General features: G+C 62.2%; 60 protein-coding genes, 2 tRNA genes and 1 pseudogene (2 of these 63 cut by a window edge). 35 read left to right on the top strand and 28 right to left on the bottom strand.

From position 1 onward, the window contains the following. The 4 genes from DXY02_RS12415 to DXY02_RS04160 all read left to right on the top strand — a co-directional run. A protein-coding gene (locus DXY02_RS12415; RefSeq protein WP_170951468.1) for a hypothetical protein crosses the window boundary here: on the top strand, positions 1-26 show its final stretch. It extends 112 nt beyond the left edge of the window; only the last 26 of its 138 coding nucleotides appear in the window; the start codon falls outside the window, past its left edge; it ends in the stop codon at positions 24-26. A 42-nt stretch (positions 27-68) separates the two neighbouring features. Continuing rightward, entirely contained in the window at positions 69-269 is a 201-nt protein-coding gene (locus tag DXY02_RS04170) for a hypothetical protein (RefSeq protein ID WP_011363323.1), read from the top strand. 176 nt (positions 270-445) lie between these two features. Beyond that, the gene (locus DXY02_RS04165; RefSeq protein ID WP_114988155.1) at positions 446-826 is read left to right on the top strand and encodes a DUF565 domain-containing protein; all 381 of its coding nucleotides are present in this window, start codon (positions 446-448) and stop codon (positions 824-826) included. 70 nt (positions 827-896) lie between these two features. Continuing rightward, positions 897-2,411 (top strand): NAD(P)/FAD-dependent oxidoreductase, encoded by a 1,515-nt coding sequence (locus DXY02_RS04160; protein WP_114988183.1) that lies wholly within the window; start codon positions 897-899, stop codon positions 2,409-2,411. On the opposite strand, the gene DXY02_RS04155 is transcribed toward DXY02_RS04160, so the two are convergent. Together DXY02_RS04155 and DXY02_RS04150 are read right to left on the bottom strand one after the other, a co-directional pair. Next, positions 2,351-3,400, bottom strand: a complete 1,050-nt coding sequence (locus DXY02_RS04155) for an aspartate carbamoyltransferase catalytic subunit (RefSeq protein ID WP_114988154.1) — start codon at positions 3,398-3,400, stop codon at positions 2,351-2,353. The genes DXY02_RS04160 and DXY02_RS04155 overlap by 61 nt on opposite strands. Then, on the bottom strand, positions 3,397-4,038 hold the full coding sequence (locus tag DXY02_RS04150; RefSeq protein WP_114988153.1) for a DNA-3-methyladenine glycosylase: 642 nt from the start codon (positions 4,036-4,038) through the stop codon (positions 3,397-3,399). Before DXY02_RS04150 ends, DXY02_RS04155 begins: the two co-directional genes overlap by 4 nt. 28 nt (positions 4,039-4,066) lie before the next feature. On the opposite strand from DXY02_RS04150, the gene DXY02_RS04145 reads away from it, so the two are divergent. From DXY02_RS04145 to gatC, 4 genes are read left to right on the top strand one after another with little or no spacing between them, the layout of a single operon-like run. Beyond that, positions 4,067-4,825 (top strand): queuosine precursor transporter, encoded by a 759-nt coding sequence (locus DXY02_RS04145; RefSeq protein WP_170951467.1) that lies wholly within the window; start codon positions 4,067-4,069, stop codon positions 4,823-4,825. A 14-nt stretch (positions 4,826-4,839) separates the two neighbouring features. Further along, positions 4,840-4,983: a hypothetical protein gene (locus tag DXY02_RS12410; protein ID WP_170951466.1), complete on the top strand. Its 144-nt coding sequence runs from the start codon at positions 4,840-4,842 to the stop codon at positions 4,981-4,983. Positions 4,984-5,026: 43 nt separating this feature from the next. Then, positions 5,027-5,815: a creatininase family protein gene (locus tag DXY02_RS04140; RefSeq protein WP_114988152.1), complete on the top strand. Its 789-nt coding sequence runs from the start codon at positions 5,027-5,029 to the stop codon at positions 5,813-5,815. Beyond that, positions 5,812-6,105 (top strand): Asp-tRNA(Asn)/Glu-tRNA(Gln) amidotransferase subunit GatC, encoded by a 294-nt coding sequence (gene gatC, locus DXY02_RS04135; protein WP_114988151.1) that lies wholly within the window; start codon positions 5,812-5,814, stop codon positions 6,103-6,105. Before DXY02_RS04140 ends, gatC begins: the two co-directional genes overlap by 4 nt. 5 nt (positions 6,106-6,110) lie before the next feature. Here the strand turns inward: gatC and crtR are convergent, their stop codons facing one another. Together crtR and DXY02_RS04125 are read right to left on the bottom strand one after the other, a co-directional pair. Further along, a complete protein-coding gene (crtR, locus tag DXY02_RS04130; RefSeq protein WP_114988150.1) occupies positions 6,111-7,142 on the bottom strand; it encodes a beta-carotene hydroxylase in 1,032 nt (343 codons plus the stop codon). 54 nt (positions 7,143-7,196) lie between these two features. After that, a tRNA-Leu gene (locus DXY02_RS04125) sits at positions 7,197-7,278 on the bottom strand. Positions 7,279-7,332: 54 nt separating this feature from the next. Here DXY02_RS04125 and DXY02_RS04120 point away from each other — a divergent pair. After that, on the top strand, positions 7,333-7,827 hold the full coding sequence (locus DXY02_RS04120; protein WP_114988149.1) for a Ycf66 family protein: 495 nt from the start codon (positions 7,333-7,335) through the stop codon (positions 7,825-7,827). Between the two features lie 27 nt (positions 7,828-7,854). Further along, complete coding sequence (gene ileS, locus DXY02_RS04115; RefSeq protein WP_114988148.1) at positions 7,855-10,779, top strand: isoleucine--tRNA ligase; 2,925 nt, start codon at positions 7,855-7,857, stop codon at positions 10,777-10,779. On the opposite strand, the gene DXY02_RS04110 is transcribed toward ileS, so the two are convergent. Next, entirely contained in the window at positions 10,764-11,057 is a 294-nt protein-coding gene (locus tag DXY02_RS04110) for a hypothetical protein (protein WP_114988147.1), read from the bottom strand. The two genes, ileS and DXY02_RS04110, sit on opposite strands and share 16 nt — an antisense overlap. Further along, the gene (locus tag DXY02_RS04105; protein WP_114988146.1) at positions 11,057-11,668 is read right to left on the bottom strand and encodes a DUF3177 family protein; all 612 of its coding nucleotides are present in this window, start codon (positions 11,666-11,668) and stop codon (positions 11,057-11,059) included. Before DXY02_RS04105 ends, DXY02_RS04110 begins: the two co-directional genes overlap by 1 nt. A gap of 69 nt (positions 11,669-11,737) precedes the next feature. On the opposite strand from DXY02_RS04105, the gene DXY02_RS04100 reads away from it, so the two are divergent. From DXY02_RS04100 to DXY02_RS04085, 4 genes are read left to right on the top strand one after another with little or no spacing between them, the layout of a single operon-like run. Then, positions 11,738-13,033, top strand: a complete 1,296-nt coding sequence (locus tag DXY02_RS04100; protein ID WP_114988145.1) for an FIST N-terminal domain-containing protein — start codon at positions 11,738-11,740, stop codon at positions 13,031-13,033. Positions 13,034-13,057: 24 nt separating this feature from the next. After that, positions 13,058-13,762, top strand: coding sequence for a tRNA (guanosine(46)-N7)-methyltransferase TrmB (gene trmB / locus DXY02_RS04095; RefSeq protein WP_114988144.1), 705 nt, complete (start codon positions 13,058-13,060; stop codon positions 13,760-13,762). A 9-nt stretch (positions 13,763-13,771) separates the two neighbouring features. Further along, positions 13,772-15,088 (top strand): IctB family putative bicarbonate transporter, encoded by a 1,317-nt coding sequence (locus DXY02_RS04090; RefSeq protein WP_114988143.1) that lies wholly within the window; start codon positions 13,772-13,774, stop codon positions 15,086-15,088. Further along, entirely contained in the window at positions 15,085-16,038 is a 954-nt protein-coding gene (locus DXY02_RS04085; protein ID WP_114988142.1) for a BadF/BadG/BcrA/BcrD ATPase family protein, read from the top strand. Before DXY02_RS04090 ends, DXY02_RS04085 begins: the two co-directional genes overlap by 4 nt. Here the strand turns inward: DXY02_RS04085 and glmM are convergent. Continuing rightward, entirely contained in the window at positions 16,025-17,419 is a 1,395-nt protein-coding gene (gene glmM / locus DXY02_RS04080; protein WP_114988141.1) for a phosphoglucosamine mutase, read from the bottom strand. The genes DXY02_RS04085 and glmM overlap by 14 nt on opposite strands. Before the next feature lie 135 nt (positions 17,420-17,554). On the opposite strand from glmM, the pseudogene DXY02_RS13055 reads away from it, so the two are divergent. Then, a pseudogene (locus DXY02_RS13055) lies at positions 17,555-19,447 on the top strand (transglycosylase SLT domain-containing protein); the annotation flags it as partial. Between the two features lie 87 nt (positions 19,448-19,534). Here the strand turns inward: DXY02_RS13055 and DXY02_RS12885 are convergent. Continuing rightward, positions 19,535-20,038, bottom strand: coding sequence for a hypothetical protein (locus tag DXY02_RS12885; protein ID WP_244276135.1), 504 nt, complete (start codon positions 20,036-20,038; stop codon positions 19,535-19,537). A gap of 63 nt (positions 20,039-20,101) precedes the next feature. Here DXY02_RS12885 and DXY02_RS04065 point away from each other — a divergent pair, with 63 nt between their 5' ends. Both DXY02_RS04065 and thyX read left to right on the top strand, forming a co-directional pair. Beyond that, the gene (locus DXY02_RS04065; RefSeq protein WP_114988140.1) at positions 20,102-20,677 is read left to right on the top strand and encodes a thioredoxin domain-containing protein; all 576 of its coding nucleotides are present in this window, start codon (positions 20,102-20,104) and stop codon (positions 20,675-20,677) included. A 44-nt stretch (positions 20,678-20,721) separates the two neighbouring features. Continuing rightward, positions 20,722-21,444 carry an FAD-dependent thymidylate synthase gene (gene thyX / locus DXY02_RS04060; RefSeq protein ID WP_114988139.1) on the top strand — a complete coding sequence of 241 codons (723 nt, stop codon included), beginning with the start codon at positions 20,722-20,724 and terminating at the stop codon, positions 21,442-21,444. A gap of 10 nt (positions 21,445-21,454) precedes the next feature. Here the strand turns inward: thyX and dcd are convergent, their stop codons facing one another. Together dcd and DXY02_RS04050 are read right to left on the bottom strand one after the other, a co-directional pair. Beyond that, on the bottom strand, positions 21,455-22,048 hold the full coding sequence (dcd, locus tag DXY02_RS04055; RefSeq protein WP_006849961.1) for a dCTP deaminase: 594 nt from the start codon (positions 22,046-22,048) through the stop codon (positions 21,455-21,457). Beyond that, a complete protein-coding gene (locus DXY02_RS04050; protein WP_114988180.1) occupies positions 22,048-22,647 on the bottom strand; it encodes a cob(I)yrinic acid a,c-diamide adenosyltransferase in 600 nt (199 codons plus the stop codon). The genes dcd and DXY02_RS04050 overlap by 1 nt, the downstream gene beginning before the upstream one ends. Before the next feature lie 145 nt (positions 22,648-22,792). Between DXY02_RS04050 and rph the strand changes: the two genes are divergently transcribed. Genes rph through DXY02_RS04030 form a run of 4 tightly spaced genes read left to right on the top strand, consistent with a single transcriptional unit; the run spans position 22,793 to position 25,933 of the window. After that, positions 22,793-23,536 carry a ribonuclease PH gene (rph, locus tag DXY02_RS04045; RefSeq protein ID WP_114988138.1) on the top strand — a complete coding sequence of 248 codons (744 nt, stop codon included), beginning with the start codon at positions 22,793-22,795 and terminating at the stop codon, positions 23,534-23,536. A gap of 58 nt (positions 23,537-23,594) precedes the next feature. Next, positions 23,595-24,311 (top strand): global nitrogen regulator NtcA, encoded by a 717-nt coding sequence (gene ntcA, locus DXY02_RS04040; RefSeq protein WP_114988179.1) that lies wholly within the window; start codon positions 23,595-23,597, stop codon positions 24,309-24,311. Between the two features lie 27 nt (positions 24,312-24,338). After that, positions 24,339-25,490: a DUF3084 domain-containing protein gene (locus DXY02_RS04035; protein WP_114988137.1), complete on the top strand. Its 1,152-nt coding sequence runs from the start codon at positions 24,339-24,341 to the stop codon at positions 25,488-25,490. Next, positions 25,487-25,933 (top strand): resolvase, encoded by a 447-nt coding sequence (locus DXY02_RS04030; protein ID WP_114988136.1) that lies wholly within the window; start codon positions 25,487-25,489, stop codon positions 25,931-25,933. The genes DXY02_RS04035 and DXY02_RS04030 overlap by 4 nt, the downstream gene beginning before the upstream one ends. Here the strand turns inward: DXY02_RS04030 and DXY02_RS04025 are convergent. The 4 genes from DXY02_RS04025 to psbH are packed head-to-tail and all read right to left on the bottom strand — an operon-like array spanning position 25,911 to position 27,240. Next, entirely contained in the window at positions 25,911-26,168 is a 258-nt protein-coding gene (locus DXY02_RS04025) for a DUF3146 family protein (protein ID WP_114988135.1), read from the bottom strand. The two genes, DXY02_RS04030 and DXY02_RS04025, sit on opposite strands and share 23 nt — an antisense overlap. Continuing rightward, positions 26,168-26,785: an aminoacyl-tRNA hydrolase gene (gene pth, locus DXY02_RS04020; RefSeq protein WP_114988134.1), complete on the bottom strand. Its 618-nt coding sequence runs from the start codon at positions 26,783-26,785 to the stop codon at positions 26,168-26,170. Before pth ends, DXY02_RS04025 begins: the two co-directional genes overlap by 1 nt. 14 nt (positions 26,786-26,799) lie before the next feature. Beyond that, a complete protein-coding gene (locus tag DXY02_RS04015; protein ID WP_114988133.1) occupies positions 26,800-27,030 on the bottom strand; it encodes a TatA/E family twin arginine-targeting protein translocase in 231 nt (76 codons plus the stop codon). Between the two features lie 9 nt (positions 27,031-27,039). After that, complete coding sequence (gene psbH / locus DXY02_RS04010; RefSeq protein ID WP_006849996.1) at positions 27,040-27,240, bottom strand: photosystem II reaction center phosphoprotein PsbH; 201 nt, start codon at positions 27,238-27,240, stop codon at positions 27,040-27,042. Positions 27,241-27,324: 84 nt separating this feature from the next. On the opposite strand from psbH, the gene psbN reads away from it, so the two are divergent. Next, on the top strand, positions 27,325-27,465 hold the full coding sequence (gene psbN / locus DXY02_RS04005; protein ID WP_011363291.1) for a photosystem II reaction center protein PsbN: 141 nt from the start codon (positions 27,325-27,327) through the stop codon (positions 27,463-27,465). On the opposite strand, the gene DXY02_RS04000 is transcribed toward psbN, so the two are convergent. Then, positions 27,453-30,392, bottom strand: coding sequence for a glycoside hydrolase family 38 C-terminal domain-containing protein (locus tag DXY02_RS04000; protein ID WP_114988132.1), 2,940 nt, complete (start codon positions 30,390-30,392; stop codon positions 27,453-27,455). The two genes, psbN and DXY02_RS04000, sit on opposite strands and share 13 nt — an antisense overlap. A 64-nt stretch (positions 30,393-30,456) precedes the next feature. Here DXY02_RS04000 and DXY02_RS03995 point away from each other — a divergent pair, with 64 nt between their 5' ends. Together DXY02_RS03995 and DXY02_RS03990 are read left to right on the top strand one after the other, a co-directional pair. Further along, positions 30,457-30,576, top strand: coding sequence for a photosystem II reaction center protein I (locus tag DXY02_RS03995; protein WP_006042333.1), 120 nt, complete (start codon positions 30,457-30,459; stop codon positions 30,574-30,576). Between the two features lie 74 nt (positions 30,577-30,650). Further along, positions 30,651-33,572, top strand: coding sequence for a DUF3769 domain-containing protein (locus DXY02_RS03990; protein WP_114988131.1), 2,922 nt, complete (start codon positions 30,651-30,653; stop codon positions 33,570-33,572). On the opposite strand, the gene DXY02_RS03985 is transcribed toward DXY02_RS03990, so the two are convergent. The 7 genes from DXY02_RS03985 to DXY02_RS03955 all read right to left on the bottom strand — a co-directional run bounded on the left by DXY02_RS03985 (position 33,573) and on the right by DXY02_RS03955 (position 40,107). Continuing rightward, a complete protein-coding gene (locus tag DXY02_RS03985; protein WP_114988130.1) occupies positions 33,573-34,016 on the bottom strand; it encodes a pentapeptide repeat-containing protein in 444 nt (147 codons plus the stop codon). A gap of 64 nt (positions 34,017-34,080) precedes the next feature. After that, complete coding sequence (gene leuD / locus DXY02_RS03980; RefSeq protein WP_114988129.1) at positions 34,081-34,695, bottom strand: 3-isopropylmalate dehydratase small subunit; 615 nt, start codon at positions 34,693-34,695, stop codon at positions 34,081-34,083. After that, the gene (gene leuC / locus DXY02_RS03975; protein WP_114988128.1) at positions 34,695-36,113 is read right to left on the bottom strand and encodes a 3-isopropylmalate dehydratase large subunit; all 1,419 of its coding nucleotides are present in this window, start codon (positions 36,111-36,113) and stop codon (positions 34,695-34,697) included. Before leuC ends, leuD begins: the two co-directional genes overlap by 1 nt. A 26-nt stretch (positions 36,114-36,139) precedes the next feature. Continuing rightward, entirely contained in the window at positions 36,140-37,399 is a 1,260-nt protein-coding gene (locus DXY02_RS03970) for a competence/damage-inducible protein A (protein WP_114988178.1), read from the bottom strand. Further along, on the bottom strand, positions 37,392-38,534 hold the full coding sequence (locus DXY02_RS03965; RefSeq protein ID WP_114988127.1) for a glycosyltransferase family 4 protein: 1,143 nt from the start codon (positions 38,532-38,534) through the stop codon (positions 37,392-37,394). Before DXY02_RS03965 ends, DXY02_RS03970 begins: the two co-directional genes overlap by 8 nt. 114 nt (positions 38,535-38,648) lie before the next feature. Further along, the gene (glyA, locus tag DXY02_RS03960; RefSeq protein WP_114988126.1) at positions 38,649-39,938 is read right to left on the bottom strand and encodes a serine hydroxymethyltransferase; all 1,290 of its coding nucleotides are present in this window, start codon (positions 39,936-39,938) and stop codon (positions 38,649-38,651) included. Between the two features lie 95 nt (positions 39,939-40,033). After that, a tRNA-Arg gene (locus tag DXY02_RS03955) sits at positions 40,034-40,107 on the bottom strand. An 88-nt stretch (positions 40,108-40,195) separates the two neighbouring features. Here DXY02_RS03955 and DXY02_RS03950 point away from each other — a divergent pair. The 3 genes from DXY02_RS03950 to DXY02_RS03940 are packed head-to-tail and all read left to right on the top strand — an operon-like array spanning position 40,196 to position 41,065. Continuing rightward, positions 40,196-40,441 carry a hypothetical protein gene (locus tag DXY02_RS03950; RefSeq protein ID WP_114988125.1) on the top strand — a complete coding sequence of 82 codons (246 nt, stop codon included), beginning with the start codon at positions 40,196-40,198 and terminating at the stop codon, positions 40,439-40,441. Positions 40,442-40,483: 42 nt separating this feature from the next. Then, positions 40,484-40,774 (top strand): DUF3181 family protein, encoded by a 291-nt coding sequence (locus DXY02_RS03945; RefSeq protein ID WP_114988124.1) that lies wholly within the window; start codon positions 40,484-40,486, stop codon positions 40,772-40,774. A gap of 27 nt (positions 40,775-40,801) precedes the next feature. Further along, the gene (locus DXY02_RS03940; RefSeq protein WP_114988123.1) at positions 40,802-41,065 is read left to right on the top strand and encodes a cytochrome-c oxidase; all 264 of its coding nucleotides are present in this window, start codon (positions 40,802-40,804) and stop codon (positions 41,063-41,065) included. Here the strand turns inward: DXY02_RS03940 and murJ are convergent. Beyond that, positions 41,052-42,659, bottom strand: a complete 1,608-nt coding sequence (gene murJ, locus DXY02_RS03935; protein ID WP_114988122.1) for a murein biosynthesis integral membrane protein MurJ — start codon at positions 42,657-42,659, stop codon at positions 41,052-41,054. The genes DXY02_RS03940 and murJ overlap by 14 nt on opposite strands. 68 nt (positions 42,660-42,727) lie before the next feature. On the opposite strand from murJ, the gene sfsA reads away from it, so the two are divergent. The 4 genes from sfsA (at position 42,728) to DXY02_RS03915 (ending at position 47,038) form a co-directional block, all read left to right on the top strand. Next, a complete protein-coding gene (gene sfsA, locus DXY02_RS03930) occupies positions 42,728-43,492 on the top strand; it encodes a DNA/RNA nuclease SfsA (RefSeq protein ID WP_114988121.1) in 765 nt (254 codons plus the stop codon). A gap of 104 nt (positions 43,493-43,596) precedes the next feature. Then, entirely contained in the window at positions 43,597-45,060 is a 1,464-nt protein-coding gene (locus DXY02_RS03925; protein WP_114988120.1) for an ammonium transporter, read from the top strand. Between the two features lie 109 nt (positions 45,061-45,169). Beyond that, positions 45,170-46,369, top strand: coding sequence for a 4-hydroxy-3-methylbut-2-enyl diphosphate reductase (locus tag DXY02_RS03920; protein ID WP_114988119.1), 1,200 nt, complete (start codon positions 45,170-45,172; stop codon positions 46,367-46,369). A 60-nt stretch (positions 46,370-46,429) separates the two neighbouring features. Beyond that, positions 46,430-47,038 carry a DUF1997 domain-containing protein gene (locus tag DXY02_RS03915; RefSeq protein WP_114988118.1) on the top strand — a complete coding sequence of 203 codons (609 nt, stop codon included), beginning with the start codon at positions 46,430-46,432 and terminating at the stop codon, positions 47,036-47,038. A gap of 7 nt (positions 47,039-47,045) precedes the next feature. Here the strand turns inward: DXY02_RS03915 and DXY02_RS03910 are convergent, their stop codons facing one another. Both DXY02_RS03910 and purH read right to left on the bottom strand, forming a co-directional pair. Beyond that, positions 47,046-47,504: a DUF4079 domain-containing protein gene (locus tag DXY02_RS03910; RefSeq protein ID WP_114988117.1), complete on the bottom strand. Its 459-nt coding sequence runs from the start codon at positions 47,502-47,504 to the stop codon at positions 47,046-47,048. Between the two features lie 54 nt (positions 47,505-47,558). Continuing rightward, complete coding sequence (gene purH, locus DXY02_RS03905) at positions 47,559-49,121, bottom strand: bifunctional phosphoribosylaminoimidazolecarboxamide formyltransferase/IMP cyclohydrolase (protein ID WP_114988116.1); 1,563 nt, start codon at positions 49,119-49,121, stop codon at positions 47,559-47,561. A 56-nt stretch (positions 49,122-49,177) separates the two neighbouring features. Between purH and DXY02_RS03900 the strand changes: the two genes are divergently transcribed. Then, positions 49,178-49,750: an alpha/beta hydrolase gene (locus DXY02_RS03900; RefSeq protein WP_114988115.1), complete on the top strand. Its 573-nt coding sequence runs from the start codon at positions 49,178-49,180 to the stop codon at positions 49,748-49,750. On the opposite strand, the gene DXY02_RS03895 is transcribed toward DXY02_RS03900, so the two are convergent. Next, positions 49,751-50,119: a DUF3155 domain-containing protein gene (locus DXY02_RS03895; RefSeq protein WP_011363271.1), complete on the bottom strand. Its 369-nt coding sequence runs from the start codon at positions 50,117-50,119 to the stop codon at positions 49,751-49,753. 340 nt (positions 50,120-50,459) lie between these two features. On the opposite strand from DXY02_RS03895, the gene DXY02_RS03890 reads away from it, so the two are divergent. Then, positions 50,460-51,581, top strand: coding sequence for a sensor histidine kinase KdpD (locus tag DXY02_RS03890; RefSeq protein WP_114988114.1), 1,122 nt, complete (start codon positions 50,460-50,462; stop codon positions 51,579-51,581). On the opposite strand, the gene cobS is transcribed toward DXY02_RS03890, so the two are convergent. Beyond that, complete coding sequence (gene cobS, locus DXY02_RS03885; RefSeq protein WP_114988113.1) at positions 51,541-52,311, bottom strand: adenosylcobinamide-GDP ribazoletransferase; 771 nt, start codon at positions 52,309-52,311, stop codon at positions 51,541-51,543. The two genes, DXY02_RS03890 and cobS, sit on opposite strands and share 41 nt — an antisense overlap. A gap of 29 nt (positions 52,312-52,340) precedes the next feature. Here cobS and tgt point away from each other — a divergent pair, with 29 nt between their 5' ends. Beyond that, entirely contained in the window at positions 52,341-53,459 is a 1,119-nt protein-coding gene (gene tgt, locus DXY02_RS03880; RefSeq protein ID WP_114988112.1) for a tRNA guanosine(34) transglycosylase Tgt, read from the top strand. Positions 53,460-53,490: 31 nt separating this feature from the next. Then, positions 53,491-53,634 (top strand): photosystem II reaction center protein K, encoded by a 144-nt coding sequence (locus DXY02_RS03875; RefSeq protein ID WP_025362038.1) that lies wholly within the window; start codon positions 53,491-53,493, stop codon positions 53,632-53,634. Between the two features lie 4 nt (positions 53,635-53,638). On the opposite strand, the gene DXY02_RS03870 is transcribed toward DXY02_RS03875, so the two are convergent. Next, positions 53,639-54,188: the 3' portion of a WecB/TagA/CpsF family glycosyltransferase gene (locus DXY02_RS03870; RefSeq protein WP_114988111.1), read on the bottom strand. 185 nt of this gene lie beyond the right edge of the window; the window shows 550 of its 735 coding nt (coding positions 186-735); the start codon falls outside the window, past its right edge — the gene reads right to left on this strand; its stop codon occupies positions 53,639-53,641.

Raw genomic sequence — 54,188 nt, 5'->3', positions numbered from 1 at the left:
GTCGCGCCCCATCACGCCGCACCTGACCCCCCATGAGGTAAAAGGGGTGTTGAACTCCCCCGTAGCCGATGTCGCAATCGAAGCGCGAGCAGGTCGTGAGCCACCTGCGCTACATCCGCCAAGAGCTGCGCGAGATGCACCAAGGAGTCATGGAAGACGGCCTTCTTCCCGAAGCGGGCGAAGTTCGGGGTGTGATGGCACAAATGGAAGCTCTGCTGGAGCTTCTCGAAGGCAAAGCCTCCAGAAAAGCGAAGGCTGAGTCCAAATAACTTTCAACGCAAGCCGTTGTCAAAGCCCTCAGCTCTGGCTTTGCTGCGCCAATCCCCATCACCTGGCCCGGGCTTGCCCCGGGTTTTTTTATTGAAATCTCCTATCCGTAGTGTCTGATGCCTGCAGGTTGCCTAGGGGTGGTGTAAACAGGGGCTGGCAGGGGCATGGCCGGGTGATGGGGATCACTGGTTTCGACCCTGCCTCTTCCCCTGAAACCAGTGCCGTGCGACGGCTTCAATCCACCCGGCTGCAAACCAACGTTGGAGCAGCATTTCAAAGGCTTGATCAATGGGCGCGCAATCCTTGGAGGCGATTTTCCTTGCTGGCCCTTGCCGGACTCATCGGGTTTTTGATCGGTAGCGCCATCACATCAGTGGCAGGCGTTCTCGGGCAGATGGACCCCGTGGCTGCGCTTGTGGTGGTTCTTGGCACTGAACTCACGATCCGGCGCCGACGCAGCTCCGAACCATCACTGAAGCTGCCCCAACAGCTCCTGGACCTTGGTCGTATTGGCTTTCTCTACGGCCTCTTTCTCGAAGGGTTCAAGCTGATCTGAAGCAGAACCGTTCAAAAGGCCAACCAAGATTGCGATTCATACCCTTCGGAAAGAATCCGATGGGATGCAAATGGCGAGCAACCATTACTTCCTGGAGCTTGAACCGCCAGCGGAGCGGTTACGTCATGCACCGCATGTGGTCATCGTCGGCGGAGGCTTTGCAGGGGTGCACGCCTGCAAGGCCCTGGCCAAGGCCGATGTGCGCATCACCCTGATTGACAAGCGCAACTTCAACCTGTTCCAGCCACTGCTCTATCAAGTGGCCACAGGTTTGGTCTCAAGAAGTGATGTGGCCACACCTCTGCGCGAACTGGTGGGCAAGCAAGACAACGTGCAGGTGCTGCTGGGGGAGGTCACCACCGTGAACCCCGAAGGCAAAAAGATCGTTTTCAACGGCAAGGCCTACAGCTATGACCATCTGATCCTGGCCACAGGATCAGGCAGCACTTATTTCGGCCACGAAGACTGGCGTACCTTTGCGCCCCCAATGAAAATCCTCGAACACGCCGAGGAAATACGCCGCCGTCTGCTGATGGCGATGGAGCAGGCGGAGCAGACACCGAACCCCGAGGCACGCCAGTTTCTGCAGACGGTGGTGATCGTTGGTGCCGGCCCCAGCGGCTGCGAGATGGCTGGTGACGTTTCTGAGCTGATGCGTTGGGCCCTGAACAATGCCTTCAAACAGCTGGATCCCCAGAAAACACGGATCGTGTTGGTGGACCCCGGCGACAGAGTGCTGAGAGCGATGCCAGAGGAGCTCTCCGAAGCGGCCCTTGCGGCTCTCGAACGCGACGGGATCGAGTTTTTGCCCCAAGGCCGCGTCCAAACAATGCGGCCCGGAGAGGTGGTGATCAAAAGCCCCGATGGTGATGTCCGGGTCCAGGCGGCAACGGTGATCTGGACCGCTGGTGTGAAGCCATCCCATCTGGGACAGAAGCTCACGGAAGCCACCGGTTGCGACGTCGATCGCGGTGGAAGGGTCATCGTCAACCCCGATTTCTCGATTCCCAGCCATCCCGAGATCCGCATCGCTGGTGATCTCTGCAGCTACAGCCACACCGTGAATGGCAGGCCGCTGCCGGGCATGGCGGCTCCCGCCAAACAGGCCGGCACATTCATCGGCAAAGACATCGCTGCAATCGTCTCCGGAGGTTCACGCCCCACCTTCCGCTACGTCGATTTCGGCAGCATGGCTGTGGTGCACGCCAGTGCAGTGGCCGACCTGCATGGCTTCAAATTTTCCGGACGCCTGGGCCTGCTGCTGTGGGCCATCGTTCACCTGGCCTTGATCCCCAACCGAGAGAACCGAATCACCTTGAGCATCAAATGGCTGTACGCCCTGGCGACCCGGCAACGGGCCTCGATTCTGCTAACCGGAATGCCCAGCCAGCATCTGGCGCTTGATGCTGAGGATGCCCACTTCCCGATGGCCAGCGGCAAAGGTCCCTCCATCGCAGAACCCGATGCCGCCCTCAAGGCAGCGATGGATTACTACGCCCATCAGCTCAGTGGCCTCCCCCAAACTCAGGAGCTGCTCGACACCAAGGAGGCCTCAGTTGCGGATTCGGAAGCTGCCATCAAATAGAGCAAGGCCATCCGGGTGGGCACGCCATTCCTGACCTGCTCTTCCACAAGGCTGACGCGCGGGTCATCCAGAAGCGAGCCACTCAATTCGACGCCGCGATTGACCGGGCCGGGGTGCAGTACGGGAACGTTCTCTCCGCAGAGCTGCATGCGCTCATGGCTCAGCCCGAAGTCCCGGTGATAGCGCTCCAAGCTGGTGAGCAACTGCTGGCCCATCCGTTCCTTCTGAAGCCGCAGGGTCATCACGGCATCGGCGCCCGGCAGCGCATGCTCCAGGCGCCGCACCACGCTGACCTTGCCCCGTTGCGGCACCGGATCCTTCAGCAGACCCGGGGGCGGAGCATCCACGAAGGCCAAAAAATCCTCGGGAACAAGGCTGGGAGGACCGCACAACACCACATCCGCGCCACAGGCCGTCAAAGCCCAGAGATTGGAACGGGCCACCCGCGAGTGAAGGATGTCTCCGACAATCACAATCCGGCGACCTTGCAGCGCTTCCGGCATGGGGTACTGGGGCGAGAAATGCCGAGCAAGAGTGAGCAGATCCAGCAGTCCCTGACTGGGATGACTGTGAAGTCCATCGCCCCCATTGAGCACCACGGTGCGCTCACCCATCTGCTGCAGATCCAGCGCCAGTTGCTGCGGAACACCGGTGGAACGGTGGCGCACCACCAAAACGTCGGCGCCCATGGCCACGTAGGTGCGCGCTGTGTCGAGAACGCTTTCCCCTTTGCTGAGTGAGCTGCTGGAGGGTGAAAAGCTCATCACGTCTGCCGACAGACGCTTGGCCGCCAACTCAAAACTGCTGCGAGTTCGGGTGCTGGGCTCGAAGAACAGCGTTGCCACCAGACGGCCCTGCAAGGCGGGCAGTTTGCGGGCACCAGTGACGGGCAGTGAACGAAACCGCTGGGCCAGCTCAAGCACAGCTGCAAAGTCTTCCCGCGAAAACGAGGCGAGATCCAGCACGTGTCGATGCGGCCAGCCACTCATGACGACGACTCCAGCGATGGCGCCCAGCACTGTGCCTTGGCTGGCATGCGATCGCCCCGAGCTCGTCTGCTGACACTGCGACTGCTGCGCAGGTACCAGCGCCATGGGGTTGCAGCGCCCTGGGAAATGCCGATCCGGGTGGTTGTCACAAGATCCTGGCTGGCAAATGTGTCTGACCTTGGGGCCATCCACACGTCATGTTCGCCCGTCACCGGACGGCTGTCATCACAGCGATCAAGCCCGAAACGTCGTGCCAGCAGGCCGGGCCCTGCAGCAATCCGCTCCGGTTCATCGGGAAGTGCCACGGCACGCAGCAACACGCCGTTGGCCCAATCGGCCCGATCGGTGACCACGTTCACGCAGTGGTGGATGCCATAGCTGACATACACATAGAACCGCCCTGGCTCACCGAACAGGGTTTCGTTTTGCGGTGAACGGCGGCGGTAGCCATGACAGGCGGGATCGTCCTGGGAATAGGCCTCTGTTTCCACAATCACGCCCCACAGCAAACCTCCATCCGCTTGGCGTTTCACCAACCTGCAGCCCACCAGATCGGGGCCCACGATCTGAGCCGGACGGGCAAAAAAATTGAGCGGAAGCGAAACGAAATCGATGACAGGCTGCCGGCTGGCGGCCACGCTTGTTTCAGCTTGAACGTTGCAGGCTGTGGACAGCAACCTCCAGGCACGGCGTGATGGGGTGTTTCTGGTGCTGGCGGGTTTGTTCCTCGGAACCCTCGGCATGCTCAACATCCTGGGCCTGACGCGCTTCCTGCAACTGGGCAGCATCGGCGGCTGGCCGATCGTGGTGGCCGTTGGCGCACTGCCTTACCCGATCACGTTCCTCTGCACTGATCTGATCAGCGAACTCTGGGGAGAACAGAAAGCCAATCAAGTGGTGTGGGTCGGGCTGCTGCTCAACGGCTGGGTGCTGCTGATCCTCTGGCTGGGGGGCGTGCTGCCGGGCATGAGCGGCAGCGATGACACCACCTTTCGCACCATTCAGCAGCTCAGTTTCGGTTCGGTTGGCGCCTCGATGGTGGCTTACCTCACGGCGCAGTTCGTGGACGTGCGGCTGTTCCATTTCTGGAAACAGCTCACCAAAGGCAAGGCGCTCTGGCTGCGCAACAACGGCTCCACCCTGGTGAGCCAGTTGGTGGACACCAGTGCAGTGGTGCTGATCAGCCATTACGGCGCCCATGTGCTGCCTGTGCAGCCGGAACGGTCCGTGCTGCCCCAGCTGATCAGTTTTATTTGCAGCGGGTACCTGTTCAAAGTGCTGGCGGCGTTGACCGACACGCTTCCCTTCATCTGGCTCACGGGATGGCTGCGGGAGTGGCTGGACATTCCTGAAGAGGAAGGCGAACTCACAACAGAAGCCCCGTCATCGATGCATGAAGGGCGCATCCACTCCAAAATGAGATGAGTTCAGGCCAGGTGATGGACGCAGCCACCTCCAGCTTCAACCTCGCCACTGTGCTTCTCGCCAGCATCGTGCTGTTCCCCTTGGCCTGCCTGTTCTTCGGAACGCGCGGCGGCTACTACAACACCGATCAGTACGACGGCAACGGCACCGCCCACTGATCGGCGGGAGTTGAGCGATCATCGGGTCACTGGTTCAGCCTGAATGACCGCTGCAACTCCCGGTCCTGTCGACAGCACGGACGCCATTCGCCTCGCCCTGCGCAGTTGGCCTGAAGTGGAGAGCTACCTCCAAGGCTGCAACGGGGTGATCATCCCCCTGGGATCCACCGAGCAGCACGGTCCCACTGGCGCCATCGGCACAGACGCCCTCACCGCTGAAGCGGTGGCCCTTGAGGTGGGTCGTCGCACAGGCGTTTTGGTCACCCCAGCTCAAGCCTTTGGCATGGCGGAACACCACCTTGGTTTCGCGGGAACGATGAGCCTGCAGCCAGCAACGCTTCTGGCCGTTCTGCACGACCTGGTGTTGTCCCTGGGCAGGCATGGCTTCGAACGGGTGTTCGTGATCAATGGCCATGGCGGCAACATTGCAACGGCCAAAGCCGCCTTTGCCCAGGCCCACGGCACCGCCGCCACCCGCAATCTCCCCGTTGCCCCTCAGCTGCGTTGTCGGCTGGCCAACTGGTTCATGGCCGGCCCCGTGATGCGCCAGGCGCGCGATCTGTATGGCGACAAAGAAGGCCATCACGCCACGCCCAGCGAAATCGCTATCACCCTCGCCATGGAGCCGAGCCTGCTGAGCAAGCAACGACCGCTGCCCGACCCCGCGCCAGCAGGCCCCATCCATGGACCGGACGACTTCCGGCGCCGTCACCCCGATGGACGCATGGGGTCCCATCCCTCCTTGGCCACCGCCCAGCACGGTGAGGCCTTGCTCGAGACAGCCGCCACCGCGTTGAGCGAGGATCTGCGCACGTTCCTCGGCGAGTCATGAGCCAGATTTCCAGCGACGACGTCCGCAAAGTGGCCCAGCTCGCCCGCCTTGATCTGCCCGAGGACAAGATTGCGACCTACACCGGTCAGCTCGAGTCGATCCTCGAGTACGTGGGTCAGCTCCAGCAGGTGGACACCGAAGGCGTTCCGGAAACCACGCGAGCCGTGGAGGTGACCAACGTCACCCGGGCCGATGGCGTGCAGCCGACCCCCGTTCGGGACGACATTCTCAACCAGGCACCCCAGAGAGAGGGTGACTTCTTCCGGGTTCCGAAAATCCTGGCCGACTGATCGACTCAGCGGGACACCCAACGCTTGGGCTCGGTTTTGATCGCGATGCTGTCAACAAAACCGAGCCAGTGGCGACGCAGCCCCCGACCGGGCATGAAACGGGCTGCGCGCCTCATCTTTCCGCTGCGGCGCTTGTGGCTGCGCACGCCCACAAGGATGTCGTACAGAAAGTTGTACCCATCCCGGCGGGTCTCAAAAATGCCCAACCGCTGAGGCGATCCCTTGGCGTCGAGGAGAGGCTTGGTGGCCTCATAGGCCGGTTTGTATTCGAACCAGGGAATGGATGGCCAGAGGTGATGAACCAGGTGATAGTTCTGCCCCATGATCAGCCAGTTCATCAGCCTGCCTGGATAGATACGGGCGTTCGTCCAGCGGTTACGGGAGGTGAACGGCCGATGCGGGAGGTAGTCGAAGAACAAACCCAGCGTCACGCCCACCATCAGGGCAGGGGCAAACCAACAGTTGAAGATGAACGGCAGGAAGTCAAAGCGTGCCGCCGCCAGCACAATCACCACAAAAATGCTGCGCTCCAGCCCCCACTGCATCAACTCCCATCGGCGCCAGAGGCAACGTCGAAAGAAAAACCACTCGTGATAGAAAAATCTCGGGGCGATCAGCCAGAGCGGCCCGAACGTGCTGACAATGTGGTCCGGGTCGTTCTTCGGGTCATTCACATGGGCGTGATGCTCAAGATGCACCCGCGTGAACACGGGAAAGCTGAACCCGAGCAACAGCGCCGAGCCATGGCCCATGGCCTGGTTGATCCATCGATTGGGATGGGCTGCGTTGTGGCAGGCGTCATGGATCACCGTCCCTTCCAGATGCAGCGCCAGAAAGCCCGTGCAAAGCAGCACCGGCAGGGGCAAGGCCGCCACAAACCAGCCCCAGATGGTCAGAGCCGCCAGGGCATAACCGCCTAGGAAAAGCCCGACGGTGGGGTTCCAGAAGGCCGGCGGGTCAACGAATTCGCGCGGAACCGAGCGATAGCCCACTCCGACCGGACGAGGCTGCTGTTGTTGAGCAGTGCTCTGATGCATCCGGAGGTCAGGCAACAGGTCTGTAACGATCCCGAACCACGGTAGGGAAAGGAATGCCCACCGGGGGACTTGAACCCCCACGACCAAAGTCACTGGTACCTAAAACCAGCGCGTCTACCAATTCCGCCAGGTGGGCAACGCCCCGACTTTAGAGATCGCACCAGAATGGGAGCAGACCGCCACACCTCGGATGCTTGCGACCCTCAGCGGCGATCTCTGCCTCCTGCTCGGCCTGGCACTCCTGTTGCTTCCCCTTCTGGCCGTTGAACTCAGTCGTCCCCGCGATGGTGTTTGGGGCGCGGTGGTCTTGCTGCTGGGTCTCGTTCTGGTCACCAGCACGGACCGTCTGCGGGGAGCACCGATGCTGGCGGTTCTCTGCGCCGGCCTGTTGATCGCACGCTTGGGATCCGAGGTCGGACAGGCCCGCTGGAACAGCCTCAGCGAAACCGAGCAGCAGCGGTTTACCTCGCTCGATCATTGGCGCACCAGCCTTCAACAACTGTTGATCACCACGGGCCGAGTGGGCGAAGGCATCAGCGGCATTGCCAAACAACTCAAACCGGTCGGGAAATCAGGAGTTACGGGCAAAAAATGGGTGCGTCCCGAGTCCCCCGAAACCACTGACGCAAGCGACACCGAATCAGCCGAAGCCGCCAAGGTCACATCTCCAGAGGGCGAAGACTGATAATCCCGAGGCCAGAGCAGGGACCCCGTGAGCAAGGAGACGCGCGACACCGCCGCTGAGGAACGCCCCTCCTACAAACACACCCTCAACCTGCTGCAGACGGGATTCGGCATGCGCGCCAATGCCGTCCAACGCGAACCTGAACTGCAGGGCTTCTGGAAAGACCACGGCATCGACGGCGATCTGGGCCTGAACAACAGCGGCCCAACCTTCACCCTCCATGACGGCCCGCCCTACGCCAACGGTGCGCTGCACATGGGGCATGCCCTCAACAAGGTGTTGAAGGACGTCATCAACAAATATCAGGTGTTGAACGGGCGGCGAGTGCGCTACGTACCGGGCTGGGACTGCCACGGTCTGCCGATCGAGCTCAAGGTGCTGCAGTCGATGGATCAGGAGCAGCGCAAGGCGCTGACAGCGATCAAGCTGCGCAAAAAGGCTGCCGCCTACGCCCGCAAACAGGTGGATGGCCAGATGAAAGGCTTCCAGCGCTGGGGCATCTGGGCGAACTGGGAGCAGCCGTATCTGACTCTGCACAAGGAGTACGAATCGGCTCAGATTCGGGTGTTTGGCGAGATGGTGCTCAAGGGGCACATCTACCGGGGTCTGAAACCGGTGCACTGGAGCCCGAGTTCACGCACCGCTTTGGCCGAAGCGGAACTGGAGTACCCCGACGGCCACACCAGTCCCAGCGTCTACGCCGCCTTCCCAGCCGTGGAGCTTCCAGCGGCGCTGCGGGATGCACTCAAGGCCGAGGGCCTGGATCTGCCCACGGAGACGGACGCCCTTGGGAAGGCCCTGCAGGTGGCGATCTGGACCACCACCCCCTGGACGCTGCCGGCCAACCTGGCGGTGTCGGTGAATGAAAGGCTCGAATACGCCCTGGCCGACGACGGTGAAGGCCGACTGCTGCTGGTGGCTGCCGATCTGATCGAGACGCTGAGCGGCACCCTGGCGCGCCCACTGAGCCGGCGCGCCACCGTCAAAGGTGCTCTGCTCGCTGGGCTGACCTACCGCCACCCGCTGCTGGATCGCAGCAGTCCGGTGGTGATCGGGGGCGATTACATCACCACCGAATCAGGTACAGGCCTCGTGCACACCGCACCTGGTCACGGCGTCGACGACTTCCACACCGGCCAGAAGAACGGCCTGCCGGTGCTCTGCCCTGTGGACGAAGCCGGCAACCTCACGGACGAGGCCGGGCCGTTCGCGGGCCTGAATGTGCTCAAGGATGCCAACCCCAAGATCATTGAGGCGCTGGAGTCCGCCGGGGCCCTGCTCAAGCAGGAGGCCTATGGCCACCGCTACCCCTACGACTGGCGCACCAAGAAACCCACCATCTTCCGGGCCACAGAACAGTGGTTTGCCTCCGTGGAAGGGTTCCGTCAACAGGCCCTGGATGCGATCGCCGCCGTGGAGTGGACCCCTGCTTCCGGTCGCAACCGAATCGAATCGATGGTCAAGGAGCGGGGCGACTGGTGCATCTCCCGTCAGCGCACCTGGGGGGTGCCGATTCCCGTCTTTTATCACCGCAGCAATGGCGAGGTGCTGCTGAACGCCGACACCCTGGAGCACATCCAGGCGTTGATCGCCGAGCACGGTGCCGACGTCTGGTGGGAGAAAGACGAAGCGGATCTGCTGCCGCCCGCCTACGCCGACCAGGCCGATCAGTGGCGCAAGGGCACCGACACCATGGACGTATGGTTCGACTCCGGCTCAAGCTGGGCTGCCGTCGCCAGCCAGCGGGACAACCTGAGCTATCCCGCCGACCTGTACTTGGAAGGGTCCGACCAGCACCGCGGCTGGTTCCAGAGTTCACTGCTTACCTCTGTTGCCGTGAATGGCCACGCTCCTTACAAGCGGGTGCTCACCCATGGCTTCGCCTTGGATGAGAAGGGCCGCAAGATGAGCAAATCCCTCGGCAACGTGGTCGACCCGATGGTGATCATCGAGGGGGGCAAAAACCAGAAACAGGAACCGCCCTACGGCGCCGATGTGCTGCGGCTCTGGGTGAGCTCGGTGGATTACTCCGCCGATGTGCCGATCGGAGCCGGGATTCTGCGCCAGCTGGCCGATGTATATCGCAAGGTGCGCAACACCAGCCGCTATCTGCTGGGCAACCTGCACGACTTCAATCCGGCAACCGACACGATCCCGATTGCGGAACTGCCGTTGCTGGACCGCTGGATGCTGCAGCGCACGGCCGAGGTGATGGACGACATCACAGAAGCGTTCGAAAGCTTCGAGTTCTTCCGCTTCTTCCAGCTGCTGCAGAACTTCTGTGTCACCGATCTGTCGAACTTCTACCTCGACATCGCCAAGGACAGGCTCTACGTGAGTGCCCCCGCTGACCAGCGCCGGCGCAGCTGCCAGACCGTGATGGCCCTGATCATCGAACGCCTGGCCGGACTGATCGCTCCTGTCTTGTGTCACATGGCCGAGGACATCTGGCAGAACCTGCCTTACCCCGTGGAGGAGACATCGGTCTTCCACCGGGGCTGGCCGACGGTTCCAGTCGAGTGGCGTGATGCTGCTCTCAGCGCTCCGGTTCAAGAGCTGCGGGAGCTCCGCGCCGCTGTCAACAAAGTGCTTGAAGATTGCCGCGGCCGTCAGGAACTTGGCGCATCGCTTGAGGCAGCCGTGCGGATTGACGCCCGCCGTCCGGAACTCCAGGCCGCTCTCTCCTGGCTAAGTGAGACGGGGGATCCCGAGGTGGACGGTCTGCGGGACTGGCTGCTGGTCTCAAAACTGCAGATTGGCGGCGAGCCCTGGGCCGAAGTGCTGGCCAGCCAGGACGACGAGCTCGCATCGATCGAGGTGAGCCGAGCGCGGGGAACCAAATGCGAGCGCTGCTGGCACTACGAGGGGGATGTGGGTCAGCACCAGGAACATCCCCACATCTGTGGGCGCTGTGTTGGGGTTCTGGAACGCCGGACTCACCAGTTGGCCTGAGCCAGGAGATCGTTCGGCGGCATCGGTCCAGCCAGGACAACCTCTTGACCTGGCGACAAGGGTCCCTGCAGCAGCTCAGCATGATCGAGGCTGGTTCCCTCAGGGAGAACGGAGGCATCAGGGTCAAAGGCGGTTGGATGGGTGGTGCTGCTGCTGAACCCACGGAAGATCAGCAACTCAAACGGCTCATCCACGACCTGACCCCGTAGGCGGACAACCCGCTGGGGCTGAACACGCGTTCGCTCTTCCAGGGCCTGAACCAGCGCCTGGTCAGTCATCAGAAATCCCCCGCCACGCGGCCGTAACGGGGCAAACGCACCAACAGCCACTGCAGCAAACCAGCCAGGTAAGCCACCAGGGCGACATACCCCACAAAGGCAGCAACGGCCTCGGTCCACAAACCACCGAACAGAAAATTGAACACCGTGGCCGCAAGACCATGGATGCCCTGAGGAGCTTCCAGCCAGGTGAGGCATGCCGAGGACTCCAGCTGTTGCATGCAGCCCAAACCCGTCACGCTCATGCCCAGGCTGATGAGAGCAAACCCACTGAATGCCCAACGCCACACCTTCACGGCAAGGAGCAGCGGACGCCAGGGCGGCTGGTCGGCCAGCTCCTCATTGATGTCGACCCAGAACCACAGGCTGATCACCATCAACACCGGTGCGACAACCGCCATGGCGTAGCCCAAGGGCCGCTGATCCGTCAGCAGCAAGAGGCTGATCGCCATCAGGCTGGCCACTTTCCAATAGATCCCGAGCAGCCGAAGCACCAACGGCTCGCGACGCCAGGACGACCAGATCAACAGGACCAGAGGCACGCCAACGGCGAAGGAGGCGGCCAGGCGATAGGTCAGCCACACCAGTGCGCGGTACGTGAGCTCGTTCACTGGGGACTGTCACAGTGCCGCCATTATCAACGTCCCGAGCTGTGCTCCAGGGTTGATAGGGTCCGCTTCATGGCACCGTTCGCACCGTTCAGCTGGTTTCGCTCCGGGGGCGCTGAAGCCAGTTGCCGGACAGGATTGTCTGGCAAAGCGTCCCTGGATGAAGCCGTAAGGGATCTGGTCGAGCAACTGGGCCGATCCAAGGGCGAAGCCGATCTCGCCCTCGTCTTCACCTCCACGGGTTACGCCACCGACCTGCCGCGGCTGCTGCCGATGCTTCGCGCCCAGATCAGCGCGAAGCATTGGATCGGATGCACCGGTGGCGGCGTGGTGGGCACCCGCGGCGACGGCAGCGCCGCGGAACTGGAGCAGACACCTGCTTTGAGCGTGACGCTGCTCTCCCTGCCGGGGGCATCGATCGCCACTCAACACCTGAGCATCGAGGAGCTGCCTGATCTGGATGGAGCCGCCCAGCAATGGCAAGACTGGGTTGGCATCACCCCCGAGGCTGCCCGCAGCCAGATCCTGCTGATCGACCCCACCAGCAGTGGAATCAATGACCTGATCAGCGGGCTGGACTACGCCTATCCGGGTGCCGAAAAGATTGGCGGCATCGCCGCACCCCACAACAGCCCGCACGGATCGTTGCTGCTGGATGACCAGGTCGTCACCGGCGCAGTGGTGTGTTCCATCGGGGGAAGCTGGCGGCTCGAAACCGTTGTGGCCCAGGGATGCCGCCCCATCGGCCCGGTCTTCTCAATCGAGCAGGTGCAGCGCAACGTGTTGCTGGAACTCAGTGATGGCAGCACCAAGGCCAGCCCCATCAATTGCCTGCAACGGGTTCTGGCGGACCTCAGCGAACGGGAGCGCGAACTGGTGCGTCACTCGTTGTTCCTCGGTGTGGAACGCAGCAGCCTGCGGCTGAACACCAACGGAGCAGCCTCGGAAGCGAGTGCCTTCCTGATCCGCAACCTGATCGGAGTCGATCCCAACAATGGTGCCGTGGCCGTTGCAGAGCGGGTGCGCGCCGGCCAAAACGTGCAATTTCACCTGCGCGAAGCAACGGCCTCCCAGGACGAAGCCGTTGCCCTGCTCAAAGCAGCGACAACTGATTCAAGCGACACGGTCCACTTCGGACTGCTCATGGCCTGCCTGGGACGGGGCCAGGGGCTGTTTGGTCGAGCCGATGGCGACATCAGCCTGGCGCGTCAACTGATGCCAGACCTGCCTGTGGCGGGAGCGTTCTGCAACGGTGAGATCGGACCCGTCGGCGGGACAACACATCTGCATGGCTACACCGCCTGTTGGGGCTTGCTGCGCCAGGACCCCGATAGCTCCTCCGGCAGTGGCTCTGACAATCTCGATTGAACCGGATCGCACCGCTTCAGAACCTTGCGTCAGCACGTCAATCCCCTCAGCAGCTTCTTCCAGTTGCCGCTGGAATTACCACCACCCGAGCAGCTGTTTCGCGTTCCTGCTCAGCCGATCCACCTTGATATCGGCTGCGCCCGTGGACGCTGCCTGCTGGGCTTGGCCGAGCGTGATCCCCACTGGAACCATCTCGGCGTTGAAATCCGCCGACCGCTGGTGACGTCTGCCGATCAAGACGCGCTCGCCTCGGAGCACGGCAATGTTCGGATCCTGTTCTGCAACGCCAACATCAGCCTGGAAGGCTGGATGAAGGCCCTGAAGCAAGACCGACTGCAACGGGTCTCGATCCAATTCCCCGATCCCTGGTTCAAACGCAGGCACCACAAGCGCCGGGTCCTGCAGCCGGCGCTTGTGCTCGCCATCGCAACAGCCCTGCAGCCCGGCCGTGAGCTGTTTCTGCAGAGCGATGTTCTGGACGTGATTGAGCCGATGGTGGCCCTCACCGAACTCAGCGACTGTTTCGACCGCCCCGCCGAGGACCAACGTCCCTGGCGCGCCAGCAACCCGCTTTCAGTTCCCACGGAACGGGAGCGCTACGTGCTTGAGCAAAACCTCCCCATCTACCGGGTGCTCTATCGCCGGAACCAAAATACACTTCCTTCCGTGTCAGATCTGGAACAGCGCTGGCAGGAGATCGATAATCCGGCGGAAGCACTCTCCACCTGAAGCCCCACGATGGCATCTGCGGATGCAACCCAGACGGCAAGCAGTGGGGCCCTATTGGTGCGCTGGCAGGGGGTGATCACTCCGGATCAGGCGGTGCTGAAACGCCTTGAAGGGCTGGCGGGATTCCTGCTGCTGGCCTTGTTCACGGGTCTTCCTTTCTTCACACGCACAGGCCTGGCCCTGGTGATTGCAGCCTGCGGCGTTCTTTGGCTGCTCTGGTGCCTCTGCAGTCCGCCACCTCAGCGCATCGGAACCATCTCGGGCTGGCTGATGCTTTTTCTGGCCATCGCGATTGTGGCCACGGGGTGTTCTCCAGTTCCAATCGCCGCCAGCAAAGGCCTGATCAAACTGCTCAGCTACCTGGGCGTTTATGCCTTGCTCTGCAAGCTGCTGCTGAGCAACAGCCGATGGTGGAACCGGCTGATCGCCGGACTGCTGAGTGGCGGCCTCTTCAGCAGTGTTCTGGCTTTGCGACAGCTGTATGCCTCCAGCGAGGCACTGGCGGGCTGGGCCGATCCGAATTCCATCAGTGCCGGCACCGTTCGGATCTATGGCCCCCTGGGAAACCCCAACCTCCTGGCGGGTTACCTGCTGCCGCTGATTCCCTTCGCAGCGATCGCACTGGTGCGCTGGCGTGGGGTGGGAGCCCAGCTGTTTGCCGGAACCACATTGGTGTTGGCAGCAACAGCCACGCTGTTCACCTACAGCCGCGGCGGCTGGCTGGGAATGGTTGCTGCCGGTGCCGTGCTGCTGGTGTTGCTGCTGCTGCGCTGGACACGCCACTGGCCTCCGCTCTGGAGACGTCTTGTGCCTCTGGCCATGCTGCTGGTTGGAGCCGCTTGCCTTGTGGTGGCGGCCACCCAGATCGATCCGATCCGCACGCGCATCACCAGCCTGCTGGCGGGACGGGGGGATAGTTCCAACAACTTCCGCATCAACGTCTGGATGGCGGCCATCCAGATGGTGCAAGACCGTCCCTGGCTGGGCATCGGCCCTGGCAATACGGCCTTCAACAGCATCTATCCCCTGTATCAGCAACCGAAGTTCAACGCCCTCAGTGCCTACTCCGTTCCATTGGAAATCCTGGTGGAAACCGGCATTCCTGGGCTGCTGGCCTGCCTGGGATTGCTGGCCAGCAGCCTGAGGCAGGGCCTCAAGCAGCTCAATGCCGATGCTCCAAGCGCCTTGGCATCCATCGCCAGCCTCGCTGCCATCGCTGGCCTGCTGATGCAGGGCAGCACCGACACAATTTTCTTCCGCCCCGAAGTGCAGCTGATCGGCTGGTTTGCTCTGGCCAGCCTGGTGAGTCGACCCAGGGAATCATGAGACTGCTCGCTGGCTTCGATGCCGGACAGACGCACACCCGCTGCCGCCTCAGCGTGGTTCAGAACGGCGTGCACCAGCCTGTTGGAGAAGGCGAGGGCCCCGGGGTCAGCCACCTTGATGCCCCCCAGGGTGAGCGTCGTTTCCTCGAGGCGATCAGCACCAGTGCGCAGCAGGCCCTGAAAAATCACCCCGATGGTGTGATCCTGGCGGCCGTTGTGGGAGCCAGCGGCATCGAACACGGAACGGCGCTGCAACAGCGTGCTGAACGTTTGGTGGAGCAAGCCCTGGCCATCGGTGATTACACAGGCTTGACCAAGGTGCTGGTTACTGGAGACGAACGCACCGCCTTGCGAGGTGCGATCCCTGAAGGAGCAGGAATCCTGGCGATCAGCGGCACCGGAATGATCGTGCTGGGCCGAGACGAGAACGGCCATGAACACCGCTGTGGCGGCTGGGGATGGCTGCTCGATGGAGCCGGCTCGGCCTTTGATCTGGGCCACCAGGGATTGCAGCTGACCCTGCGCATGGCCGATGGACGCCTGCCCGACCATCCGCTGCGCCTGCAGATCTGGAATCAGCTGGGCTGCGACAGCCACGCCGCAGTGAAAGCCCGGGTGGTGCAGCAGGACTTCGGCACGGCTGACTTTGCAGCCTTGGCTCCACTGGTGGTGGAAGCCGCAGCCAAGAACTGCCCTGGCGCAGAGGAGATCGTTAAGGGATCTGCAGCAGCCCTCTCCCGCTGCATCAGCACCGTGGCCCAGCAGCTTTCCCTGCGCTCCCCCCTGGTGATCTGCCATGGAGGAGCCGTCACCCATCTCCAGGGGTTCCGCACAGCCGTGCAACAGGCCATCCATCAGTCGATTCCCGAAGCCCGATGGGGCAAGGCCAAGGGCGATGCCTGTGATGGCGCCCTCTTGATTGCCGAGGCCTTAAGCCTCAGGCCGCGTTGAGATGATCCTCGGCAACGGCGGCCAGATGCCCCGTCCAATGCTCCACAGCGTCCGACTGCTCGGCTTCCACCATCACCCGCAAGACGGGCTCCGTACCACTAGCCCGCACCAAAATGCGACCGGTCTCGCCCATCGACTGCTCCGCTGAAGCAATGGCGTCGGTGAGAGCAGTGCAAGCGCTCCAGTTCTTACGGCGCAAACGGTCGATCACCCGCACATTGACCAATTTCTGCGGGTAGGCCTGGAAACTGCGGTCCAACCAATCGCTCAGGCTGATGCCCTGGGCATGGCACAAGGTGGCCAACTGAACGGCGGTCAGAACACCATCGCCACACAGCCCATGGGAGGCGGAAAGGATGTGGCCGGATTGTTCTCCACCGAGGCCCGCGCCACTGGCCACCATCGCGGCATGGACGTGCTGATCTCCCACCGGCGTGCGATCAAGGGTGCCGCCCCGCTGCTGCCAGGCACGCTCGAAGCCAAGGTTCGACATCACAGTGGCCACCAACCGCTGATCGGGGAGCGCCTGCTGCTCCTGCAGCACGGATCCCCAGAGAAACAGCACGTGGTCGCCGTCGATGATCCGGCCGCGGCCGTCCACCGCCAGCATCCGATCGGCATCACCATCAAAGGCAAAACCCATCGCCGCGCCGCGCTCGATCACAGCCCGTTGCAGCGGTTCCAGATGGGTTGACCCGCAAGCCACGTTGATGCGGGAGCCATCGGGTTCCCCATGGAGCACGGTGAGATCAGCCCCCAGAGCACGGAAGGCATCGGCACCGCACGCCGTCGCGGATCCCCAGCAGAGGTCCAAAACGATGGGAACGCCATCCAGTCGGCGTTCAGCCACCGATTGCTGCAACACCTCTCTGTAGCCATCCAGGAGATCGGCGCTGGATCGCGCCACACCGCAGCGGAATGTTGCTTGCTCAGCCATGGGCGTCTGCCCCTGCAGACCGGCTTCCACCTGGGCTTGACGGGAGGCGCTGAGTTTGGCGCCATCGGCCCCAAACACCTTAATGCCGTTGTCTGCAGGGGGGTTGTGGCTCGCGGAGACCATCAGGCCGCCGGCGGCCCCCAGCTGGCGAATCAACAACGGAACCGCCGGCGTCGGACAGAGCCCAAGGGTCCACACATCGCGACCAGCCGCCGTCAAACCGGCCGTCAGGGCAGCAACTACCATGCTGCCGCTGGTCCGGGAGTCCATCCCGATCAGAACAGGACCTTCCGCCTGCAGAACCCGACCGACCCAATAGCCCACCTGAAGACAAAAGGCGGGGGTGAGAACCGTGCCGGCGAGCCCACGGATCCCATCGGTTCCAAACCCTGGCGCAGCGTCACCGAGAGCGGGGCCGATCGGGGAGCACGCCTTTTGAACCATGGGTCTCAATCGTGGACAGCACCATAGGAACCACCTCTGAGGCTGATTCCCAAGGACGTGACAGGTGCAGGTCTGCCCTCCACGACCTGCAGGCGATCAAAGGCTCGCCAACTGTCTTTGAACCATCAGAATGCGATGAGCTCCAAGTTGGTTGTGCAGGCAGGGCCGCGAATCGGAACGCTGCTACTGCTTTCGGTTGCTGGCTTCAGTGGGTTGGCTGCATGGGGCGGGCAGCAACTGCTGAACAAGCAGCATCAGCGCCTCACGCCTGAGGTCTCGCAGGCAAGGCTCTGGCAGGACTACCGCTGGGCCATCGATCCGCAGACCCGTCGAGAAGCCGCCCTGTTGATGCTGGCCAGGGATGGTTCACCGCAACTGCTCCATGGCCAAGGCTGGGGGCGCGATCCGATGGCGGCCGTGGTGCTCGAACGGGCAGCCCTCACCGCTGCCGCCCAGGGCAAGCCATCGGACGCTGCTGAGATCTGGCAGCTCCTGTTGGATCGCTTTCCCGAAGCACCCGGCTCCGCATGGGCGCGATTGGCGCTTGGCGACAAAAACCCCGTTCTTCATCAGCAGCTGCTCCAGCAGCAACCCGCGCACCCCGCAGCACTGACCTTGGCGGCTCGGGATGGCTCCGAAGCGCTGGCAAGCCATCAAGGCGCCCTGCACCTGGCCCGTTGGAATGCGCGCCGAGCCGGCGCCTTTGAGCTGATGCGTGACGCCTGCGAGGCCACGGGGGCGCAGGCACCTCAACCCCACCAACGCCAAACCTTGGCGCAAGCACTCGCAAAACAAGGCCATGCCGACACCGCACTGACCTGTCTTCAGGAGCTTGAGGCCTCCCCAGAGACCCAGCTGGCCATCGGTCGTTCCCTGCTTCTGCATGGCGACCCAGGTGCGGGTACATCCCAGCTGCTGACGCTGGCCCAAAGCCACCCAAGCCACCCCGCCAGCCTTGAAGCAGCGCGGATCCTGAGCGAACCGCTTGATGCCCAGCATGGGGTTCTGGATGCCCTTCCGGCCGCCCTTCAGGAGCGCTCAGCCGCTGTTGCCGCAGCTCGCGTACGACTCGCCGGCGGCGACGGGGCGGATGCCGCCCTGAACCGCTGGCCCAACGACCCCGACATCTGGCAACTCCAATGGGACCTCGCCCGCGAAGCGTTTCTGGCTGAGGATTGGGATCGCGCCCGCGCCCTGCTGGAACGCCCCGATGAGGATGACCCCCTGCCTCCACCGTTGGATACGCGGCGGCTGTTCTGGTTGGGGCTTAGCCACAAGCATCTCGGCGAAACGACCAAGGCAGAACGCACCTGGCGCCGCCTGATCGGGGCCTTCCCCGGGGGCTACTACCGCTGGCTCGCCATGGAGCACCTGGGTGTGGCCGAACCCCTGGCGTTGCGATCCCCAGACCCGCAGCAGGAGCCGCCAGCCTGGCAACCGCTCAACAGCCATCACCGCCTGGTGAACGAGCTTTGGCGACTGGGCCAGGTGCACGCCGCCTGGGAGGCCTGGCAGACCGAGGCAGACCCCGCAGCCCCACCGCCACCGGAAGAACGTCTCGCCGAAGGCAGGCTGCGCCTTGCCGTCGGGGACACCTGGATGGGATTGGACCAGCTCTGGTGGCTCAGCCTCCGCTGGCGTGACCCGAGCTGTCATCAACGGACTCTCCTGCATCGCAGTCAATTCCCTCGCCTCTTCGAAGCTGAGATACAGACAGCGGCAGAGCAAGCAGGCGTTCAGGCCAATCTGTTGCGAGCGATCGCCAAACAGGAATCACGCTTTGCTCCTGGTGTCGTCTCCCCTGCTGGGGCCGTAGGCGTGATGCAATTGATGCCCTCCACAGCCACAGAGATGGCTGACGCACCAACCAGCACGCTGATGCTGAAGGATCCCGCCGACAACTTCGAACTGGGCGCGCGCTACCTCAACCACTTGCTGGAGCAATGGGAAAGCGACCCCTTCCGCAGCATTGCCAGCTACAACGCCGGGCCTGGTGCTGTGGCCTCTTGGGTGCAACCCACGGATCAAGACGACGATGCGCTCTGGGTGGAACGCATTCCCTACCCGGAAACACGCTTCTACACCAAGAAAGTGCTGGATAATCTGCTCGGCTACCTAGGCGGCGATCAATCGTTCTGCAAAGAGACTGGCGCTGGGATGGGGCAGAAGCGTGCCGGCGACGATGCCAGCGATCACGACCGAACTCATCAGAAGCAGGCAGATCCCGGCGACGGGCAGAACACCGATGCGGATGAGATCGAGCCTGGCCAACAGCACGGCTGAGGCCAGGATCAACACGTCGGTGAGCACATTGAGCTTCAGCAGATAGATGCCACCGGTGATCACCACCAGCAGCGTGACCACCAACGTCATCACCCGGCTCGACGCCATCAGCAACGACACCTGGCGCAACAGCAGATCGGGCATGGTGCAGAAGACGACAACCACCTGCGTCTGCAGCAGCACGAGACACCAGAACCAGGCCGCACTCACGCCATAGAGAGACGTGAAGGAGGGCTGAACAATCTGCCAATGGTTGCCGAGCACAACCGCAACGAGAAACAGCACCGTCAGCAACGGCGCCCGAACCGGAAGGCTCAGCAGTCGCAGAATTGGCATGGCGTCAAGGTAGCGGCGGCCTTTCGAAGGAGCTGCCAGAGTGATCGCTGCGGTTGACGTGCGATGACAGGCACCCCGGAGTCTTCGCCCCTGGGTACAGCGCAGCGATGGGTGCTGGTGCTGATTGCGGTAGCTCTGGCCATGGGCCTGGTTGTCCTACGCGGTGGCATTCAGAGCGAAAGTCCGATGGAGCAGCTGGCGAGACGATCCCTCGACCCACAAACAGCGTTAACCAACGGACGCCCAACGCTGATCGAGTTCTACGCCGATTGGTGCCAGGTCTGCAGAGAGATGGCACCTTCGATGCTGGCTTTGGAGAAGCAATCGCGCGATCGACTCGATGTTGTTCTGGTCAACGTCGACAACCCCCGTTGGCAAGATCTGGTTGATCGCTACGACGTCAACGGCATTCCCCAGTTGAACCTCTTCAATGCTGAGGGGGAAGCCAAGGGGCGATCCCTAGGCTTGCGCAGCGCTGAGGAACTCCAGCTGCTCACCACAGCACTGCTTGAAAATCAGCCGTTGCCGGCCTTGCCTGGCGTCGGCAACATCAGCCAGCTGCTGACGCCCCCCTCTGCGAACAACGCGATGGCAGGGGCCTCGAGCCCAGCCAACGCGGGGCCCCGCAGCCATGGTTGACACGCCTCGCCATGATCACCACAACTCGTCACTCTGACGCTCCCATGGACCGCTTTCGGGTCGATCTGATCGCAGCTACTCCGAACCCGCAGCAATGCGTGTACGCCGCCATGCATCAGGACTACAGCGAAGGATTCGTGGCCGGAGATCGTGCCAACTGGCCCGATGAGCAGCGGGCTGGAGAGATCTGTGTGAAACGCCTGCTGTCTGGAGAGCGCGGCCACTACGGCCCGATGGAGCATGCTCAGATCGTGCTGAACGTGGGCTGGTTCCCGCACTCGGTGATGCAGCAGGCCCGCACCCACCGGGTTGGGGTGAGCTTCGATGTGCAGTCGATGCGTTACACCGGTGAACGCATCTGCCGTGCAGCGGATGGAGCCCTGGACCTGGAAGAGGTGTTCTATCTGCGGCCCATCGGCGAGTACAGCGATCGGCAGGGCAAGAAATACGCCTACACCGAAGCACTACGCCAACAGGATCTTGATCTCTGCCGGAGCGCCGCCGAGCGCTACAGGGATCTGCTCAGGGCGGGCTTCTCCGAGGAGCACGCCCGCGGCATCCTTCCCTTCGACTACCGCCAGCATTTTGTGGTGAGCTTCAGCCTGCGGGCGTTCCTGCACTTCATGGACCTGCGTGCCAAGCTCGATGCCCAGCTGGAGATCCGCCAGCTCTGTGATCTGATGTGGCCCCACATGGTGGAGTGGGCCCCTGAATTTGCAGCCTGGTACGAGAAGAGCAGGCTGCACCGAGCGCGTTTGGCCCCCTAATCAGAAAGAACTAGACCTTGGCCAGCGTCACCCGTTCCGGTTGGTGCTGGTACTTGCCTTGTCGATCGCTATAGGTGGTCGAGCAGGGATCACCCTCAAAAAACAGCAGCTGACAGATGCCCTCATCGGCATAGATGCGGCAGTCAGCACCAGAACTGTTGCTGAATTCAAGGGTGAGGTGACCCTCCCAGCTCGCTTCTGCCGGGGTGGTGTTCACGATGATTCCAAGGCGGGCATAGGTGCTCTTGCCCAAACAGATCACGGTGATGTTGGGGGGAACCCTCAACTTCTCTAAGGCCACACCGAGGCCATAGGAATGGGCCGGGAGAATGAAATATCGCCCGTCTTCATCCTCATGAAGGGGAGTGGGTTCGAGGTTGGCCGGGTTGAACCGCTTGGGGTTCATTACCGTGCCTGGAACATGCCGGAAGATCAGAAATTCCTGGGGAGAAAGGCGTAGGTCGTAGCCGTAGGAGGAGCAACCAAAACTCAGCACTGGCCGCAGCTTCTGCTCCGGCTCAAGGTGACGGACCAAACCGCTCTGGAATGGCTCGATCATTCCCTGCCCGGCCTGTTCAGTGATCCAGCGATCGCACTTGAGCATCAGAAACCTCGGCGCAACTCCGTGACTTGATCTGCCATCTCCACCACACCGGCGGGGATTGCAGGTCCAGTGATGATCACATCCATCGAAGCGGGCCGCTGCTCAAGGGCTGCAATCACGTCCGCTTCATCCAGGTATCCGAAGGCCACGGCAAGGCCGAGTTCATCCAACACCAGCTGGTCGAGATCTCCCTGGATCAGATGCTGACGGCAGATGGACCAAACCTCAGCCACCGCCTCCGCACCACCGGGATGCCCCGGCGAGGAAAGGCAGAGGGGCACTTCCGGCCGCAGCCAGACGAGGCCTCCGCAGAGCTGCACCCGGCCGGCCGGTCCCTGCTGCACGCCCCCTTTGAGGAACTGACTGATCAGAACACGACTGCCCAAGCCGGCAGCTCGCATGGCCTGGCTGAGAACACTGGCGAAACTGCCTCGATAAGGCGCCGTATGCACTTGCAGCTGCCCTTCGGGAGCCACCAGATGTAGGGGTGGCGGATCAGAGACGGCAGGCAAGGGCCTCAGGCCCGCCCGTTGCAAGGCCTGCTGATCCCGATCCAGGGAATTTTGGAAGGATTGGGGGTCGGCGAGGCTTGTGGTCATCACGGAAGCATCTGTCCGGGCGACCCCGGCAAGACCTTGAATGTAGCGGCGAGATCACATTCCACAAGGGGATTGACACCACCCATGGTGTTTGGACAGGGCGAGAACCAACCGCCTGCGAGGCTTGACAAACTGCACACCACCGATGAGCCAATCCCCTGAACAACGCACTGATAGCCGTCGCCCGCAGCAGTTGCGACCGTTCTCGGTGACCTGGAATCCCATGGGGTTTGCCTTGAGCTCCCTTGTGGTTCACACCGGCCGAACCGCTGTTCTCTGCAGCGTTTGCTTGGAGGACAAGGTTCCCCGCTGGCGCAAGGGAGAAGGATTGGGATGGCTCAGCGCCGAATACCGGTTGCTGCCCGGATCCACCCCACAGCGGCAATCACGGGAGCTGATGAAACTCTCGGGTCGCACCCAGGAAATTCAGCGGCTGATCGGCCGAAGCCTGCGCGCCGTAATCGACATGGAGCGTCTAGGGGAGCGCACCTTGCTGATCGACTGCGACGTGATCCAAGCGGACGCCGGCACCCGGACGGCCTCGATCACCGGGGCTTGGCTCGCCCTGGACCAAGCCTGCCGATCCCTGGTGGACCAGGGAGTGCTGGAGCAATCGCCCCTGATCGATCAGGTGGCGGCTGTATCCGTTGGCTTGGTTGATGGCCAGGCCTTGCTGGATCTGGACTACAGTGAAGACAGCCGAGCCGAGGTGGACCTGAACGTTGTGCAGTCCGGCGATGGCCGTCTGCTGGAAATCCAGGGAACTGCGGAGGGTGCGCCCTTCAGTCGCAGCCAACTCAATGAGCTGCTGGATTTAGCAGAGCCGGGATTGACATCCCTGATGCAGGCGCAACGCCAGGCCTTCAACGAGCACAGCAGCGTTACGTAATAACCGCTACATGGCGGCCACCGCCGGCTCCGTAACTTCGCCACACCAGGGGGTTGTCATGACCAGTAGCCGAGGTTTCAGCCGATACGCCCCGCAGATGGTGGCTCCAGCTCCCAGCGCAGAGCCCGCCAACCGTTCTCTGCTGGAGATCATCCGGGATCTCGATGGCGCCAGCAGTGAACTGGTGGATCGCAACAAGACCATCTTTTTCCCTGGAGATCCCGCAGAACGGGTGTACCTGATCCGCCGGGGGGCCGTTCGTCTGTCCCGCGTCTACGAATCGGGAGAAGAGATCACCGTGGCCCTGCTCCGCGAGAACAGCCTCTTCGGGGTGCTGTCACTGCTGACAGGCCAACGGTCCGACCGCTTCTATCACGCTGTGGCCTTCACCCGGGTCGAAATGGTGACGGCACCAGCGACCTCCGTGAAGGCCGCCATCGAAGCAGACACCAGCGTTGGCCTGCGCTTGCTTCAGGGTCTCTCCAGCCGGATTCTGCAGACCGAGACGATGATTGAAACCCTCACCCATCGGGACATGTCATCCCGACTGGTGAGCTTCCTGCTGGTGCTTTGCAGGGACTTCGGCGTGGCAGATCAGCTGGGCATCACCATCGACCTGCGCCTGTCCCATCAGGCCATCGCTGAAGCAATTGGCTCAACACGCGTCACAATCACGCGTCTGCTGGGAGACTTGCGTCAATCCGGTCTGGTTCAGATTGACCGCAAGAAAATCACCGTTCTGGATCCGATCGCGCTGGCCAAACGCTTCAGCTAGGCCTGCCATCGCCCGACTTGTGCAGCGATGAGCGGCTGGGCACTGATTCTGGTTCTGTTGGTGCTCGGGGGCGTGCTGTCGACCCTGGGCGACCGCTTGGGCAGCCGCGTCGGCAAAGCGCGACTGAGTTTGTTCAGCATGCGCCCACGGCGCACCGCCGTTTTGATCACGGTGTTGACCGGCAGCCTGATCAGCGCACTCTCACTTGGCCTGATGCTTCTGGTGAGCCGGCAGTTGCGGGTGGGCCTGTTTGAACTGGATGCCCTGCAGGAGAAACTCCAAGACAGCCGTCAGCAGCTGAAGGCAGCCGAGCGGGAACGGGACAAGACCCAAACGGAAACCAAACGGATCGCCATTGAGCTCGAGCAATCACAGCAACGGGCCAACACCCTGCGCCTCGAACTGGCTCCTCTTCAGAAGGAGCTGGCCCAACTCGAAACCGAACGTGAACGTCTCAGCCAGGACATCGCCTCCCGCGATGCGGACATCCAGCGCACGGAAGCCGAACTCAACAGCGTTCGCAGCCGCATCCGTGCCGGTGAGCAGGAACTCAAAGAACTGGAACGCAATCTGGTCGCCTTGCGGCGTGGATCGGTGGTGATCAGCAGCGGACAGACCTTGGCAAGAGCAACGGTTCGACTCGATGCTCCGGACCAGGCCAAACAGGCTGTCGACAGGCTGTTGCAGGAGGCCAATCTCAACGCCTACGGGAAAGTGCGACCTGGCGAAGCACCAGAACGCCAGTTAATCCGCGTTCCGCGCAGCGATGTGGAACGCCTGCAAAGCATCATCCGCAAACCGGAGACCTGGGTGATCTCGCTGCGCTCAGCCACCAATGTGCTGCGGGGTGAAACAGCGGTGTATGCCTTCCCAGAAGTGCGTCCGAACCGGCCGGTGACCCAACGCGGAGATGTGCTGGCCACCACCACACTCCAACCGAATGAACGCACTCCAGAGGGCATTCGCACACGGCTGAACCTTCTCTTGGCCTCGGCCTATGCCGAGGTGCAGCGGCGGGGGTCCCTGACCGAGGGCCTTCAATTCGATGGATCAGCCCTCTCCCAACTGGCCCAGACCCTGATGGAAGGACCGAGCCAAAGCGTGGTCTTGGACGTGATTTCCGCAGGGGTCAGCGACAGTGCCGATCCCGTCGTCGTCTCCATTCAGGCCTCCCCATGAAACGGGTGGCCGTCCTCGATCCAGGCCGCTGCAAATGTGGTCTTGTGCTGGCCGATCTTCAGCTCGGCCTCGTGCGCGAAGGGCATGTGCTGGCCCCGGAGGCCGTCGAACCCTGGTTGGAGCACTGGAGTCAAGACCAAGCTCTCGATCGCATCCTGATCGGCGATGGCACGGGAAGCCGAGCCTGGATCCAGCGACTGGAACGGCTGGGCCATCTCACCGTGGTTCCGGAGCAGGGAACAACCCTGAGGGCGAGACAGCGTTACTGGGCGCTATGGCCGGCTCGAGGTTGGCGACGGATGCTGCCGGCAGGACTGCGCATTCCACCGGTGGATCTGGATGCTGTTGCAGCTTTGGTGATGCTTGAGGAGCACCTGCAATGCCGCCTGAGATGGCCTGAGCCTGCTCCGAGGTTCTCGCTCAGAACCTGGCCCGGACCATGAAGGTGTAATCACCCCCCGGTTCCAGCCTGTAATCAGAACGCACCAGAAACCGCCGCAGGGCATCCTCGATAAGGGCACGTCCCAGGGAAGGCTCCACCACCAGTTCACCGCAATCAAAGGCCCAGGAAAACTGCCACTCAAAGCCTCCAGCAGAGACTTCACCCTCCACGCACTTGGCTTGAAAGCACTGGCGGAGCACTCGCAAATGGGCCGTTGTCGCCGGAAGTGCCGGCATCAGTCGACCGACTCCAGGTCATAGCGGAAGCCGTTGATCCAGGTTCCAGCGCGCTCAAAGCTCTGGTGCTGAAGACGTTGAATCCCATCCAGAACAGCATCGAGAACAGCGCCGACACAGGGTTGCTCCGCTTTGCTGAACGGACCAAGAACATGGGACACCGTTCGGGCGCGGCGTTCGGCAGGGTTCTCAGCCGGCGCACCAATGCCGATCCGCAGCCTGGGGAACGCCTGGGTCCCGAGGTGCTGAATGGTGCTGCGCAAACCGTTGTGCCCGCCGGCACTGCCCTGGGCCCGCAACCGCAAACGACCCAGCGGAAGATCCATGTCGTCCACCAGCACCAGCAATTGGTGAGGCTCCAGGCCGAACCAATCGAGAGCCGCACGAATGGCACGACCGCTGTCATTCATGTAGGTCTGAGGCATCAGCAAGCGCAGCCGCTGCTCGCCAACCCCTGTATCGGCTGCAAGACCGTGCAACTTGGCTTGCTGACGAAAACTGAACCCAGAGCGCTCACCCAAAAGCTCGAGGGCCATGAAGCCGATGTTGTGACGGGTGCCGGCGTATTTCGCACCCGGATTTCCCAGACCCACCACCAGCTTGAGATCAGTGGTCATACCGCTGGAACGACTCAGTCGCTGGGGGGAAGTTCTTCAACCGGCTTCGCAGCCTCACTGGAAACTTCCGGTTCAGCCATTGCTTTGTTGATCTCGCGTTCGAATTCCTTGGACGCGGATTGGAAGCCCTTCAGGGTTTTACCAAGAGTCCGACCAAGCTCAGGCAGGCGTTTCGGCCCGAAAACCAGCAAGGCAACGGCGCCGATAACCGCCATTTCGGGGAGACCGACGCCGAAGATGTTCATGGGTGCAGATCAGCCGAGGCCGTTCCAGTTCACGTTGATGCCCTCGAGGATGAGGGACTTGTTGTACAGCTGAAGAATCACCAGCAGAAACACCAGGAACAGCACCATGAAGATGCCCATCACGGGAGTGGTGCCCCATCCGGGAACCACCTTGCCGTACTCGGAGTTCAGTGGGCGGAGAAGGTCTCCCAGACGGGTGCGTTGTGCCATGGCGACGCCGGGTCTCGGGTGGTTAGAAGTCTCGATACTGTAGGGGCCGACTCCGGTTCGGGGTTGATCCTGTCGAGAGATGTGATGGAAACGTCGTCCCCAGCTCTGTCCGTCGCCATTGGCGTGCTCGCCGTTTTGTTCGGACTCACCGGATTTGGCGTGTATCAGGCCTTTGGCCCTCCATCAAAAGCACTCGACGACCCGTTCGACGATCACGAGGACTGATCCACCACCAGGGAGACGAGTTCTCCTGGGGTGATCACCACGGCAGAAGCGGCCATTGAGTCGGCTTCCCTGCGGACCCTCCACCCCGCTCCGGGAGTCCAGCGACAGCGCGCTGATCCCGAATTGAGCAGCTTCAGCACGCAACCATCGGCATGGCGCTCCAACCCCACCGGCGTGAGTGGAAGCGGCAGCGATGGAAACCATTGATGCTGCTCCGCCGGCAAGTCCGCACACCACCCGGGCTCACGAAAGGCAATGGCCGCCTGAGACACACCAGCATCGCTCCATGAGCCGGCGAACGGCATGAGGGCCAAGCGCTGGCGATGCCACCCCTGATCAGCGCTGGGATCTGGCCAGGTCGGGCCCCGCAGCAGCGAAATGCCAAGTCGGTCTGAAGACCAATCCACACCCTGGGGGCCGTCCAGCAACACAGCCATCCCGCCTCCGGGAGCCGCCGACTGCGAGGCGAACCAGGAGATCACAGGCACTTCCCAACGGGCTTGCTCCCGAGCCGTCATCGGTGCAGCCGGCCGTTCGATCACCCCTCCACTGGTGTCGGCAGCGATGCGGACGGCGGGGGTCGCCAGCGGCAGCTCAAGACGCAGCAACTCATGGGTCTGGCGCCAGTCGATACCGCAGATCAGCTCCAGCCAGGGCGTATCAGCCTTCAGCCGCAGGTCCAGACGCATGCAACTGGCACCGAGCTGGCGCCGCAGCACCAGATGCGCCACCAGGGGGCCCTGATCGAGCCACTCCAGGGAATCCGTACAAAGCACACCCAGGGGCTGAGATCGGTAGTCCGCCGCAAGATCCCAAGCATCCCAGAATTCGTCCCGGTCCCGATAGCGCTCCAACTGCAGGGAAGACGACAACTGATCCCGTCCATCGCGATCCCGCAAAGCCAGCAGTCCGGCCGAGGAGACATCGAGCTCGATCAGACCATTACCCACACGCCAAGCTCCCGCCCCCAGCGGCGTGATGACCACAGCCTGACGGGGCTCAGCCGCGCAGGACGTCCAGCCTGGTTCACGCCGGAGCGGCACCGAACAAATCCCGTGCTGACGCGGTAGCTGCACCCAGGTACCACCAGCAGCGGCGTTTTGCTGCGGCAGTGAAACGGCGTCCGCTGACCACGATCCCGCAGGAAGGCGAACCAGAGGCGACCAGGACGCCAAGGGCTGCAGACCCCACCAACTCCACACCGCTGCTGTGTCCTCCGGACGCGGCAGCCTTGCCAGCCGCCGGTCGCGTTCCTGGCGGACCTGGCGCCGGGCCGAGCGCCAGACCGGTTCCGCCTGGTCAAACACCTCCGGGATCGAGGTACCCGGAAGGATGTCGTGAAACTGCTGGAACAACAGCGGACGCCAATCGCTGCTGCCGCTGTCGCGACCTGCGATCGCCAACAGGGCTGAGACTGCATCAGCCTCCCGCAAAAGCCGCTCGAGCGTCCGGTTGTGGCGCTTCTGATCGGGACGGCTGGTGGCGCAACCGCGGTGCAACTCCAGGAAGAGTTCATCTCGCCACACCGGCAAGGCCTGATCGCCCTGCTCCAGCTCGGTCAAGAACTCCCTCACCGTGCCGGCACGGGTGGGCACGGCGGCCGCTTGCCCTTCCCAGAGCTCGATCTGCTCCAGCAACTCCTCGGTAGGACCACCACCGTGATCACCAACGCCTGGAATCCAGAGCGCCGCCTCCAGCCCCGTGGCCTGATGCCAGGCCCGCTGCTCGTCCAGCATCTCCAAAGGATCGGCGCGGCGCCCGATCGGCGGCAGCATCAGGCTGTGTAGTTCCGACTGTCCCCGTGCGCGCCAGCGGAACAAGCGGTGGGGGAAAGGGTTGTCAGCATTCCAGGCCAGCTTGTGGGTGCAGAACCAGCGCACACCGGTGGCTGACGCCACGGCAGGCAGGCCAGCAGCGAAGCCAAAGCTGTCCGGCAACCAGGCCAGTTCATGGGTCCATTCCGGGAAGCGGCGGCGGCTGTCGTCCTGACCGAGCGCGAACTGATTCCACAACGACGCCGTGCTGACCAACACACAGTCGGTCTCCACCCAGGGGCCATTGATCGGTTCCCAGCGGCCGGCCCGACTGGCCGCCTGGATCTCCGCAGAAAGAGCTGGCCGATGTTGCTCCACCCAGGCGTAAAGCGCCGGCGTGGAATGGGCAAAGCGCAGCTCGGGCCAGCGACGCATCAACGCCAGCGCTGATCGGAAAGTGCGTTCAGCGGCCTGCCAGGTGTCGGCGACCGGCCAAAGCCAGGCCAGATCGAGATGGGCATGACCCAGCCAATGCAACGACCCTCGCGGCGGTTTTGCCTGATACAGGTGCGTTGCAACAGCAGCCTGCGCTTCAACACTGCTGGGATCCAGATCAGCCCAATGCGAGGGCAGGTCTCCATCCGCCGCCAGATGCAGCTCCAGGGCCGCAGGCAACAGCAAGCCCTCGGGGTCGGAGCCTGCAGACTGCGGCTCCAGCTCGAGATGACTGCTGATCAGGGCTCCATCGTCATGCAAGGGACTGCAGAGCTCCAGAACAAAATCCAGGGCAGCCCCCTGACGACAACGCCCAGGCAGCGGCCAGCGACAGGCGGTATCGAACAGATCACCCTCATGCACCAACACGCCATCCACCCAGAGACGCATCTGCTCAGCCCACCAGCTCAGCACCAGCCGGGCACGGCAGGAATCACGGTTACTCCAACCATCAGGCCAACTCAATCGCTGCTCAAGACGCAACCATTGGCGTCCCCTGGGCCAGATCAGCAGACCGCGCTTGGCCCAGTCCGGCCGGTGCGTTGATCCCCAGCTTTCATCGAGAAAAAACCCAGCCTGGGCGGAGCCTGAGCGGCGCCACCCGGCACGCAGATCACAACGCGAGCGACTGCGAAACGTTTCAATCCACTCCGATCGACCGACTTGATCAGGGTCCATTCCCCTACTGACGCTGTCATGCCCCATAGGATGATGCCCTTGTCACAGACGCCGGTCGGTCTCCATGCTCGCCCTCAAGATCTCCGTTTACTCGGTCGTCTTCTTCTTCCTCGGCATCTTCGTGTTCGGGTTCCTTGCGAGCGATCCAAGCCGCACCCCTAGCCGCAAAGACCTGGAAGATTGATGCCGTCTCCCGATCAGACCGCGCCACACACTGGTCTGATCGGAGCATGATTTCTGAAATGAGCTGTCAAGCTCATGAGCCGCAGCATCATTGCCTTGGCGGCTCTCCGCCTTTTTTTTGTATTGACCGGAACCCTGATCACAGGGTCGGTATCCGTATTGCCCGCAGCGGCCGGTTCGGCTGAATCAACGCCAGAGAACGTTGCAACGTCAGCGGCGAGCCTCAACGTTCGCGCTGACCGTCAATACGCCGACACCAAGTCGAAAGCCAACGTCGCCGAGGGCAACGTTTCAGTTCAACTCGGGAACGCCGAACTGCACGCCGATCGGGTCGAATTTGATGCGGCTTACCGCACGCTCTACGCACGCGGCGCTGTCCGCTTCAGGCGCGGCAGTCAATATTTTCAAGCGTCAAGCTTCCGCTACAACCTCGTTCAACAGGAAGGACTGCTCAATGATGTTTACGGGGTCATCGACCTCGAGGAGCCCCTCACTAATCCATTAACTAGCTCTCAAGCAACATCAGACCCACCGGAGTCACCCACATCAGCCGGCCGTCAAGACATGCCGACCGTGGCCTGTCCACCACTGCTTCCTCCGGTCCCCGACTGGCATCCCCATCCCTGGGCAGTAACGGCCTGGGGCGGGCAGATGATTGATGCAGACTTCGGCCCGACTTTCCTTTTCGACGGTCGAATGCGTCCCGAAGGCCTGCTGGGCGTCGGCTTACAGAAGCGAATCAAGCGAGCTGGCCCGCTTGCCATTGAACTTGAGGCTGACCTGTTCAGCCACATCGCGGACCAACAACAAGGTGGCGCTTACAACCAAAGCCAGCCCAATGCTGATCTCCCGTCCCAAAGCTTTGGGGAAGGGATTTTGGGGATCGGAGCACGCTTGTGGGTGCAGCCTTGGCTGAGTTTCAGCGTCGTTGAGGGCATCAGTTTTTACACCGATGTCAGCCTCTATGAGAAAACTTTCCGGGAGAAAAGCAGCCAGCTTCTGAACTATCTCGGCTTCGAAGTGGAAGCCGCTGTATCTCCCGACTTGTCACTCGTTGGTCGGATTCACCACCGCTCAGGAGCTTTTGGCCTCTTTGACGGAGTCTCAGGGGGGAGCAATGGCTACTTGCTCGGGCTCCGCTACCGCTGGGGGCAAGATACACACCAGGTAGAGCGCACCTTGATGCCTCCACTGCCGGAGTGTGAAGCACCGGATCGCAACAAGCACGTCAAGCCCTCCTCCCTTTCAGAACGACTCGAATCGATTGCCCTCGGAGACGGAGGTGAGCCGCAAGGCAATGTCTCGGGTTATGGCAAACCTACAGAAGAAACAATTCCGCCAGGCCAGCAGCAAGCCATGCGGGCGAACGCAATATCCAACATCGATCAGCGCATCTCGCAAATCGCTTTAAAAGGCAGCTTCATCATCGAACCACGCGTTGGAAGCCTGACCCAACGCTCGAATTCCTCGATCAGGAATGAAAATCGCTTCGGAGCAATTCGACCTACTCAACTCAAAAACCTAGAGAAAACACAACTTCTCAGTGGCAGAGTTAGCCGCTGGAGAGTTCAGGCATCAGAGGTCTTAATCAAAAACAATGGATGGGAGGCCGACCGAATGGGCTTCAGCAACGACCCTTTCACACCGACACATACAAGGATCGATGCAGAGGACGTGGTCGCACGGGAACAAGCCGATGGCGACATGATTATCTCTGCGCGGCGAAACCGCCTAATCCTCGAAGAGCGATTGCCCATCCCATTAACCCGTCGACAACTTATAAAAGGAGAGGAAGATGTGGAAAACCGTTGGATCCTTGGGTTCGACGACAGGGATCGTGACGGCTTCTTCATTGGTCGAAATCTCAAGCCAATTGAACTGACCCGCGATTTCACCCTGAGACTGGAACCCCATTTGATGGTGCAACGCGCCAACAACGGCGAAACCAGTAGCTATCCGGCAGAGGGTGAATCAGCCGATAGTGAAGATGTCGACCAGCCCACTACAGCAGCAGATCTATTAGGCCTTAAAGCCGAACTCAAGGGCCAGATCTGGGATTGGGACATCACCCTGAATGCCGACATCAGCAGTTTCAAACCGCAGAACTTTGCTAGTGGCAGCCGTTACTGGGGCTCTATTGAAAATGATATTGAGCTGCCATGGTTAGGCGACGTCACCGCTCGACTATTTGGCGCGTACCGCTACAGATCTTGGAATGGCTCCCTGGGCGAAACCAATGTTTACTCAGCGCTGGGTGGATTCATCGAACAGAGAAAATCCTTCGACTTGGGCGAGCTGAGTAACTCCTACATCTGGCGAATCGGAGTGGGCAACTACCAGGCGGACAGTCATACCAACACCAATCTCACCGAAAAGCTTCGTGCCAACTTCTACGGCTCTATCAACAGCTCTTATCCGATCTGGCGCGGGGAATCAGCCGCTTTGACCCCTGAAGACGCCTACCGCTACTCACCGGTAGCCATAGTTCCAGGTCTACGGTTCAACACCAATATCAACACCCTCCTGTCGTCCTATGGCGATGGCACCAGTCAAAGCACGCTCAGCTTGTCCGTGGGGCCAACCCTCACCCTGGGAACCTTCAGCAAAGCCTTCCTGGACTACACAAAACTGACGATCAGCGGTAGTGCCACACTCAAAAATGGTTCAAGCCCCTTTGATTTCGACCAGGCTATCGACTTGGGCACCCTTGGCATTGGCATCACCCAGCAGATCGCTGGTCCCTTAGTCCTAGATGCCGGCATTGGAGTCAATGTGGATCCAGCTTCCGAGTACTACGGCAATGTCATTAATTCCAACATCGAACTTAGATGGCAACGACGTAGCTATGACGTCGGGTTCTACGTCAATCCCTACGAAGGCATCGGCGGTTTCCGATTCAGACTCCACGACTTTGACTTCAAGGGCACTGGCGTGCCGTTTGTGCCCTACATCCCAACGAACTGGATGAAAACCACCAACGTGGATCGACCCTTCTGATTAATCACCGCCCCCGATGATCAGATCGCTACCAAACAGTGAAGCTCCGGCATAGCGCATGCCGGAGGTCCGCACGTTCGGGGCATAGGCGTTTATCACCTGCGCCTCCCGTAGATCGGCATTGCGCAGATCCACGCCTGACAGCTCGGCATTGGTGAGGTTGGCTCCCCGCAGGTCAGCACCTTCGAGCAACGCTCCGGTCAGGTCCGCCCCTTCCAGATTCGCGTCCCGCAGATCAGCACCGCGCAGATCACTGCCCCGAAAATCAGCGCCGATCAGATGGGCCTGACGGAAATCCACCTCGCGGAGGTCACAGCCTGGACAGCTGCGGTCCAACGGATCATGGGGCTCAACCTGAAGTGGAACGCCACCAACGGGAGCCACACCGGCAACGACCAACAGGGGCACAAACGGCAGCAACAACCGCGAAAGCAAATGGGCCATTGAGATCCAACCTCCGAATGCAACCTCCTATCTCTTTCATAGACACAGGAGTCGCGCTTGGCTGTTACTTTGCGGCGAATTGGTCGATGTAGGGCAGTGTTTGCATCAATTCCGCAACCTGAGGGCCATGGCCCAGGAGCTGGGACGTTGCATCCCAACGACCGCTGCGCAGCATGTCCAGAGGACCAGGATCGATCGAGACAGGCCAACTGGTGTCGGCTGAGGTCAGTTGCAAACTGGGAAGATTGAGACTCCAGGAGCGTCCCGGATCGCCATCCACCTGCGCCTGAATGGCTTTGATCTGCTCGGGGGCCGCCGTTGCACAGGGAATGCCAAGGGCGAGGCAGTTTCCATAGAAGATTTCGGCAAAACTCACCCCAACCACCGCACGAATTCCCCAGCGCATCAACGCCTGAGGTGCATGTTCACGGCTGGAACCACAGCCGAAATTGCCGTTCACCACCAGTATCGAGGCCCCCTGATAACGGGCCTGATCAAAGGGATGCTCACCGGAGAGTTCAAGGCGATCGTCGGCAAACACCTGGTCACCCAGCGCCTCGAAACTCACGCATTTGAGGAACCGTGCCGGAATGATCCGATCCGTGTCGATGTCTTCACCGGGGACGGCGATAGCCGTTCCACTCACCTGTTGAATCGGACCAGTGGGGAAAAGAGCCATCACGATTCGGACGGAGAAATCAAAGTACGGACATCGGTTACACGACCGTGAACAGCAGCGGCCGCCACCATGGCTGGACTCATCAACAACGTCCGGCCACTGGCCGATCCCTGCCGACCCTTGAAATTGCGGTTGCTGGAGCTGGCGCTGATCTGACGCCCCTCCAGCCGATCCGGATTCATCGCCAGACACATCGAGCAGCCGGGCTCTCGCCACTCAAAGCCCGCGGCACGGAACACCGCATCCAGCCCTTCCGCTTCAGCAGCTTTCGCCACCTGCTCTGAACCGGGGACCACAAACGCCTTGATGCCTTCAGCCACCTGGCGCCCCCGGGCCACATCGGCAGCGGCACGCAGATCGCTAAGACGACCATTGGTACAGCTGCCGATGAAACAGACATCCACAGGGACCCCTGCAATCGCCGTTCCCGGCTGGAGATCCATATAGCGGTAGGCCTCCTCAGCAATCGGACGCTCGCCTGGATCCAGCTGATCCAGGCTTGGCACCGTTTCATCGATCCCCAGTCCCTGGCCCGGGGTAATGCCCCAGGTCACCGTGGGTGGAATCGCAGCGGCATCAAACACCACCTCGTCGTCGACCGTTGCGTTGGCATCAGTGGCCAGGGAGCTCCACCAGGCGACAGCACGGTTCCAGGCCTCACCCTCGGGGGCATGGGGGCGACCTTTCAGATAGTCAAAGGTGACCTGATCGGGATTGACGTAACCGCATCGGGCGCCCCCCTCGATCGCCATGTTGCAGAGGGTCATCCGCTCTTCCATCGACAACGCCTCGATGGCAGAGCCAGCGAACTCATAGGCGTAGCCAACGCCGCCCTTCACACCCAGGTGGCGAATCACATGCAGGATCAGGTCCTTCGCCGACACGCCCTCGGCGAGACGGCCATTCACCTGAATCCGGCGCACCTTGAGCTTGTTCATGGCCAGGCTCTGGCTGGCCAACACATCGCGCACCTGACTGGTGCCGATCCCGAAGGCAATCGCCCCGAAGGCGCCGTGCGTGGAGGTGTGGGAATCACCGCAGGCCACCGTCATGCCTGGCTGAGTCAGGCCCAGCTCGGGGGCAATCACATGAACGATGCCCTGCCGTCCACTGCCGATGTTGTTGAGAGGGATGCCGTGCTCCTGGCAGTTCCGCTCCAAGGTGCTGAGCATCTCCTCCGCCAACGGATCGGCGAACGGCCGTTGCTGAGACGTGGTCGGCACGATGTGGTCCACCGTGGCCACCGTGCGCTCAGGACAGCGCACCGTCAGCCCCTTGTCCTTCAACGCCGAGAAAGCCTGAGGACTGGTGACCTCATGGATCAGATGCAGACCGACAAACAGTTGGGTGGATCCGCCGGGGAGCTCCGCCACCCGATGCAGGTCCCACACCTTGTCGTAGAGGGTGCCGGCACTCAACAGTTCAGCCGCAAGAACCGTCGACCCTAAACCTGAGCGAGCAAGCGAAGGCGCAGACGGTCCAAGCCGCGGATCACGCTCATCCTCTGAATGGCCTCCCGACCTCGCCGCTCACCGAAATGCTGGACCCAGGCCTCACAGCCATCGGGACCAGCCAAGGCCAGGTGCACCAGACCCACCGGCTTCTCAGCACTGCCACCACCAGGTCCAGCGATGCCGCTGACGGCAATCGCCCAATCGCAATTGAGGTTCTCCCGGGCTGCCCGAGCCATCGCCTCGACCACGGGCTGTGAAACAGCGCCATGGGCAGTGAGCAGATCCGGAGACACCCCCAGCAATGCCTGTTTAACGGCATTGCTGTAGGCAACTACGCCACCCTGAAAAACCGACGAAGAGCCTGGAACAGCCGTCAGGGCTGCCGCCAATCCACCACCGGTGCAGGACTCCGCCACCGCCAGCGTGTGGTGCCGTTGCTTAAGCAGGTCGATCACCACCGACGCCAGGCTGTCCGCATCGACGCCGTAGCAGTGGTTGCCCGTGCGACGGCGCAGCTCAGCTTCCAGCGGCACCAACAGCTGAGCGGCGGTATCGGCACTAGGGGCACAGGCCGTGAGCCGCAATTTCACATCGCCGAGGGAGGCATAGGGAGCCACTGTTGGGTTGGTCGACGCCAACAAATCAGCAACGCGCTCAGCCAGATCGGATTCACCAATGCCGGTGAAGCGGAGCTGACGGCTCACGAACACACCGGAAGTTCCACCATTGGCTTGTAGCCAGGGGGCGGCTGTTTCCACCCACATCGCCCGCATCTCCGCAGGCACACCCGGGAAGGTGAGGATCGTGAAATCAGGCCGGGGAGACCAAATCATTCCCGGTGCCGACCCCTTTGGATTGGGGAGAACCTCCGCTCCACGGGGCAGATAAGCCTGGCTGCGGTTGCTGGGAGCAACCGGCCGGCCACCGGCCGATAACTTCCGCTGGATCTCCCGCCAGAGCTCGGGCCGCTCCTCCAAGGGAGTCTCGAAAGCAGCGGCCAGGGCCTCGGTGGTGAGGTCATCGGGGGTTGGGCCCAAACCCCCTGTCGTCACCAGAACCCTGCAGCGCTGCGATGCTTCGCGTACGGCAGAGATCAAACGCTCTTTGTTGTCGCCAACTACGGTTTGGCGGTAATGCGGCAGACCCAGGCCGGCCAACTGTTCGGCAATCCATCGAGCATTGCCGTTGAGGATGTCCCCCAACAACAGCTCTGTGCCCACGCACAGGATTTCAACACCCGATTCAGCCACGCGGTTCACTGAGGGCCGCAGGATCAACAGGGGTGGAGCAGGGGTTGGTGTTTAACAGAGCTCGCTCATGCTGCAGCTGGCGACGGCTGATCACCACCGTGGCCACGAGGATGGCCGTGGCCAAAGCCAGCCAGAGGAAGCGCATCTCGGCATTGGCCACCACAAGGGCAAGGGCAGCAAGCCACTGGGTGAAGACGTAGATCAACAGCACCGTGCGCCGATGACTGAACCCCGCGCGTAACAGGCGGTGATGGAGGTGACGGCGGTCGGGATAGAAGGGGGAACGGCCTTCCCGCAGACGGCCCATGATCACGGCCGACATGTCGGCCAGAGGAAGCGAGAGAATCAGCAACGGCAACAGCAGGCTCACCGTCGTGAGCCCCTTGGCGGGTCCCACGATGCTCACGGCGGCGAGGGTGAAACCGAGGAAGTAAGAGCCCCCATCCCCCATGAAGATGCGGGCGGGGTTGAAGTTGTGGCGTAGGAAGCCGAGGCAGCAGCCCGCCAGCGCTGCGGCAAGGAATCCGGCAGCCACCTGATGCAGCGAAAAGCTGACGGAAACCAACCCAACAGCGGCAATGCCAGCCACTCCCGCAGCAAGACCATCAAGGCCATCCAGCCAGTTGATGGCATTGGTGATCCCTACCAGCCAAACCACAGTGGCCAGCAGGCTGAGGCTGTCAGGCAGAGCAATCGGACCGGCTGAAGCGGTGAACCAGGGGAGATCGATTGCCCCGATCCGAACCCCCTGGCTCCACACCGCACAAGCCACGGCAACCTGTCCAGCCAGCCGCGGCCAAGGCGAGAGAGCGAAGAGGTCGTCGGCCAGGCCGATCAGAAAAAGACAGAGCGAACCGGCCAGGGTGCCCCAGATCAGCTGATCCTTGGCTGGCGCGAGCAGGCCGAAGCCCCCCATGGACCAGACCGTTGCCAAAGCCAGGGCAAAACCCAGCACCATGGCAATGCCCCCCAACCTCACCATGGGGGTGATGTGCTGCTTGCGCTCATCCGGTTGATCAGTCCACCCAAAGCGCAAACCCAGCCGGCGCACTTGGGGCACCAGCACCATGGTGGTCACCGCAGCCAGAAGAAAGCTGACCGAGGCGACCGCAATAGGGCTGGCCAAGAGGTTCACGCAGGCTCCAGGAAAGAGACGATCCCCGGTCAGAAGGAGTCACCCCAATCCTAGGGAGCTTGCAACCGTTCAACCAGGCAGTGCCTCGGCCCATTCGAGAGCCAAGGCCAAGCCTTAGGCCAGAACCGGCTGCTTGCTGTCGGCGTAGAGGGGAAAGCGCTCACAGAGGACGGCCACCCGATCGAGGCAACGCTGGCGAATCGCATCATCCTCAGGATTGAGAAGACGGTCGGCAATTACATCTGCGACCTCCCGGAAGGCCTGCGCATCAAAACCACGGGTGGTGAGGGCAGCTGTTCCCAGCCGCAGGCCGCTGGTGACGAAGGGCGATTCGGGGTCGAAGGGAACGGTGTTCTTATTCGCAGTGATGTGCACATCACTGACCAACAGATCAGCCACCTTTCCAGTCATGCCGATGCCACGCAGATCCAGCAGCACCACATGGTTGTCGGTACCGCCGCTGACGACATCGATGCCGCGGGCGATCAGCTGTTCAGCGAGGGCTGCCGCATTGGCAACCACCTGCTGGCTGTAGGCCTTGAACGAAGGCTGCAGCGCTTCCCCGAAGGCCACAGCCTTGGCAGCGATCACATGCTCCAGAGGGCCACCCTGGCTGCCAGGGAACACAGCCTTATCGAACTTTTTGGCGAACTCGGCGTCGCGGCAGAGGATCAGGCCGCCGCGGGGGCCGCGCAGGGTCTTGTGGGTGGTGGTGGTCACCACATCGCAATGGGGCACCGGGCTGGGGTGCACACCAGCGGCCACGAGGCCAGCGATGTGAGCCATGTCGGCCAGCAGATACGCACCCACTTCATCAGCGATGGCACGGAATGCGGCGAAATCGATGGTGCGTGGATAAGCGGAATAGCCGCAAACGATCAGCTTCGGCTTGTGCTCCAAAGCCAGCTGGCGGATCGCCTCCATATCAAGGCGTTGGGTCTCCTTGTCGACTCCGTACTGAACAACGTTGAACCACTTGCCGCTGACGTTGACCGGGGAACCATGGGTGAGGTGGCCACCATGGGACAGGTCCAGCCCCATGATCGTGTCACCGGGCTGCAGCAGGGCGAGGAAAACAGCGAAGTTGGCCTGTGCACCGCTGTGGGGCTGGACATTGGCCCAGGCGGCACCAAACAACTGCTTGGCCCGCTCGATGGCCAGCTCCTCAATGGCATCAACGTGCTCACAACCGCCGTAATACCGCTTGCTGGGCAACCCCTCGGCGTACTTGTTGGTGAGCACAGACCCCTGGGCCTGCATCACCGCACGGGAGGCAAAGTTCTCCGATGCGATCAGTTCCAGGTGGGTTTCCTGACGCTGACGTTCTTGATTGATGAAAGCGGCGATATCCGGATCCGACTGAGCCAGATCAGCGTCGATGGCGCGTCCAGAAATCTGGCCCATGAAATGTCAGTAAAGCTTTGACCAATCGTAAGAAACCGCAGCGATCAGCCCGAGCGATCAACCAAAAAAAAACTGCCCGCCGGGGGCAGTTGAAACGCGCCTGGAGAGATTCGAACTCCCGACCCTCTGATCCGTAGTCAGATGCTCTAATCCGCTGAGCTACAAGCGCTTGCGCCAAACCATCAGACCCCATCGAGGGTCCGCTCGTCAACTGGGTGCGGGCCGCGTCAAGATTCAGGTGTTTCTGAGCCTGAGCAATGCCGATCCGCTGGTATGGCCCCGCCAACTCTGAGGATCCGACCTACCGGCATTTCGAACGCATCGTGAACCTGTGCCTGCATGGCGGCGTGTTCGCCGCGGTGAACAGCGGCGGCTGGTTTCTGCAGGAGATGCGCCACCCCTTTCCCGAAGGGAGCCTGACCTGGGTCACCAGCCTCTGGGCAAGCCTGTGGCTGGGCCAATTGATCTGGGTGATTCTTCAGCGCCCCAAGCCGGAGGAATAAAGCCAGCATGGATGCAATCCACTCCTCGATCCTTCCGGGCTGATGTCCCTCTCCGCCAGTGACCTGCAGGACCTTCAGAGTGCTTTGGCTGACCGCCTCTACGTGCAGATCAGCGGCTGGCATCTTTACCTCGGCGATGCCGACCTGGCCTCAGCCCTGGCGATTGAATGCAGTGCCCGCGTCAATCAAGGTGCTGAAGTAGCGGCCCGGCAGGCCCTTGACGCGGTCAAGGTGCCCCTGGCAGGAGGCGCCAGTCAGCTCCCGCTCTCCAAGCTGATTCCCCCCGCCCAGCTGAGAGATCTTGAAGAGATCCTCGAGCCGTACTGCAGATAAGGTTGCAGTCCATCCGCAGCGGTTGGTGTGCTGATCATTGAAGTCACCAACTCCAGAGATTTGGTGCGCCAACGCATCGGCCGCCTTGGTGAACGGCTGATTGGTCGGGTCGTGGACGCGGAGGCTCAGGTTGAAAAAGCCCTGATCCAGGAACTGGAAACCGCCTTTAAAGAATTTGGGATCGAGGCACGGATCGTGTCTGTTCAGGGCCCGCAACTCGTGGGTCGCGAGCAACTGGAACTTCCGATTCAGGTGCGTGAAGAGCTGGATGTTCGTCTCAGCGAGCCCTGAACCGGCCCACCACCAACTGCGTGACCTCACGCACCTCCGGCACCTTGAGTTGTGCACCGATTAAGGCAAACAAGGCCAAACCCAGCAGGCCAGGAGCAGACACCTGCAGCACTAGGCCCAGCAACCCTGCCGGCCAAGGCACAACGGTCACCAGGATTCCTGCACCCCCCGCTACCAGAACTCCGGCGATGGCAAGCCGCATCAGGTCCATCCCCCAGCGCCGCAGCGGCAGGCCTCCAACCTGTTGCTGCAGACCCACCAACAGGGCGAGGCAGGTGAGCAGGTTGATGGCAACCGTGGCGAGCACCAACCCTGGCGCGCCGAAATTGAACGGCGACTGATTCCCCCAAGGGGTCGGACCACCCACCAGCAGCCAGTCAAAAACCACGTTCAGACCGATCCCCGCCAGCGAGATCCGAAAAGGCGTCGTTCCATCGCCAAGGGCATAAAAGACGCGCACCAGCACATCCCTGCCGAGGTAAGCCGGCATGCCGAGGCCATAGGCCATCAACAGGCCCGTCACCAGCTGTGCGGCTGATGCATCGAAGGCACCACGCTCGTACACCAAGGCGACGATGGGGCCACCCAAAGCAATGAACAGTCCCCCCAGGGGGATCATCGATGCCGCAGACAACATCAACCCCTGTCGGATCCGATCGATCAGCTGCGGACGATCCTCAGGAGCCGTGAGCCTGGAAAAAGTGGGCAGCAAGGGCACCAGCAGTGCATTCGAGATCAGGCCCAGAGGGGTTTGCACCAGCAAATTGGCGTACCCCAGACCCGCCGCCGCACCGACGATGCCGGAGGCGAAAAACAGATCCGTGAACACATTGATCTGAAGCATTCCGGACGACAACGTCGCCGGCGCCATCACACGCCACACCTCCCGCACTCCCGGGTGCCGCCAGTCCCAGACCAGTTGGAAACGGGCCAACCCCTGCCGGATCAACGCCGGCAGCTGGATCAACCACTGCAGCAAGGCCCCCACCAACGTGGCCAAGGCCAGCACCACACCACCTGTCATGGCGGCGGACGGCAAGGCGATATCAGCGCCGAGCTGCCACCAGAGCAGTCCCACCCCCAGGATCAAGGCCCCGCTGGACATCAGCGGTGAAATCGCAGGGATCCAGAATTCGTAGGCGGCGTTGAGGGACCCGAAGCCGAGCCCGATCAGCCCCGCCAGCAGCGCCATCGGCGCCATCACCTGCAGCTGGACCCGTGCGATGGCGTGAAGCTCGGGGGCAAGGCCAGGGCCCACAAGGGTGATCAGAGGATCCGCCGCCAGCACCAGAACGATGGTGACCAGGAGCAACAGAGCACTGACGCTGGTGTTGAGCGCCGCAAGGATGTGCGCCCCTTCAGCCCGGGGGCGCCGGCTCAGCACGCTCACCATGGCGCTGTGGAAGGGGCCATTGATCCCCCCGAGCAGAATCAGCAGAAATCCAGGCAGTACATAGGCGTAGTTGTAGGCGTCATAGGCCGCGCCCACCCCGAAGGCCGCTGCGATCACCAGCTGCCGAATCAGGCCACCCACCTTGCTCAGCAAGGTGCCGAGGGTCACCACCAGTGCGATCCCCTTCAGTGAACGCGCCATTCGGCCCCCAGCATTGGGCGCATTGTGGAGGCACCACACGAGACCATGGGCCAATCTCGGCTGCTGCCATGACTGGCCTTCCCTCTCCGGGCGATGCCCTGCTGCGCTTTGAACCCCTAACGGAGGGTGTGCTGCTGAAGCGCTACAAACGCTTCCTGGCCGATGTGGAGCTGAGCAGCGGTGAGACCGTCACCGCCCATTGCGCCAACACCGGCCCGATGACAGGAGTCTTGATCCCTGGCCAACGGGTGCGTCTGCGCTACGCCCCCTCCCCCAAACGCAAGCTGGCCTGGACCTGGGAGCAAGCCGAGGTGCCAGGCGCCGATGGCCAACCTTGCTGGGTGGGCATCAACACGGCCCTGCCCAACCGACTGATTCGTGCCACGGTCGAAGCGGGGTGCCTGGCGGCCCAGCTCGGGGGCATTGAGGGGATCCGCGCTGAAGTGGCCTACGGCACGAACAAACGCAGCCGGATCGACCTCCTGCTGACGCCATCCGCGCAGAACCCTGATCAACGACCGATCTACCTGGAGGTGAAGAACACCACCTGGACCGACGGCAGCACGGCCCTGTTCCCCGACACGGTGACCGAACGGGGGCAGAAGCATCTGATTGAGCTGATGGGGCTCCTTCCGGACGCGCGTGCAGTGCTGGTGCCCTGCCTCAGCCGGCCGGACGTGACTGCCTTTGCTCCCGGTGACAGCGCCGATCCGCGCTACGGGGAGCTGTTTCGTCAGGCCACCAACAGCGGAGTGGAAGTTCTGCCGTGCTGCTTCAGCTTCAGCGCCGATGCGGTGCACTGGCAGGGGACACGCCTAGTCCACCTAGATTGATTTTGGTAGCAGATCGAACAAGGAACTGAGCCATCGCAGGGCACGGTGGGTGTGTTCATCTGGGAACATTTCCAGATGCCTCACGCAGCTCTGCACCCTCGTTCATGACAACTGCATTCCACGCGCCACCGCAAAGGCGGCGCAAAACCCTGCAGGAGGCCAGCCTCCTGGAAGGCCCGATGCTGCTCCTGAAGAGCATCCGGGGCTTCAGCTCCAATCGCGCCATGACCTGGCTCGCCTGCGCGCCCCTGGCGCTGATGGGCCTTGGCATCTTCACCCTGTCGGCCAAAGCCGAAGAGCTTCCTGAGCTCTCCGCCGCTTTCCTGGCCAACAACCTCTGGCTTCTGGTCGCCACCATCCTGGTGATCTTCATGAACGCCGGCTTCGCCATGGTCGAAGCCGGCATGTGCCGGCAAAAGAATGCCGTCAATATCCTCGCCAAGAACCTGTTCGTTTTCGCCCTCGCGGTGACCGCCTACTGGTTTGTGGGCTACTCCCTCATGTACGGCGACTCCGTCATTGGCGGCTGGCTGTATTTCGGGGGCCTCTTCTTCGACCCGACCGTCACTGCTGAGACCATCAGCGAAGCCGGCCTGGTTCCCACCGTTGATTTCCTGTTCCAGGCGGCCTTCGCCGGAACCGCAGCCACGATCGTTTCAGGTCTTGTGGCTGAGCGTATCAAGTTCGGCGAATTCGTGATCTTCGCCCTGGTGCTCACCGCAGTCATCTACCCGATTGCCGGTAGCTGGCAGTGGAACGGTGGTTGGCTCAGCGAAATGGGCTTCATCGATTTCGCTGGTTCCTCGATCGTTCACTCCGTTGGCGCCTGGGCCGGCCTCGTCGGCGCCATGCTGCTTGGACCCCGCATCGGCAAGTACGTCGACGGCAAGGTTCAGGCCATCCCTGGTCACAACATGTCCATCGCCACCCTTGGCGCCCTGATCCTCTGGATCGGCTGGTACGGCTTCAACCCCGGTTCCCAGCTGGCCATGGACCAGTGGGTCCCCTACGTGGCCGTCACCACCACCCTCGGTGCTGCCGGTGGTGCCATCGGCGCCACGGTGATCTCCACGATCACCTCCAAAAAGCCTGACCTCACCATGATCATCAACGGCATCCTGGCCGGCCTGGTGAGCGTGACTGCCGGTTGCGGCAACCTCACCCTGACGGGTTCCTGGGTGGCTGGTCTGGTGGGCGGCATCATCGTCGTCTTCTCCGTTGCCGCTCTCGATGCCGCAGGCATTGACGACCCCGTCGGCGCCTTCTCCGTACACGGTGTGTGCGGAGTTTGGGGCACGATCGTGATCGGTCTCTGGGGATACGACGTCCAGGGCGACGGCTCCGGCCTCGGCCTTCTGGTCGGCGGCGGCATCGACCAGCTCGGCATCCAGGCTCTGGGTGCTGCTGCCTATGCCATCTGGACCGTGGTCACCTGCTTCATCGCCTGGCAGATCATCGGCTCCCTCTTCGGCGGCATCCGCGTCACCGAACAGGAAGAGTCCGAAGGTCTGGACATCGGCGAACACGGCATGGAGGCCTACGCCGGTTTCTCCACCACCAACAACTGATTCCGCGTCGATCTGTTGCTGTTCTCAAGCCCGGCCGAATGGCCGGGCTTTTTTACTGCCTGAAGCAGCGCTTCAGGCCACATAGAGTTGCCCCACTCCAGCGCCCTCCATGGACACCCACGCCTTCAAGCGCTCCCTCCACCATTCCGAGCGTTACAACCGGCGAGGCTTCGGGCGCGCCGAGGAAGTAGCGGAGAGCCTTGAGCAGGCCTACCAGAGCGGCCTGATCGGCACGATCCGGGACAACGGCTACCGACTGGAACACGGCCGGCTCAACGTCCGGTTGGCGGAAGCCTTCGGCTTCTGCTGGGGTGTTGAACGGGCTGTGGCGATGGCCTACGAGACCCGCAAGCACTACCCGAGCGAGCGTCTCTGGATCACGAACGAGATCATTCACAACCCTTCCGTGAATGATCACCTCAGGGAAATGGATGTGCAGTTCATCCCTGTCGAACAGGGAGTGAAGGACTTCTCAGGTGTCACCTCCGGTGATGTGGTGATCCTGCCGGCCTTTGGTGCCACCGTTCAGGAAATGCAGCTGCTGAATGAACGGGGTTGCCACATCGTTGACACGACCTGTCCCTGGGTCTCCAAGGTTTGGAACACCGTCGAGAAGCACAAGAAGCACACCTTCACCTCGATCATTCACGGCAAGGTGAAGCACGAGGAGACACTGGCCACAAGCTCATTTGCCGGCACCTATCTGGTGGTGCTCGATCTGGAGGAAGCCCAGTACGTCGCGGATTACATCCTCGGCAACGGGGACCGAGATGACTTCATTCAACGGTTTGCCAAAGCCTGCTCTCCAGGGTTCGATCCCGATCGGGACCTCGAACGTCTGGGCGTGGCCAACCAGACCACGATGCTGAAGAGCGAAACGGAAGAGATCGGCCGCTTGTTCGAACGCACGATGTTGAGCAAATACGGTCCCACCCAGCTCAACGACCACTTCCTGGCCTTCAACACCATCTGCGATGCCACCCAGGAGCGTCAGGACGCCATGTTCTCCCTGGTGGATGAACCTCTGGACCTGATGGTGGTGATCGGTGGTTTCAACTCCTCCAACACCACCCACCTTCAGGAGATTGCCGTCAGCCGTGGGATTCGCTCTTTCCACATCGACACGCCCGAGCGCATCGACGTCGGCAGCAATTCGATCGAGCACAAACCACTGGCAGCCGAACTCCGTCGTGAGGGCGATTTCCTGCCTGAAGGCCCCGTGCGGGTGGGAATCACCTCCGGTGCCTCAACCCCGGATCGGGCGGTGGAAGAGGTGATCGAAAAACTGATGCAATTGAGCGAAAACTGAAGCGCAGAGAGCTTTACATTGGTTCATCTTTAATCGCCCTCCGCCGGCAGCTCCCCATCCGTGACGGTCTTGTCGCCCACTGAAACCGACAATCAGCTTCACGGTGCCGACCCGCAAGTGCGCTGCTACAGCAGCCACTTCGAGGATTCGATGCAGATGCTGGCGCCCCGAGCGGTGGTAGCTCGCTACCTGGATGACCATCAGAGCTGGTTTGAACGTTGCGCCAGCCCGATGCAGGTCGAGGCCATCGATCGGCAGTCCTACAGCCTGACCCTGGGGCGGTTCGGCAACTTCGGCTTTGAGGTGGAGCCAACGATCGCTCTGCGACTGCTGCCACAGCAGGAAGGGATCTATCGCATCGAAACCGTTCGAACCGTGCCGAAGTCGCTCGCCCTGCGCCATCACTACGACGTCGACTTCCGCGCAGGGATGCGCCTGATCTCCGAACAGGAACACACTTCAGTCCAGTGGGATCTGGATCTGAAGGTCTGGATCCGTCTGCCCAAGGTGATCACCATGCTCCCGGATCAGTTGGTCCAGAGCAGTGGTGATCATCTGCTCAAGCAGATTGTCCGTCAGATTTCACGACGGCTCACCTGGAAGGTCCAGGAAGATTTCCACGCCGCCCATGGTCTGAGCTGCCCACCGCGTCAGCGGGCAGCCTTCTGAAGAATCTTCAGCGGTTGGTCCAGATCTTGTTGACGATCTCCATGCCGCTGACGGCCTGCCAGAGGAACAGCGTGAGCATGCCCATGTTCAGGCCCACATGAGCCTTACGCGCAATCACATTGCCCCGCTGCATCAGGGGTGAGAGCGAGGCGGCAACGGCGATCATCCCGGTCATGGCCAGACCCACCAGCAGGTGCGGACCGACAAACAACTTGCCGTTGTTCAGATAGGTGACCGCCATGCCACCCAGGGTCCCGAGGGTCATCACGGCCAGCAGGATGCTGCCCCAGAGGTAGTGCCGCTGGGCGAACTTTTTCGGCACCAGTTCTTTGCGCTGTTCTGGGGTACCGGTGCGCGTTTTCTTGGCCTTGATCCCCAGGTAGAGAGCCCAACCACCAACGGCGAGCAGGCCCCACTCTGCTAGGGGGTGAGCGAAATTGAGGCTGAAGGGGAGGGTGGCGAGCATTGAAGGGGACTCTTCAGTGCCGCGAGGCTAGGGGGCCGGCGGCCCCCACCAGCGTCAATGCAGGAAATGGCGGCGCCCCGTGAGCTGCATCGCCAGGCCGAGCTCATCGCAAGCTTTGATCGAATCGGAATCGCGCATGCTCCCACCGGGATGGATCACGGCGGTGATGCCGTGGCTGGCGGCCAGACGCACCGTGTCGTCAAACGGGAAGAAACCATCACTGGCCAGAACAGCCCCCTGGGCTTTGTCACCCGCAGCCTCCAGCGCAATCCGCGCTGAGCCCACACGATTCATCTGACCAGCACCCACACCGAGGCTCTGGCCATCCTTGGCCACAACGATGGCGTTGGAGCGAACGTGACGCACCAAGCGCCAGGCAAATTCCAGGTCCTGCTTTTCCTGCGGCGTGGGCGGCCGCTGGCTGGCCACGGTCCAGTCGGCCGGGGTGATCGCCTGGTCATCGAGGTCCTGAACCAGGAGACCACCCAGGATGCTGCGCACGTGATCGGGGCCGGCCAGGTCAATGGCCGGCGGAGCCAGTTCCAACAGGCGCAGATTGGCTTTGGCCGCCAGCACCTCCCGTGCCTCGGGCGTGAAGCCCGGTGCCACGACGCATTCCAGAAACAGACTGGTGAGCTCACGGGCCGCCGTAGCTTCCACCACACCATTGATGGCGATGATGCCGCCGAAGGCACTCACCCGATCGGCATCCAGGGCACGCGTCAGTGCAGCAGGAATCGAAGCTCCGATCGCCACACCGCAGGGGTTGGTGTGCTTGACGACCACGGCGGCAGGCTGCAAGGCCGGAGCGGAACCATCGGCTCCGTAGCCGAACTCCCGCACTGTGGCGAGAGCCGCCTCGAGATCCAAGAGGTTGTTGGTGCTCAGCTCCTTGCCCTGCAGCTGAATCGCACCACCCCAACCCTGTTTGGGATGGCTGAACCAACGCGCTTTCTGATGGGGATTTTCTCCGTACCGCAGGGTCTGCCGCAGCGGCACCGCCTCCAGCCAGGGGCTATCTTCTGCAGCGGTTTGGTCGGCCATCCAGCGGCTGATCGCCGTGTCGTACGACGCCGTGTGCTGAAACGCTTCCAGGGCCAGTTGGCGCCGCAGCTCCGAAGGCACGCTCCCGCCCGACTCCGCCATGGCGGTCAACAGACGGTCGTATTGGTCAGGGCTGGTGAGAACAGCCACATCAGCATGGTTTTTGGCGGCCGCCCGAACCATGGCAGGGCCTCCGATGTCGATGTTCTCGATCGCCTGATCCCAAGTGACGTCAGGCCGAGCAATCGTCTCGCGGAAGGGATAGAGGTTGACCACCACCACATCGATGGGGGCGATGTTCTGCTGCTCAAGATCAGCCTGGTGGGACGCGTCACCCCGCTTGGCAAGAATCCCGCCATGCACCCTTGGATGGAGCGTTTTCACACGACCGCCAAGAATTTCTGGAGCCCCGGTGTGCTCCGACACACGGGTCACCGGAAGGCCGGCCTGCTCGAGCACCTTGGCCGTGCCCCCACTGGAGAGCAGCTGATAGCCATGGGTCCGATGCAGGGCCTCCGCCAAGGGCACCAGCCCGGACTTATCGGAAACACTCAGCAGAGCGACAGGAGCCATCGAAGGGTCGTGACTGGGTCGTGAGCCAACCTACGCAGCAGTGATGCTCATGCCCCATGGATGGCCGGCTGGTGCTGCTCCACGGCTGGGGAGCCAACGGAGAGGATCTCAAACCCCTGGGCGATCGCCTGGCGGGCGAGTGTTCCAAGACCCTTGATGTGGTGTGCCTGGAGGCTCCTGAGCTCCATCCCGACCAACCGGGAGGGCGTCAGTGGTACGGCCTGTTCCCAGCACAGTGGGATGCCGTGCCCGCGGCCGTTGAGCGCCTCAAGGCTCAACTTCAGGGCCTGAGCAGCTCAGGCCTTGGACTCGAACGCACAGTGGTGCTCGGCTTTTCCCAGGGGGGAGCCATGGCCCTGGAGGGAGGCTGCGCCCTGCCGATCGCAGGGCTGATCAGCTGCAGCGGCTATCCACACCCCAACTGGGCTCCGCCCCAGCAACACCCCCCTGTGTTGCTGATGCATGGTTCAGACGATCCCGTGGTGCCGTTCCAGGCCATGCAGTCGATCGCTACGCAGTTGCAGCCCGATCAATGCCAGACAATTCCATTCAAAAACGGCCACACCATCCCTGATGAGACGGTGAAGCCGATCCTGATGTTTATCGAGCGTGTTCTGGAGAACGCCTGATCAAACGAAGGCGTATTCGTACTCCTCCATTTCCTCCCAATCATCAGCGCCAAGCTCGAGCCCCTCGAAGAGCTTGTCTTCACCGATGGAATCGACAATCGTGCGCAATGAGGGGAAGAGGAAATGGTTCTCTTCGGCGTATTGAGCGCTGAACAGACCTTTCTCACCCCAGAAGAAGCGGTCGGTGGTGTGCTCATTGCGGCGCACATTCAGCAACGCCGGAGGCACCAGTCCACCCTCAGCGATGTAACGACGAGCGGCCGTCACGGGCTTGTACTCACCGGTTTCGAGGTGATGGGTTGGCACATGGGCCAGGACCCGCTGACCTGCCAGGCGACGACGGCTAATGCGCTTGCGCTTCTTGGACATGGAAGGGCTCCGGTACGAAAGGAAGAACGGGGTGGATCGTCAGAACAAACAGGTGCCGTCGGCGCGAAAGCGCCAGACGCAAGGGAAGCGTCGGGGCAATTGCAGACACACCACAATCACCGGCAGGACACCAACACCCAAGCGGAAACCAGCGGAGGACACTGCAACCTCTGCTGTAGCTTTGGTTGCGAAGCAATTGCAACCGTTGTGAGAGCTGGCGGGCGTCTGTTCATGGTGAACAGCGCCTCGGTCGATAAGAGGATCTTAAGACTTTTCCCAGATTTTTCAAGTCCCCCTGGCGCAGGCTTGACCAAGCGCCTGAATTGATCGTCCGGAACTGATGCAGCTCACCGATCGATTCTTCGATTTCACCGATCAACAGCTGGTTGATCTAACCGCCAAAGAAGGCATCCAGCATCTGGGGCTGTACGTCAGTGCGCCACCCAATCAGCAAGGCCCGCCACTGCTGCTGATCCGGCAATGGTCAGCCAATGAACGATCGCTTCCCCCTGCCGACGCAGACCCGAACCTGCGCCTGCCGCACGAGAGTCGGCGCTGGTACCCCCTCCAGGATGCCGGTCTGATCCTGGGTGCCCTGCGCGCGGACCTGGATCCGCAGCGGAGCTGGACGCTGACCCTGGACCAACGGATGCGGCGCAGTGCCGCCGCCATCAGCCACGCCCTGGGGCGTGACCTGGAATGCCTGCAACTTCGCCAGGAACTCAGCCAACAAAACGATCAGCTGCGCACCCTCGTGCATCAGCTGCGCAATCCACTGGCTGCCCTGCGCACCTACGCCCAATTGCTGCTGCGGCGGCTCGAAGACGACAGCTCCCACCGCCCACTCGTGGAGGGAATGCTCTCGGAACAACGCCAACTCGGCCAGTACATCGACGTGCTCGATGGCCTCGGGCAACAACGTCTCCCCGCACAGGACCCCCTTGGCCCCACCCTGTTGCCCCCAGGGCCTGCCGAAGGTGAGGCCACCATGCAAACCCTGCTGATGCCACTGCTGGAGCGGGCGGAAGCGACGGCAAGCCTGCAAGGCCGACCCTGGCGGGGGCCAGACCTGTGGCCCCAGTGGATTGATCAACCGTCCCAGGACGGAACGATCGCGGAGATCGTCGCCAACCTGCTTGAGAATGCCTTCCGTTACAGCCCAGCGGGCTGCAGCGTGGGGCTATGCCTGTTGCCCGATGGGCTCTGCGTCTGGGACAACGGGCCGCCGATCCCCCTGGAGGAGCGCGACCTGATTTTCGAGCGGGGAGCACGAGGGTCCACCGGACAGGACCGGGCGGGCACCGGCCTTGGGCTCGCCCTTGCACGCTCCCTGGCGGAGCAGCAGGGCCGCAAGCTCACGCTCTGCGTGGAGCCTTCCACGATCGTTCCGGATCTGCCCACTCAGGGCAATGCATTCGTCCTCAGCTGGCCGGCAGGAGCAAGGCCAGACCCAACAACGTGACCATCTCGGTGAGCACAAGAGCTGCTCCATAGCTGTCACCGGTGTGCCCCCCCAATCGTCGCCCAAGGCTCTGGGCGACAAGGATCGCCACCACGCCCCCCAGGAGAAGGGGCATAGCCCCCACCCAACCAACCAACACCAACACCACCAGAAGTGAGGGCAGGGCATCCCAGAGCGGCCTGCCGTGCTCGCGATGAAACGCCGCGGTTCCATCCGCGCGGAGGTAGTCGAAACGTGCCATGGCCCAGAGCGGTGCCACCCGGGCCCAGAACGCCGCCAGGCAGAGCCCGAGCGGGGCCTGCCCCCCCAACTGGATCAATGCCGCAACCTGCAGCAGCAGCACTATCACGAGAGCCAGCACACCACTCGCGCCCACCCGGCTGTCCTCCATCGCCTCGAGCCGCCGCTCCGCTGGCGCCCCGAGGCCATCCGCCGTGTCGATCAGGCCGTCGTGGTGCAAGCCACCACTGAGCTGGATGCCGAGAGCCACCACGCAAAGGGCACAGGCCGCCGGAGGCCAGGAGAGCCTGGACAGACCAATCCAGAGCAGCCCCTGCAACGCACCGATCAGCAGCCCCATCCAGGGGGCGAAGCGGGCAATGCGCTGAAACGAGGGCTGCGGCCAGGGCCATGCGGGCAGCACTGTGTAGAAGATCCAGGCTCCCGCCAGATCGGAAAGCCAGGGCGGAACGATCCTGGGAATGGCGCGAGGGATGCAATCGGCCCTCACCGTAGGGTCAATGCAGGGGCGGATCAGTCGTGTTCGGCTTCGAGATCAACGCGCATTGCGCCAACACATCAGCACGGTGCGGCACCTTTGAGACCCCGCATGGGCCGGTGCACACACCACGCTTCATGCCGGTGGGAACCCTGGCCACCGTCAAGGGCATCAGCACGGAGCAGCTGGGGCGCACGGGAGCCCAGATGGTGCTCTCGAACTCCTACCACCTGCACTTGCAACCGGGGGAGGAGATCGTGGCGGCGGCCGGTGGCCTGCACCGGTTTATGGGCTGGAACGGCCCGATGCTCACCGACTCCGGCGGCTTTCAGGTGTTCAGCCTGGGAGACCTGAACAAGATCGATGACCGTGGGGTGGTGTTCCGAAACCCCCGCGATGGACGCACCATCGACATGACCCCGGAACATGCCACCCGGATCCAGATGGCCCTCGGGGCGGATGTGGCCATGGCCTTCGACCAGTGCCCGCCCTATCCGGCGACGGAGAACGACGTCATCGATGCCTGTCGCCGCACCCATGCCTGGCTCGAGCGCTGCGTCACAGCCCACACCCGCGAGGATCAAGCGCTGTTCGGCATCGTTCAGGGCGGCTGTTTCCCCCATCTGCGGCGGGAGAGTGCCATGGCCGTCGCCTCCTTTGATCTGCCGGGCATTGCCGTCGGTGGCGTCAGCGTTGGTGAGCCCGCTGAGGAGATGCATCGCATCGTGCGCGATGTCACGCCCCTGCTTCCCTCACACAAACCGCGCTACTTGATGGGTATCGGCACCCTGCGCGAGATGGCCATTGCCGTGGCCAACGGGATCGACCTGTTCGACTGCGTCTTGCCCACTCGACTCGGCCGTCATGGCACCGCCCTGGTGGACGGTGAACGGTGGAACCTGCGCAATGCACGCTTCCGCCACGACCACACCCCCCTGGATCCGAGCTGCTCCTGCGTGGCCTGCACCGGGCACACCCGGGCCTACCTGCATCACCTGATTCGCAGCGAAGAGCTTCTGGGCCTCACCTTGTTGAGCATTCACAACATCACCCATCTGGTGCGTTTCACCTCGGCCATGGCACAAGCCATTCGCGACGGCTGTTTTTCAGAGGATTTCGCTCCCTGGGAGCCAGACTCGCCAGCCCATCACACGTGGTAGCGTCCAGCCCAACGCCTTTTTGATGCAAGGGATGGCCGCCTTCACCCTCGACCTGCTGGCACAGCTGCCCGAGGCCTATCAGGCCTTCTCCCCGCTGATCGACATTCTTCCGTTGATCCCGGTCTTCTTCCTGCTGCTTGCCTTCGTTTGGCAGGCCTCTGTGGGCTTCCGCTGAAGCCTCAGCCCATCCGGATCACCTTCAGAGCAAACGCTGGCAGCGACAGCATGCGTCGCCAGCGTGATGGCTCCTGCATGAGCCGATACAGCCATTCAAGTTGCATCCGGCACATCCAGCCGGGGGCACGTTTTTTGATGCCGGCCCAGACGTCAAAACTGCCGCCGACACCCATCCACAATCCATGCTGGCCGGCCGCCACGCGTTCGGACCAAGTTTCCTGGCGCGGCACCCCCAGGGCCACCAGAACGAGATCAGGCTTCAACGCCCTGAGCTGAGCTTCAACGCCCGGCCAGGCCTCGGGAGCTTGATAACCATCCACCGCGAGCGCCAGGTTGAGGCCACGGATGCGTTGCGGCAACTCCGCACGCAGCGTTGCCATCACCTCAGGTGATGCACCCACCAACGCCACACGCCATTGGTGGGCGGCGGCGTACTCGAGCAAGGTCCAGGCCAGTTCGATGCCCGCAGTTTTGACAACCCGGATCTGCTGACGGCCCAGGGCCCAGACCACTCCCGCTCCATCCGGGATCACTAGATCAGCGGTTCCGATC

Origin of the sequence: Synechococcus sp. N19, assembly GCF_900474045.1 — a bacterium.
In the GTDB taxonomy this organism is placed as follows: domain Bacteria; phylum Cyanobacteriota; class Cyanobacteriia; order PCC-6307; family Cyanobiaceae; genus Parasynechococcus.
This window is presented reverse-complemented; position numbering and strand designations above follow the sequence as displayed.

Coding starts and splice junctions, on each gene's coding strand:
- gatC (WP_114988151.1), top strand. CDS start 5,812: ATGAGCCAGATTTCCAGCGACGACGTCCGCAAAGTGGCCCAGCTCGCC.
- pth (WP_114988134.1), bottom strand. CDS start 26,785: ATGACCACTGATCTCAAGCTGGTGGTGGGTCTGGGAAATCCGGGTGCG.
- DXY02_RS04065 (WP_114988140.1), top strand. CDS start 20,102: ATGACAGGCACCCCGGAGTCTTCGCCCCTGGGTACAGCGCAGCGATGG.
- rph (WP_114988138.1), top strand. CDS start 22,793: ATGAGCCAATCCCCTGAACAACGCACTGATAGCCGTCGCCCGCAGCAG.
- DXY02_RS03890 (WP_114988114.1), top strand. CDS start 50,460: ATGCAGCTCACCGATCGATTCTTCGATTTCACCGATCAACAGCTGGTT.
- DXY02_RS04090 (WP_114988143.1), top strand. CDS start 13,772: ATGGCATCTGCGGATGCAACCCAGACGGCAAGCAGTGGGGCCCTATTG.
- DXY02_RS03920 (WP_114988119.1), top strand. CDS start 45,170: ATGGACACCCACGCCTTCAAGCGCTCCCTCCACCATTCCGAGCGTTAC.
- DXY02_RS12885 (WP_244276135.1), bottom strand. CDS start 20,038: ATGCCAATTCTGCGACTGCTGAGCCTTCCGGTTCGGGCGCCGTTGCTG.
- DXY02_RS03995 (WP_006042333.1), top strand. CDS start 30,457: ATGCTCGCCCTCAAGATCTCCGTTTACTCGGTCGTCTTCTTCTTCCTC.
- DXY02_RS03910 (WP_114988117.1), bottom strand. CDS start 47,504: ATGCTCGCCACCCTCCCCTTCAGCCTCAATTTCGCTCACCCCCTAGCA.
- DXY02_RS04120 (WP_114988149.1), top strand. CDS start 7,333: ATGCTTGCGACCCTCAGCGGCGATCTCTGCCTCCTGCTCGGCCTGGCA.
- DXY02_RS04085 (WP_114988142.1), top strand. CDS start 15,085: ATGAGACTGCTCGCTGGCTTCGATGCCGGACAGACGCACACCCGCTGC.
- DXY02_RS04160 (WP_114988183.1), top strand. CDS start 897: ATGGCGAGCAACCATTACTTCCTGGAGCTTGAACCGCCAGCGGAGCGG.
- glyA (WP_114988126.1), bottom strand. CDS start 39,938: ATGGGCCAGATTTCTGGACGCGCCATCGACGCTGATCTGGCTCAGTCG.
- DXY02_RS04025 (WP_114988135.1), bottom strand. CDS start 26,168: ATGCCGGCACTTCCGGCGACAACGGCCCATTTGCGAGTGCTCCGCCAG.
- psbN (WP_011363291.1), top strand. CDS start 27,325: ATGGAAACGTCGTCCCCAGCTCTGTCCGTCGCCATTGGCGTGCTCGCC.
- DXY02_RS03875 (WP_025362038.1), top strand. CDS start 53,491: ATGGCCGCCTTCACCCTCGACCTGCTGGCACAGCTGCCCGAGGCCTAT.
- glmM (WP_114988141.1), bottom strand. CDS start 17,419: ATGGTTCAAAAGGCGTGCTCCCCGATCGGCCCCGCTCTCGGTGACGCT.
- crtR (WP_114988150.1), bottom strand. CDS start 7,142: ATGCATCAGAGCACTGCTCAACAACAGCAGCCTCGTCCGGTCGGAGTG.
- murJ (WP_114988122.1), bottom strand. CDS start 42,659: ATGGCGCGTTCACTGAAGGGGATCGCACTGGTGGTGACCCTCGGCACC.
- sfsA (WP_114988121.1), top strand. CDS start 42,728: ATGACTGGCCTTCCCTCTCCGGGCGATGCCCTGCTGCGCTTTGAACCC.
- dcd (WP_006849961.1), bottom strand. CDS start 22,048: ATGCTCAAGTGCGATCGCTGGATCACTGAACAGGCCGGGCAGGGAATG.
- DXY02_RS04000 (WP_114988132.1), bottom strand. CDS start 30,392: ATGGACCCTGATCAAGTCGGTCGATCGGAGTGGATTGAAACGTTTCGC.
- DXY02_RS04100 (WP_114988145.1), top strand. CDS start 11,738: ATGGCACCGTTCGCACCGTTCAGCTGGTTTCGCTCCGGGGGCGCTGAA.
- DXY02_RS12410 (WP_170951466.1), top strand. CDS start 4,840: ATGGACGCAGCCACCTCCAGCTTCAACCTCGCCACTGTGCTTCTCGCC.
- DXY02_RS03945 (WP_114988124.1), top strand. CDS start 40,484: ATGTCCCTCTCCGCCAGTGACCTGCAGGACCTTCAGAGTGCTTTGGCT.
- DXY02_RS03900 (WP_114988115.1), top strand. CDS start 49,178: ATGGATGGCCGGCTGGTGCTGCTCCACGGCTGGGGAGCCAACGGAGAG.
- DXY02_RS04155 (WP_114988154.1), bottom strand. CDS start 3,400: ATGAGTGGCTGGCCGCATCGACACGTGCTGGATCTCGCCTCGTTTTCG.
- purH (WP_114988116.1), bottom strand. CDS start 49,121: ATGGCTCCTGTCGCTCTGCTGAGTGTTTCCGATAAGTCCGGGCTGGTG.
- DXY02_RS03950 (WP_114988125.1), top strand. CDS start 40,196: ATGCCGATCCGCTGGTATGGCCCCGCCAACTCTGAGGATCCGACCTAC.
- DXY02_RS04110 (WP_114988147.1), bottom strand. CDS start 11,057: ATGACTGACCAGGCGCTGGTTCAGGCCCTGGAAGAGCGAACGCGTGTT.
- DXY02_RS04030 (WP_114988136.1), top strand. CDS start 25,487: ATGAAACGGGTGGCCGTCCTCGATCCAGGCCGCTGCAAATGTGGTCTT.
- DXY02_RS04170 (WP_011363323.1), top strand. CDS start 69: ATGTCGCAATCGAAGCGCGAGCAGGTCGTGAGCCACCTGCGCTACATC.
- leuD (WP_114988129.1), bottom strand. CDS start 34,695: ATGGCTCTTTTCCCCACTGGTCCGATTCAACAGGTGAGTGGAACGGCT.
- DXY02_RS04035 (WP_114988137.1), top strand. CDS start 24,339: ATGAGCGGCTGGGCACTGATTCTGGTTCTGTTGGTGCTCGGGGGCGTG.
- DXY02_RS04050 (WP_114988180.1), bottom strand. CDS start 22,647: ATGACCACAAGCCTCGCCGACCCCCAATCCTTCCAAAATTCCCTGGAT.
- DXY02_RS04140 (WP_114988152.1), top strand. CDS start 5,027: ATGACCGCTGCAACTCCCGGTCCTGTCGACAGCACGGACGCCATTCGC.
- DXY02_RS03895 (WP_011363271.1), bottom strand. CDS start 50,119: ATGTCCAAGAAGCGCAAGCGCATTAGCCGTCGTCGCCTGGCAGGTCAG.
- DXY02_RS03925 (WP_114988120.1), top strand. CDS start 43,597: ATGACAACTGCATTCCACGCGCCACCGCAAAGGCGGCGCAAAACCCTG.
- DXY02_RS04165 (WP_114988155.1), top strand. CDS start 446: ATGGGGATCACTGGTTTCGACCCTGCCTCTTCCCCTGAAACCAGTGCC.
- DXY02_RS04015 (WP_114988133.1), bottom strand. CDS start 27,030: ATGAACATCTTCGGCGTCGGTCTCCCCGAAATGGCGGTTATCGGCGCC.
- DXY02_RS03985 (WP_114988130.1), bottom strand. CDS start 34,016: ATGGCCCATTTGCTTTCGCGGTTGTTGCTGCCGTTTGTGCCCCTGTTG.
- ntcA (WP_114988179.1), top strand. CDS start 23,595: ATGACCAGTAGCCGAGGTTTCAGCCGATACGCCCCGCAGATGGTGGCT.
- thyX (WP_114988139.1), top strand. CDS start 20,722: ATGGACCGCTTTCGGGTCGATCTGATCGCAGCTACTCCGAACCCGCAG.
- DXY02_RS03990 (WP_114988131.1), top strand. CDS start 30,651: ATGAGCCGCAGCATCATTGCCTTGGCGGCTCTCCGCCTTTTTTTTGTA.
- psbH (WP_006849996.1), bottom strand. CDS start 27,240: ATGGCACAACGCACCCGTCTGGGAGACCTTCTCCGCCCACTGAACTCC.